General features: G+C 62.6%; 52 protein-coding genes and 1 pseudogene (1 of these 53 only partly in view). 21 read left to right on the plus strand and 32 right to left on the minus strand.

Annotated features, from left to right (window positions below):
* Positions 1-70: 70 nt before the first annotated feature.
* From folE2 to HMCN_RS19085, 6 genes are all read right to left on the minus strand, one after another.
* The gene (gene folE2, locus HMCN_RS0103250; RefSeq protein ID WP_025916027.1) at positions 71-883 is read right to left on the minus strand and encodes a GTP cyclohydrolase FolE2; all 813 of its coding nucleotides are present in this window, start codon (positions 881-883) and stop codon (positions 71-73) included.
* A gap of 53 nt (positions 884-936) precedes the next feature.
* Positions 937-2,817 carry a 1-deoxy-D-xylulose-5-phosphate synthase gene (gene dxs / locus HMCN_RS0103255; RefSeq protein WP_025916028.1) on the minus strand — a complete coding sequence of 627 codons (1,881 nt, stop codon included), beginning with the start codon at positions 2,815-2,817 and terminating at the stop codon, positions 937-939.
* Between the two features lies 1 nt (position 2,818).
* Positions 2,819-3,727, minus strand: coding sequence for a polyprenyl synthetase family protein (locus HMCN_RS0103260; RefSeq protein WP_025916029.1), 909 nt, complete (start codon positions 3,725-3,727; stop codon positions 2,819-2,821).
* Positions 3,728-3,982 carry an exodeoxyribonuclease VII small subunit gene (locus tag HMCN_RS0103265; protein ID WP_025916030.1) on the minus strand — a complete coding sequence of 85 codons (255 nt, stop codon included), beginning with the start codon at positions 3,980-3,982 and terminating at the stop codon, positions 3,728-3,730. It lies immediately after the preceding gene.
* A gap of 84 nt (positions 3,983-4,066) precedes the next feature.
* A complete protein-coding gene (locus tag HMCN_RS0103270) occupies positions 4,067-4,537 on the minus strand; it encodes a CreA family protein (RefSeq protein ID WP_025916031.1) in 471 nt (156 codons plus the stop codon).
* Between the two features lie 46 nt (positions 4,538-4,583).
* Positions 4,584-4,730: a hypothetical protein gene (locus HMCN_RS19085; RefSeq protein WP_155837361.1), complete on the minus strand. Its 147-nt coding sequence runs from the start codon at positions 4,728-4,730 to the stop codon at positions 4,584-4,586.
* Between the two features lie 33 nt (positions 4,731-4,763).
* Here HMCN_RS19085 and HMCN_RS0103275 point away from each other — a divergent pair, with 33 nt between their 5' ends.
* Positions 4,764-5,864 carry an aromatic ring-hydroxylating dioxygenase subunit alpha gene (locus tag HMCN_RS0103275; RefSeq protein WP_025916032.1) on the plus strand — a complete coding sequence of 367 codons (1,101 nt, stop codon included), beginning with the start codon at positions 4,764-4,766 and terminating at the stop codon, positions 5,862-5,864.
* A 165-nt stretch (positions 5,865-6,029) separates the two neighbouring features.
* Here the strand turns inward: HMCN_RS0103275 and HMCN_RS0103280 are convergent, their stop codons facing one another.
* The 3 genes from HMCN_RS0103280 to HMCN_RS19090 are packed head-to-tail and all read right to left on the minus strand — an operon-like array spanning position 6,030 to position 8,364.
* The gene (locus tag HMCN_RS0103280) at positions 6,030-7,373 is read right to left on the minus strand and encodes a HAMP domain-containing sensor histidine kinase (RefSeq protein ID WP_025916033.1); all 1,344 of its coding nucleotides are present in this window, start codon (positions 7,371-7,373) and stop codon (positions 6,030-6,032) included.
* Entirely contained in the window at positions 7,370-8,041 is a 672-nt protein-coding gene (locus tag HMCN_RS0103285) for a response regulator transcription factor (protein WP_025916034.1), read from the minus strand. Before HMCN_RS0103285 ends, HMCN_RS0103280 begins: the two co-directional genes overlap by 4 nt.
* Positions 8,041-8,364: a PepSY domain-containing protein gene (locus HMCN_RS19090; RefSeq protein WP_051566732.1), complete on the minus strand. Its 324-nt coding sequence runs from the start codon at positions 8,362-8,364 to the stop codon at positions 8,041-8,043. The genes HMCN_RS0103285 and HMCN_RS19090 overlap by 1 nt, the downstream gene beginning before the upstream one ends.
* Before the next feature lie 131 nt (positions 8,365-8,495).
* Between HMCN_RS19090 and HMCN_RS0103295 the strand changes: the two genes are divergently transcribed.
* Genes HMCN_RS0103295 through HMCN_RS0103305 form a run of 3 tightly spaced genes read left to right on the plus strand, consistent with a single transcriptional unit; the run spans position 8,496 to position 10,033 of the window.
* A complete protein-coding gene (locus HMCN_RS0103295) occupies positions 8,496-8,873 on the plus strand; it encodes a DUF1924 domain-containing protein (protein ID WP_025916036.1) in 378 nt (125 codons plus the stop codon).
* Between the two features lie 33 nt (positions 8,874-8,906).
* The gene (locus tag HMCN_RS0103300) at positions 8,907-9,374 is read left to right on the plus strand and encodes a diheme cytochrome c (RefSeq protein WP_025916037.1); all 468 of its coding nucleotides are present in this window, start codon (positions 8,907-8,909) and stop codon (positions 9,372-9,374) included.
* Positions 9,371-10,033: a cytochrome b/b6 domain-containing protein gene (locus HMCN_RS0103305; protein WP_025916038.1), complete on the plus strand. Its 663-nt coding sequence runs from the start codon at positions 9,371-9,373 to the stop codon at positions 10,031-10,033. The genes HMCN_RS0103300 and HMCN_RS0103305 overlap by 4 nt, the downstream gene beginning before the upstream one ends.
* 131 nt (positions 10,034-10,164) lie before the next feature.
* On the opposite strand, the gene HMCN_RS17215 is transcribed toward HMCN_RS0103305, so the two are convergent.
* Entirely contained in the window at positions 10,165-12,453 is a 2,289-nt protein-coding gene (locus HMCN_RS17215) for a PAS-domain containing protein (protein WP_081801388.1), read from the minus strand.
* A gap of 207 nt (positions 12,454-12,660) precedes the next feature.
* A complete protein-coding gene (locus HMCN_RS0103315; protein WP_025916040.1) occupies positions 12,661-13,050 on the minus strand; it encodes a hypothetical protein in 390 nt (129 codons plus the stop codon).
* Between the two features lie 378 nt (positions 13,051-13,428).
* Between HMCN_RS0103315 and HMCN_RS0103325 the strand changes: the two genes are divergently transcribed.
* From HMCN_RS0103325 to HMCN_RS0103340, 4 genes are all read left to right on the plus strand, one after another.
* Positions 13,429-14,379 carry a DMT family transporter gene (locus HMCN_RS0103325; RefSeq protein WP_025916041.1) on the plus strand — a complete coding sequence of 317 codons (951 nt, stop codon included), beginning with the start codon at positions 13,429-13,431 and terminating at the stop codon, positions 14,377-14,379.
* Positions 14,379-15,278: a sulfurtransferase gene (locus HMCN_RS0103330; RefSeq protein ID WP_025916042.1), complete on the plus strand. Its 900-nt coding sequence runs from the start codon at positions 14,379-14,381 to the stop codon at positions 15,276-15,278. The genes HMCN_RS0103325 and HMCN_RS0103330 overlap by 1 nt, the downstream gene beginning before the upstream one ends.
* A gap of 161 nt (positions 15,279-15,439) precedes the next feature.
* Positions 15,440-15,853, plus strand: coding sequence for a nucleotidyltransferase substrate binding protein (locus tag HMCN_RS0103335; RefSeq protein WP_025916043.1), 414 nt, complete (start codon positions 15,440-15,442; stop codon positions 15,851-15,853).
* Positions 15,843-16,175, plus strand: a complete 333-nt coding sequence (locus tag HMCN_RS0103340; RefSeq protein WP_025916044.1) for a nucleotidyltransferase domain-containing protein — start codon at positions 15,843-15,845, stop codon at positions 16,173-16,175. The genes HMCN_RS0103335 and HMCN_RS0103340 overlap by 11 nt, the downstream gene beginning before the upstream one ends.
* 134 nt (positions 16,176-16,309) lie before the next feature.
* Here the strand turns inward: HMCN_RS0103340 and HMCN_RS0103350 are convergent, their stop codons facing one another.
* Positions 16,310-17,641 carry a nodulation protein NfeD gene (locus HMCN_RS0103350; protein ID WP_025916046.1) on the minus strand — a complete coding sequence of 444 codons (1,332 nt, stop codon included), beginning with the start codon at positions 17,639-17,641 and terminating at the stop codon, positions 16,310-16,312.
* Between the two features lie 223 nt (positions 17,642-17,864).
* Between HMCN_RS0103350 and HMCN_RS0103355 the strand changes: the two genes are divergently transcribed.
* Positions 17,865-20,879, plus strand: a complete 3,015-nt coding sequence (locus tag HMCN_RS0103355; RefSeq protein ID WP_025916047.1) for a transglycosylase domain-containing protein — start codon at positions 17,865-17,867, stop codon at positions 20,877-20,879.
* 140 nt (positions 20,880-21,019) lie between these two features.
* On the opposite strand, the gene HMCN_RS0103360 is transcribed toward HMCN_RS0103355, so the two are convergent.
* Entirely contained in the window at positions 21,020-21,778 is a 759-nt protein-coding gene (locus HMCN_RS0103360; protein ID WP_035625586.1) for a DUF3108 domain-containing protein, read from the minus strand.
* A gap of 39 nt (positions 21,779-21,817) precedes the next feature.
* Positions 21,818-22,912, minus strand: coding sequence for a DUF3108 domain-containing protein (locus HMCN_RS0103365; protein ID WP_155837363.1), 1,095 nt, complete (start codon positions 22,910-22,912; stop codon positions 21,818-21,820).
* A 118-nt stretch (positions 22,913-23,030) separates the two neighbouring features.
* Here HMCN_RS0103365 and HMCN_RS0103370 point away from each other — a divergent pair, with 118 nt between their 5' ends.
* From HMCN_RS0103370 to HMCN_RS0103380, 3 genes are all read left to right on the plus strand, one after another.
* Positions 23,031-24,299, plus strand: a complete 1,269-nt coding sequence (locus HMCN_RS0103370; RefSeq protein ID WP_035625612.1) for a branched-chain amino acid ABC transporter substrate-binding protein — start codon at positions 23,031-23,033, stop codon at positions 24,297-24,299.
* Positions 24,300-24,387: 88 nt separating this feature from the next.
* A complete protein-coding gene (locus tag HMCN_RS0103375) occupies positions 24,388-25,023 on the plus strand; it encodes a PhaM family polyhydroxyalkanoate granule multifunctional regulatory protein (protein WP_025916051.1) in 636 nt (211 codons plus the stop codon).
* Positions 25,024-25,218: 195 nt separating this feature from the next.
* The gene (locus HMCN_RS0103380) at positions 25,219-26,004 is read left to right on the plus strand and encodes a slipin family protein (protein ID WP_025916052.1); all 786 of its coding nucleotides are present in this window, start codon (positions 25,219-25,221) and stop codon (positions 26,002-26,004) included.
* 59 nt (positions 26,005-26,063) lie between these two features.
* On the opposite strand, the gene HMCN_RS0103385 is transcribed toward HMCN_RS0103380, so the two are convergent.
* From HMCN_RS0103385 to HMCN_RS0103405, 6 genes are all read right to left on the minus strand, one after another.
* A complete protein-coding gene (locus HMCN_RS0103385) occupies positions 26,064-26,864 on the minus strand; it encodes an enoyl-CoA hydratase-related protein (protein ID WP_238551927.1) in 801 nt (266 codons plus the stop codon).
* A gap of 46 nt (positions 26,865-26,910) precedes the next feature.
* Positions 26,911-28,158 carry a benzoyl-CoA 2,3-epoxidase subunit BoxA gene (boxA, locus tag HMCN_RS0103390; protein WP_025916054.1) on the minus strand — a complete coding sequence of 416 codons (1,248 nt, stop codon included), beginning with the start codon at positions 28,156-28,158 and terminating at the stop codon, positions 26,911-26,913.
* 72 nt (positions 28,159-28,230) lie between these two features.
* Positions 28,231-29,658 carry a benzoyl-CoA 2,3-epoxidase subunit BoxB gene (gene boxB, locus HMCN_RS0103395; protein ID WP_025916055.1) on the minus strand — a complete coding sequence of 476 codons (1,428 nt, stop codon included), beginning with the start codon at positions 29,656-29,658 and terminating at the stop codon, positions 28,231-28,233.
* A gap of 49 nt (positions 29,659-29,707) precedes the next feature.
* Entirely contained in the window at positions 29,708-31,366 is a 1,659-nt protein-coding gene (boxC, locus tag HMCN_RS0103400; protein ID WP_025916056.1) for a 2,3-epoxybenzoyl-CoA dihydrolase, read from the minus strand.
* Between the two features lie 71 nt (positions 31,367-31,437).
* A complete protein-coding gene (locus HMCN_RS19970) occupies positions 31,438-31,572 on the minus strand; it encodes a hypothetical protein (protein ID WP_255342416.1) in 135 nt (44 codons plus the stop codon).
* 66 nt (positions 31,573-31,638) lie between these two features.
* Complete coding sequence (locus tag HMCN_RS0103405; RefSeq protein ID WP_025916057.1) at positions 31,639-32,535, minus strand: helix-turn-helix transcriptional regulator; 897 nt, start codon at positions 32,533-32,535, stop codon at positions 31,639-31,641.
* Positions 32,536-32,742: 207 nt separating this feature from the next.
* Between HMCN_RS0103405 and HMCN_RS0103410 the strand changes: the two genes are divergently transcribed.
* The 3 genes from HMCN_RS0103410 to HMCN_RS0103420 are packed head-to-tail and all read left to right on the plus strand — an operon-like array spanning position 32,743 to position 35,682.
* Positions 32,743-33,216, plus strand: a complete 474-nt coding sequence (locus HMCN_RS0103410) for a DUF4863 family protein (protein WP_025916058.1) — start codon at positions 32,743-32,745, stop codon at positions 33,214-33,216.
* Positions 33,217-33,267: 51 nt separating this feature from the next.
* Positions 33,268-34,836, plus strand: coding sequence for a 3,4-dehydroadipyl-CoA semialdehyde dehydrogenase (locus HMCN_RS0103415; RefSeq protein WP_025916059.1), 1,569 nt, complete (start codon positions 33,268-33,270; stop codon positions 34,834-34,836).
* 39 nt (positions 34,837-34,875) lie between these two features.
* A complete protein-coding gene (locus HMCN_RS0103420) occupies positions 34,876-35,682 on the plus strand; it encodes an alpha/beta fold hydrolase (protein WP_025916060.1) in 807 nt (268 codons plus the stop codon).
* Positions 35,683-35,925: 243 nt separating this feature from the next.
* Here the strand turns inward: HMCN_RS0103420 and HMCN_RS0103425 are convergent, their stop codons facing one another.
* Both HMCN_RS0103425 and HMCN_RS0103430 read right to left on the minus strand, forming a co-directional pair.
* Positions 35,926-40,212 (minus strand): translocation/assembly module TamB domain-containing protein, encoded by a 4,287-nt coding sequence (locus tag HMCN_RS0103425; protein WP_025916061.1) that lies wholly within the window; start codon positions 40,210-40,212, stop codon positions 35,926-35,928.
* Positions 40,209-41,975 carry an autotransporter assembly complex family protein gene (locus HMCN_RS0103430; protein ID WP_025916062.1) on the minus strand — a complete coding sequence of 589 codons (1,767 nt, stop codon included), beginning with the start codon at positions 41,973-41,975 and terminating at the stop codon, positions 40,209-40,211. The genes HMCN_RS0103425 and HMCN_RS0103430 overlap by 4 nt, the downstream gene beginning before the upstream one ends.
* 184 nt (positions 41,976-42,159) lie before the next feature.
* Between HMCN_RS0103430 and queC the strand changes: the two genes are divergently transcribed.
* Positions 42,160-42,876, plus strand: coding sequence for a 7-cyano-7-deazaguanine synthase QueC (gene queC / locus HMCN_RS0103435; RefSeq protein ID WP_025916063.1), 717 nt, complete (start codon positions 42,160-42,162; stop codon positions 42,874-42,876).
* 78 nt (positions 42,877-42,954) lie between these two features.
* Positions 42,955-44,238 carry an O-acetylhomoserine aminocarboxypropyltransferase/cysteine synthase family protein gene (locus HMCN_RS0103440; RefSeq protein WP_025916064.1) on the plus strand — a complete coding sequence of 428 codons (1,284 nt, stop codon included), beginning with the start codon at positions 42,955-42,957 and terminating at the stop codon, positions 44,236-44,238.
* A 170-nt stretch (positions 44,239-44,408) separates the two neighbouring features.
* On the opposite strand, the gene HMCN_RS0103445 is transcribed toward HMCN_RS0103440, so the two are convergent.
* Positions 44,409-45,989: an isocitrate lyase gene (locus tag HMCN_RS0103445; protein ID WP_025916065.1), complete on the minus strand. Its 1,581-nt coding sequence runs from the start codon at positions 45,987-45,989 to the stop codon at positions 44,409-44,411.
* Positions 45,990-46,546: 557 nt separating this feature from the next.
* A complete protein-coding gene (locus tag HMCN_RS0103455; protein WP_025916066.1) occupies positions 46,547-47,083 on the minus strand; it encodes a DUF2058 domain-containing protein in 537 nt (178 codons plus the stop codon).
* 76 nt (positions 47,084-47,159) lie between these two features.
* Here HMCN_RS0103455 and HMCN_RS19095 point away from each other — a divergent pair, with 76 nt between their 5' ends.
* The 4 genes and pseudogenes from HMCN_RS19095 to HMCN_RS0103480 all read left to right on the plus strand — a co-directional run bounded on the left by HMCN_RS19095 (position 47,160) and on the right by HMCN_RS0103480 (position 50,376).
* The gene (locus HMCN_RS19095; protein WP_155837365.1) at positions 47,160-47,411 is read left to right on the plus strand and encodes a hypothetical protein; all 252 of its coding nucleotides are present in this window, start codon (positions 47,160-47,162) and stop codon (positions 47,409-47,411) included.
* A gap of 131 nt (positions 47,412-47,542) precedes the next feature.
* Positions 47,543-47,909: pseudogene (locus HMCN_RS18515) on the plus strand (SPFH domain-containing protein); the annotation flags it as partial.
* A gap of 357 nt (positions 47,910-48,266) precedes the next feature.
* Entirely contained in the window at positions 48,267-49,694 is a 1,428-nt protein-coding gene (locus tag HMCN_RS0103475) for an ATP-binding protein (RefSeq protein WP_025916069.1), read from the plus strand.
* A 34-nt stretch (positions 49,695-49,728) separates the two neighbouring features.
* A complete protein-coding gene (locus HMCN_RS0103480; protein WP_025916070.1) occupies positions 49,729-50,376 on the plus strand; it encodes a response regulator transcription factor in 648 nt (215 codons plus the stop codon).
* A gap of 21 nt (positions 50,377-50,397) precedes the next feature.
* Here HMCN_RS0103480 and pqqD read toward each other — a convergent pair whose 3' ends face one another.
* The 8 genes from pqqD to HMCN_RS0103520 all read right to left on the minus strand — a co-directional run.
* Positions 50,398-50,673, minus strand: a complete 276-nt coding sequence (gene pqqD / locus HMCN_RS0103485; protein ID WP_025916071.1) for a pyrroloquinoline quinone biosynthesis peptide chaperone PqqD — start codon at positions 50,671-50,673, stop codon at positions 50,398-50,400.
* 69 nt (positions 50,674-50,742) lie between these two features.
* Positions 50,743-50,820: a pyrroloquinoline quinone precursor peptide PqqA gene (pqqA, locus tag HMCN_RS20070; protein WP_193366390.1), complete on the minus strand. Its 78-nt coding sequence runs from the start codon at positions 50,818-50,820 to the stop codon at positions 50,743-50,745.
* A gap of 118 nt (positions 50,821-50,938) precedes the next feature.
* Positions 50,939-51,691 carry a dihydroorotate dehydrogenase gene (locus HMCN_RS0103490; RefSeq protein WP_155837367.1) on the minus strand — a complete coding sequence of 251 codons (753 nt, stop codon included), beginning with the start codon at positions 51,689-51,691 and terminating at the stop codon, positions 50,939-50,941.
* Complete coding sequence (serC, locus tag HMCN_RS0103495; protein WP_025916073.1) at positions 51,688-52,770, minus strand: 3-phosphoserine/phosphohydroxythreonine transaminase; 1,083 nt, start codon at positions 52,768-52,770, stop codon at positions 51,688-51,690. Before serC ends, HMCN_RS0103490 begins: the two co-directional genes overlap by 4 nt.
* Positions 52,767-53,276 carry a urate hydroxylase PuuD gene (locus tag HMCN_RS0103500; protein ID WP_025916074.1) on the minus strand — a complete coding sequence of 170 codons (510 nt, stop codon included), beginning with the start codon at positions 53,274-53,276 and terminating at the stop codon, positions 52,767-52,769. Before HMCN_RS0103500 ends, serC begins: the two co-directional genes overlap by 4 nt.
* 103 nt (positions 53,277-53,379) lie before the next feature.
* Entirely contained in the window at positions 53,380-54,525 is a 1,146-nt protein-coding gene (pqqE, locus tag HMCN_RS0103510; protein WP_025916075.1) for a pyrroloquinoline quinone biosynthesis protein PqqE, read from the minus strand.
* Between the two features lie 297 nt (positions 54,526-54,822).
* Positions 54,823-55,608 (minus strand): ABC transporter ATP-binding protein, encoded by a 786-nt coding sequence (locus HMCN_RS0103515; protein WP_025916076.1) that lies wholly within the window; start codon positions 55,606-55,608, stop codon positions 54,823-54,825.
* Positions 55,605-56,265, minus strand: partial view of an ABC transporter permease gene (locus tag HMCN_RS0103520; RefSeq protein ID WP_025916077.1) — the 3' portion only. Its footprint extends 131 nt past the window's final position; only the last 661 of its 792 coding nucleotides appear in the window; its start codon lies off the right edge, out of view — the gene reads right to left on this strand; its stop codon occupies positions 55,605-55,607. The genes HMCN_RS0103515 and HMCN_RS0103520 overlap by 4 nt, the downstream gene beginning before the upstream one ends.

A 56,265-nucleotide genomic window follows, 5' to 3' on the forward strand; every position in this document is an offset into this window, starting at 1 on the left:
CGTATACTCCTATTATAAACTAAAAAAAGCGACCGCAAGGCCGTCTTTTTTGGTGCAGGAAGCCAGCGCATCAAACCCGCTTGTCGCACTCGATCAATGCATACGCGGAATGGTTGTGGATCGATTCGAAGTTCTCGGCTTCCAGCGTGTAAGCCAGCACCGCGGCTTCCTTATTTAGCATGCCGGCGACGTCGCGCACCAGATCTTCGACGAACTTCGGATTGTCGTAAGCGCGCTCGGTCACGTATTTCTCATCCGGGCGCTTGAGCAGTCCGTACAACTCGCAGGAGGCCTGCGCCTCGACCTTGGCGATCAGCTCGTCGACCTGCAGCTCGCCGCCCAGCACCGCGCTGATGGTGATGTGCGAGCGCTGGTTGTGGGCGCCGTAGGCGGAGATTTTCTTCGAGCACGGGCACAGGCTGGTGACCGGCACCAGCACCTTGATCGAGACTTCGGCTACGCCGTCCTTGATCTCGCCGCTGAAACCGACCTCGTAATCCATCAGACTTTGCACCCCGGAAATCGGCGCGGTCTTGTTGATGAAGTACGGGAAGGACAGCTCGATGCGGCCGGCATCGGCTTCCAGCAGGGTCATCATGCGGGCCATCAGGTCGCGGAACATGGCCACATCGAGGCCGCCGCGCTGCGCCGCATCCAGCCCTTCGAGCAGGGCGATGAAGCGCGACATGTGGGTGCCCTTCTGGTGCTGCGGCAAATGCACGTACATGTTCCAGCAGCCGACCGTGGCTTGCATGCCGTCTGCAGTTTTGATGGCGACCGGATAGCGCACGCCCTTGACGCCGACGCGCTGAATCGAAATACGCCGGGTGTCGGGCGTGCTCTGAACGTCGGGAATGGCTGTCATGGGATCACGGGTATTCATCAAAAAACCTTTGGGTTGGCGTGCAAGCGGGCTGCTGGCACGCTTCCACCGGATTATTCGGTTGCAACAGCCGGGCGCTGTGGCGCCGGCTGCAAAATGTCTTCAAACCGCTGCTGGATCGATGCCTGGATGCCCTTGGCATCGAGGCCGCACAGCGCCAGCAGTTGCGCGCTATCGCCGTGGTCGATGAAACGGTCCGGCAAGCCCAGCATCAGCAGCGGCTTGACGACGCCGGCCGCCGCCAGCGCTTCGGCCACTGCGGCGCCGGCGCCGCCCATGATGCATCCTTCCTCGACCGTCACCAGCGCAGCATGGCCGGCGGCCAGCTGCAACAGCAGTTCGACGTCAAGCGGCTTGACGAAACGCATGTTGGCCACGCTGGCATCGAGCGCCTCGCCCGCCTCGAGGCCGGGGGCAACCATGGTGCCGAAGGCCAGGATGGCAATCCCTTGTCCTGTCCGCTTGAGTTCGCCCTTGCCGAGCGGAATTGCGCTCAATGCAGGCGACACTGCCGCACCGGTGCCGGCACCGCGCGGATAACGCACTGCCGCCGGGCCATTATATTGGAAAGCGGTGGTGAGCATCCGACGGCACTCGTTTTCGTCGGATGCGGCCATCACGACCAGGTTCGGGATGCAGCGCAGGAAGGCCAGATCGTAGTTGCCGGCGTGGGTGGCGCCGTCGGCGCCGACCAGCCCGGCGCGGTCGAGCGCGAAAGTCACGTCCAGATTCTGCAGCGCGACATCGTGGATCAGCTGGTCGTAGCCGCGCTGCAGAAAGGTCGAGTAAATCGCCACCACCGGCTTCATGCCCTCGCACGCCATGCCGGCGGCGAAGGTCACCGCATGCTGCTCAGCGATGCCGACGTCGTAATAGCGTTTCGGAAACAGCTGCTCGAAGCGCACCATGCCGGAGCCTTCGCGCATCGCCGGCGTGATGCCGACCAGACGCGGGTCGGCTGCCGCCATGTCGCACAGCCAGTCGCCGAACACCTGGGTATACGTGACCTTGCCGGCGGCGGCCGGCTTGATGCCTTCGGCCGGGTTGAACTTACCGGGGCCGTGATACAGCACCGGATCGGCTTCGGCCAGCTTGTAGCCCTGGCCTTTCTTGGTGACCACGTGCAGGAACTGCGGCCCCTTCAGCTGCTTGAGGTTTTGCAGGGTCGGGATCAGCGCGTCCAGGTCGTGGCCGTCGATCGGGCCGATGTAATTGAAGCCGAATTCCTCGAACAGGGTGGCCGGCATGATCATGCCCTTCGCGTGCTCCTCGATGCGCTTGGCCAGTTCCAGCATCGGCGCCGGCAGCACGGTCTTGCCGACCTGCCGGGCGGCCGCGTAAAACTTGCCCGACATCAGGCGCGCCAGATAGCGGTTCAGCGCGCCGACCGGCGGCGAGATCGACATGTCGTTGTCGTTCAGCACCACCAGCAGGTTGATGTCGTCGTACACGCCGGCGTTGTTCAGCGCCTCGAACGCCATGCCGGCGGTCATCGCGCCGTCGCCGATGACCGCAATCGCATGCCGGTCCTCGCACTTGGTGCGGGCCGCCAGCGCCATCCCGAGCGCGGCCGAAATCGAGGTCGACGAATGGGCGGTGCCGAAGGTATCGTATTCGCTCTCGTCGCGGCGCGGAAAGCCGGAAATTCCGCCCAACTGGCGCAACGTGTGCATGCGGTCGCGCCGCCCGGTCAGAATCTTGTGCGGATAAGTCTGGTGGCCGACATCCCAGACGATGCGGTCTTGCGGCGTATTGAAGGCGTAATGCAGCGCGATCGTCAGCTCCACCGTGCCGAGGTTGGACGACAGGTGGCCGCCGGTCTTGGACACCGAATCGATGATGAAATGGCGCAATTCATCGGCCAGCGGCTTCAGTTGCGCGCGCGTCAATTGCCGCAAATCTGCGGGGCTGTCGATCTGTTTGAGTAAATTCATACTAGGCTTTCCGCTGCACGATCAGGTCCGCCAATTCGCGCAACCGCTGTGCCTTGTCTCCAAAAGGCAGAAGCGCCGCATGCGCATCCCGCCGTAACTGTTCCGCCAGGTCCGCCGATGTTTCCAGCCCCAGGATCGAGACATAGGTCGGCTTGTTGTCGGCCGCATCCTTGCCGGCGGTCTTGCCCAGCGTGGCCGAATCGGCGGTGGCGTCGAGGATGTCGTCGACCACCTGGAACGCCAGCCCGACGGCCGCTGCATAGCGGTCCAGCGCCTGCTCCTCCGCCGCCGTCAGCAGCTTGCCCGCCAGCGCGCCCAGCAGCACGGCCGCGCGCAGCAAAGCGCCGGTTTTCAGGCGGTGCATCTGCTCCAGCTGCCCCCGCGTCAGGCGCAGCCCGACGCTGGCCAGATCGATCGCCTGGCCGCCGCACATGCCGAGCGAGCCGGAGGCCTGCGCCAGCAGGCGCACCATCGCCAGCTTGCAGGCGGCGTCGCCGCCGCCCTCGGACAGCACCAGGAACGCCTGCGCCTGCAGCGCGTCGCCCGCCAGCAAGGCAGTCGCCTGGCCGAACTGGACATGCACGGTCGGCTTGCCGCGGCGCAGCGCGTCGTCGTCCATGCAGGGCATGTCGTCGTGCACCAGCGAATAGGCGTGGATCATTTCGACCGCGGCGGCGGCGCGCTGCAGCTGCTCCTGCTCGGCCGCGAACAATGCGCCGGCCGCGAACGTCAATAAAGGCCGGACCCGCTTGCCGCCATCGAGCGCGGCGTAGCGCATCGCCTGATGCAACTCTTCCGGCGCGCAGGCGTCCGCCGGCAAAAAGGATGACAGCGCCTGCTCGATCGTCGCCTGCACTGCCGCCATCCAGGCGCTGAATGATTGCCCGGCTGTCTGGTTGGTGTCCGTCATCTAGGCTTCCCCCGCCGTATCGGCATCGGCGGCAAAGGGCTTCAGCATCTCGCCTTGCAGCACCTTGACCTGGCTGTCCACGCGCTCAAGTTGCGCCGCACAATACTGGATCAGTTCCGAGCCGCGCTGATAGACGGCCACCGAAGCTTCCAGCGGCAAGCTGCCGGCCTCCATCTGCGCCACCAGTTGCGCGAGTTCGGCCATCGCGTCTTCAAACGAAGCGGGCACACCGGCGGGCGGCTGTTTTTTTGGCATAAGTGATCGGGTCAAGCTCTGAATGGATGGATAACCCGTTATTTTAGCAGCCTGCCGCCAGCCGCGATCAAACCAATACGGCGGCTATTTCTCAACCGGAATCATGGTCGTGCGCGGCACCGGCACTGCAGTCACCGAATTCTTCGGACTGCCCTTGAGCAGCTTGTCGGAATAGGTCAGATACACCAGCGTATTGCGCGCGGCATCGACCATCCGCACCACGTGCATGGTCTTGAAAACCAGCGAACGGCGCTCGGTAAATGCATCCTCCTGCTGCGGCAGCGCCTGCTTGAAGCGGATCGGACCGACCTGGCGGCAGGCAATCGAGACATCCGACACTTCTTCGGCCACCCCGACCAGCCCGGCCACGCCGCCGCGCTCCGGCTTCGATACATAGCAGGCCACGCCTTCTACCTTGGGATCGTCGTAGGCTTCCACCACCAGCTTGTGCGAGCCGACCAGCTTCCATTCGGTATTCACGCTGCCGATCTGCTGCGCCAGCGCCGGTCCGGCCAGCAGGGTCGAAAATACGTACAGCAACAGGATTTTGTACATGAGAATCACGCTTTCTGGGTCAGGAAAAAATATCAGTGTAAAGCTTTCAAGCGTGGCCGGCGGCAGCGAAGATGGCGCGATTACCTGCCAAAGCCGGGCCGGAAACCGGACCGCCGCCTGCGGTATAATCGCGTGTTCCGTCCAAAATTGCCGTTTTATTCCCTGAATAGTGGTTGTTGCGGATTTTTTTCACTCTTTGGTACCTTTCATACATTAGGGGGTGGGGATGTCCGATCTGGCTAATCTCGCCAATCTTTCACGCGCCGACGCGCAACTTCCGGTTCACGTGTATCACGATGCTGCGCTGCTGCAGCGCGAAATCTCGCAACTGTTCGAGCGCGGCCCGCGCTACGTCGGGCACGAGCTGATGGTGCCCAACCTCGGCGACTTCGCCACGCTGGCGCACGAAAACGAAGGCCGCATGCTGGTGCGCAACCGGCACGGCATCGAACTGCTGTCGAACGTCTGCCGCCATCGCCAGGCGCTGATGCTCAACGGCCGCGGCAACAGCAACCACATCGTCTGCCCGCTGCACCGCTGGACCTACGACCTGAAGGGCGAACTGCTGGGCGCGCCGCATTTCGACAAGACGCCGTGCCTGAACCTGTCGCAGACGCCGCTGCAGAACTGGAACGGCCTGCTGTTCGAGCAGAACGGCGTCGACGTGCGCAGCATCATGGCCCAGCTAAGCGTCACCAGGGACCTCGACTTCAGCGGCTACCTGCTGGACCACGTCGAAGTGCACGACTGCGACTACAACTGGAAAACCTTCATCGAGGTGTATCTGGAGGATTACCACGTCGAGCCGTTCCACCCGGGGCTCGGCAAGTTCGTCAGCTGCGACGACTTGCGCTGGGAATTCGGCCCCAACTACAGCGTGCAGACGGTCGGCGTGAACAACGGACTGCGCAAATCCGGCTCCGAGGCGTACCGCAAATGGCAGCAGCAGCTGCTGCAGTACGACAACGGCGCATTGCCGCCGCATGGCGCGATCTGGCTCACGCTGTATCCGAACATCATGGTCGAATGGTATCCGCACGTGCTGATCGTCTCGACCCTGTGGCCGCAAGGCACCGGCAAGACCCGCAACGTGGTCGAATTCTATTACCCGGAAGAAATCGCACTGTTCGAGCGCGAGATGATCGAAGCCGAGCGCGCCGCCTACATGGAAACCTGCATCGAGGACGACGAAATCGGCCAGCGCATGGATGCCGGCCGCCGCATCCTGATGGAGCGCGGCATCAACGAAACCGGTCCTTACCAGTCGCCGATGGAAGACGGCATGCAGCACTTCCACCAATGGTATCGCGCCAACATCGTCATTTAATCGATGAGAATCGATGGGTATAGCCTAAAACACCCCGTTTTTCACGTGATTCAGGCGACATTAAAAAATACATAGCTGCGTATTTGTTTCGAGAAGCATTTCCCGGTTAGGCGTGCTGCGCGCCACTGCATCGCCAGCACGATCATGGCCCGCACACGACGCACCCTACCCAAACGCCGGCAGCGTCACATCGACCCGCACTCCGCCTAAAGCGCCTTTCGGCGCGACCGCCATGCCGCCGCCGTACAGCAGCACGATTTCCTCCGCGATCGCCAGCCCGAGGCCGGAGCCGGCCTGCGCTTCGTCCAGCCGTTCGCCGCGCTGCCGCGCCAGCGCGCTGGCGACTTCGTCCGCCATGCCGGGGCCGTCGTCCTCGATCCGGATGCCGATCCGGGCATCGGGACCGGCATCCCGGATCAGTCCGATCTCGACCCGGCAGTGCGAATGCGCCCACTTGATTGCGTTGTCCATCAGGTTGCCGAGCAGCTCGATCAAGTCCTGGCGATCGATCGCCGCCTGCGCGCTCGCATCCCCTTCCACCGCGATCTCGACCTGCGGCGCGATCCGGCGCAGCGCGGCGGCGACTTCCTGCGCGATTGCCAGCGGATAAGCGCCGGTCTGCGCGCTGTGCGCGGCGCTGCGGGCCGAAATGCGGGCGCGCGCCAGATGGTGGGCCACCGTGCGGTTGAGCAGCGCAATCTGCTGCTGCGCCAGCGCCAGATCCGGCGCGCTGCTGGCCAGCGCATTGGTGGCCACCGTCAGCGGCGTCTTCAGCGCATGGGCCAGATTGCCGACATAGCAGCGGGCGCGCTCGACGGTCTGGTGATTCTCCGCCACCAGCGCATTGATTTCATGAAACAGCGGCGCAATTTCATCCGGAGCACTCAACGCCAGCCGGTCGTTCTGGCCTCGGCGTATCGCGTGCAACGCATGCTTGGCCTGGCGCAAGGGCCGCAAGCCGGCAATCACGATCGCGCACACGCCGGCCACCAGCAGCGCGCCGAGCGCTGTCAACCCGAGCAGCAGGGTGCGCCGCAGGCTGGCGATTTCACGCTCGGTATTGTCCTGCGTAATCGCGACCTGCACCCACACCGTTTGCGGGAAATCCGGCAGCGTAATGGCGCGCGCCAGCAACCGCACATTCTGATTGCGCGGGCCCTTGATGGTGCTCCACTGCGCGCCGCCGTTGCCGGCACGGGGCGGCGGCAATGTCTCATCCCACAGGGATTTGGAACGCAGCAGATTGCCGCTGGCGGTAATTTGCCAGTACACGCCGGACAACGGCTGCTCGAACTCCGGCGTGGGCAGGCTGTGCGGCAACTGCAGCCGGCCGCCGGCGTCGAATTCGACATTCGCGGTGACCGCGTCATGCAGCGCCGCGATGCGGGCGTCAGCAGCATCCTGCAACTGGCGCGTGGCGACCCGGTTCACGTACAGGCCGACCACGGTCAGGCCCAACGACAGCCATAGCGCGCACAGGATGACCAGGCGCAGCGTGATCGATTTCATTGCGGCGCGCCAGGCAACAGCATCCGGTAGCCCTGGCCGCGCAGGGTTTCGATCTTGTCGTCGCCGAGCTTCTTGCGCAGGCGCGCCACCAGCACTTCCAGGGTATTGCTGTCGCGGTCGAAATCCTGCTGGTACAGATGTTCGGTCAGTTCGGTTTTCGAGACCGGCCGGCCGGCGTGGTGCGCCAGATAGGCGAGCAGGCCGTATTCCATCGCGGTCAGGCGCACCGGCAGACCGGCCAGGCTGACGCTGTGGGTAATCGTATCGAGGTGCAGTTCACCGATCGCTATCACCGCGCTAGCGCGGCCCTGGCTGCGCCGCACCAGCGCATTGATGCGCGCCAGCAGCTCGGCCATCACGAACGGCTTGACCAGATAATCGTCGGCGCCGGCATTCAGGCCGTCAACCTTGTCGGTCCAGGCGTCGCGCGCGGTCAGGATCAGGACCGGCATCGTGCGCCCGCCTTGGCGCCACTGGCGCAGCACGGACAGGCCATCCAGTTGCGGCAGCCCCAGATCCAGGATTACCGCGTCATACGGCTCCGACTCGCCCAGGAACTTGCCTTCGCGCCCGTCCGGCGCCAGATCGACCGCATAGCCGTGTTCCAGCAGAACGGCCTTGATTTGCCGGGCGATTTCGAGGTTGTCTTCGACTACCAGCACCCGCATCAGCGCTTCTCCTGTACCTGGCCCCGGGTGCCGATGACACGGCCGGTTTGCGCATTGATTTTCAGCTTGTAGACGCGGCCGTTGGGCGGCAGCAGCTTGAGTTCGTAGACCCAGATGCCATCATAGCGCTCCAGTTCGCTCTTGACCATCCGGCCCGCATAGCGCTGCTCGACCTGGTCCATGATCTCGGACAAGGGCTTGATCTGCCCGGCGGCCACCGCGGCGCGGGCGCGATCGTGTTCGTCGCCATCGTCATCGGCATGCAGGCCGCCGGCGGCAAGCGCAAGCGCGACACTGAACAGGAATAGACGGAGCGTTTTCATAAAACCAAGCATGGCAACTCCAACATGAACGGCAGCTGAACGAAGCGATAAGCGCCGGTTCAGCACTGGGCAGCTAATGTACTGCCATGGCTTGCGCACTCCGTCGCCGGCCGCCAACCGGAGAGAGAAAAATGCAGAAAATCGTATTGCTGGTTTTATTGATGTTCGGCACTGCCGCCTGGGCAGCAGGCCCGCAAGACATGCTGCAACAGTATGAAGCATCTTCAGGCAAAGCTTCGGCACAGCGCGGCCAGCAGTTCTTCACCAGCAAGCACGGGCGCGAATGGAGTTGCGCCAGCTGCCATAGTGCAGTCCCGAACAAGACCACCCAGCACATCGTAACCGGCAAGAGCATCCTGCCGCTGGCGCCGGCGGCAAACGATCAGCGCTTCACCGATGCAGCCAAATCCGAAAAATGGTTCAAACGCAACTGCAACGACGTGCTGGTCCGGGAATGCACCTCACAGGAAAAAGTCGACATCATCGCCTGGCTGCTGACCATTAAATAAGTCGCAAATACAACATCGAACAAGGACACCATCATGCATCCAATCCCCCGTCTGATTCTCGCCGGCGGCTACGCAGCGCTGCTCTCCTCCTTCGCGCTGGCCGACAACGTCGGCATGCCCAACAGCATGCCGAAATCGTATGCAGCCGAATGTGCGAGCTGCCATATCCCGTATGCGCCTGGCTTGCTGCCGTCGAAATCCTGGCGCGGCGTCATGGGCTCGCTGGACAAGCACTACGGCACCGATGCCAGCATGGATCAGAAATCGGTGGCTGAAATTTCCGCCTGGCTGGACAAGTATTCAGCCGGCTCGCGCAAATTCGCCGAGCCGTCGCCCGACAACCGCATCAGCAGCAGCGCCTGGTTCGCCCGCAAGCACCGCGAAGTCGGCAAGGATGTCTGGCTGCGCGCCTCGGTCAAGAGCCGCGCCAACTGCGCGGCCTGCCACCAACAGGCGGCACAGGGCGATTTCGATGAAGACAACATCAGGATTCCGAAATGAAAACGCAGTCCCCCGCTCCGGCACGCCGGCAGAACCTTGAAAGCCAGCCGCACCAGCCGGCGCTGGTATGGGACCTGCCGGTCCGGGCCTTCCACTGGTCGCTCGCGCTGTCCTTCCTGGGGGCATGGCTGACTTCGGAAAGCGAACGCTGGCAGCTCTGGCACATCAGCTTTGGCTATTCGATGGCGCTGCTGATCGCGTTGCGCCTGGCCTGGGGCCTGACCGGCACCCGCTATGCCCGCTTCAGCGAATTTGTCCGGGGCCCGGCCGCGGTAGCCGCCTACCTGCGCTCCTGGCTGCAGCTGCGCCCGCGCCACTACGTCGGCCACAATCCGGCCGGCGCGCTGGCAATCCTGGCGATCCTGGGCGTGGCCGCGGCACTGACGGCCAGCGGCCACGCCAGCTACGCCGAGCTCGGCGGCGACTGGCTGTCCGAAGTCCACGAAGCGCTGGCAAACGTGCTGATGGCGCTCGTCGTGCTGCACATCGCGGCCGTGCTCCTGACCTCGCTGCTGCACCGCGAAAACCTGGTGCGCGCGATGCTGACCGGCAAGAAAATCGTGGCTGCAGGCGAGGAAATCCGTTCGGCCAGACCGCTGTTCGCGCTGATCCTGTTGGGATTGCTGGCGGGCTTGTGGTGGTTGATGTTTTTTGCCTGATGCAGCAAACGGCGGTCGCACGGCGCCCATTTCCGAAGGGCGGCAACCGGCCCGGAAGCGGCATCCAGCACCATGCTCAGCGACTGGTCGGTTCCGCCCCGCCCAATATGCGGTCACTCAAATGCGGCCACTCAATCTTTAGCATCATAAAACCGCGTCAAATTGCACCCGGCCTCTTTGGCTTCATACATTGCAGTGTCAGCCCATTTCAGAATATCGTTTGGACTGCCTTCGTGCTTGACGAAGACCACCACGCCGATACTTGCGGTGCAGTAATGCTCCAGCGTGGCATGCTTCTTTTCATCGCGGCTGATTGTCAGCAGATAGGGCTCAGACAAAAGGGTGCGGATTTTTTCCGCAACCCCCTCGGCTTGTGATCTCGATTCGGCTTTATCCGTATTCAGCTCGCCCAGCATCACCACAAATTCATCGCCGCCAAAGCGCGCCACGGTATCCATCTCCCGCACACAACTTTTCAGTCGATCCGCAGCCTCAATCAACAGTAAATCGCCAACCGCATGCCCATGCGTATCATTCAGCGGCTTGAAGTTGTCCAGATCAATAAACATCAGTGCGCCATAGCAACCATTGCGCTTGCCGGCTGCCATGACCTGGATCAAGCGGTCGTTGAGCAGACGACGGTTAGGCAGATTAGTGAGCGCATCGTAGAAAGCCAGTTGCCGCACCTGGTCTTCCATCTGTTTGCGCTTGGTGATTTCCCTGGTGATGCCGTGGTATCCGATAATCGCGCCATGCGCGTCGCGCTCGACTGTGGAAAAAACTTCCCCCCATAGCAGCTTGCCATCCTTGCAGCGGTGCTGCACCTCGAAGGTTCTGGAACTGCCCTGCATTCCGTGCTGTTCAGCCTCCTGCCTCTGCCGCATGATTTCCGTGACGGTTGCGATCCCCTCCGCGGTGAACATTTCAAAAACATGGTGCCCGACCACTTCATCTGCCCTATAGCCCCGCAGCAGTTCATCCGCCGGGCTGATATAGGTGATATGAAGATCGCGGTCTGTCTTCCAGACCACATCTGACACCCCCTCTGTCAGCAGCCGATACAGAGTCTCACTGTCACGAATTTTTTTCGCAGCAACACTGCGCTCAATGGCTATGCTGGCCAGACGGGCAGATTGCTCGATGATGGCAATGTCGGACTCCGCAGGCATGCGCGCTTCACGATAATAGATGGCAAGCGTGCCCAACACTTGCCCCGCTGCGGCGAGGATCGGCTGCGACCAGCATGCACCCAATCCCGCTCTGGCCGCGAGTTCTTTGTAGGCCTTCCAATACGGATGCGTCGCAATATCGCCAACGATGACGCGCTCTCCGGTAAATGCCGCAGTCCCGCAGCAACCAACGCCCATGCCGATTTCCATGCCGTCGATTGCGGCCCGATAGAAGTCGGGCAGGCTGGGTGCCGCACCGATACCGAGATGCCTGCCTGCTTCATCCAGCAACAGAATGCTGCAAAGCATCGCAGGCTTGAGCTGCTCCAGGCCGCGCACAATGGCGTCAAGAATGCCGGGGAGCGGCTCGCCTCCCGCCAGCAGTTCCAGCGTATGGCTGCGATATTGCTCGTACTGGCCAACCTGCTTGAGTTCGGTGATGTCCGTGTAAGTCGAGACGAAGCCGGCCACTTTGCCTTCCAGCTGCATGGCCCGCCCTTCGATCTCGATGGTCTGACCCTGCGGCCGGACGCGTTCGAGGCGATGCGGCTCGAAACGCAAGGCGAGATCGACCACCTGCCGCACCTTCTCCTCGGAATCTACCGCGCCGTACTCGCCATGCTCGGCGTTGTAGCGGACCATCTCCTCCAGGCTGACCCCGGCACGCATGAGATCGGGCGGCAGCCCCATGATATCTACGAAACGCTGGTTCCACAGCGCCACCTCAAGATTCTCGTCGATCACGGTAACGCCCTGCGGCAGGGTGTTCAGCACCGTATCAAGATAGGTCGCGTAACGTTTCGCTTCCTGTTCAGCACGCTTTCTTTCGGTGATATCGGTATAGATGGTGACAAAACCGCTGCCGTCGGGCAGCGGTTCGCCGCGAATTTCCAGCACCGTGCCGTTCGGTCGCGTGCGCTCATAGACATGCGCCTGCATGTCGTACGCCCGTTCCACTACGTCTTGCGCCAGCACTTCCGGGATGCCGGGGCCATACTCGCCGCGACGCGCATTGTAAATCGCCAGGTCATACATCGTCGGCAGTCCGCCTTCGAACATCGCAGCGGGAAAATCGAGCAGGCGCTTTAACTGTTCATTGCAGGCGATCATTTTCAGATCGGGATCGAACAGGGTCACGCCGCTTGGCAGAAAGTCGATAATGGTCTGCAGCACGTCGACTGATCCTGGCTGGGTTTTTCCGGCAGGCGCTTTCGGCATGTATCCCCTTTCTGATCTTGTCATTTTTTTCATGATTGCCGACCAAAACCGATGATGAACCGGTTTTTTCCTTATAGCAATCGAAAACAGTGCCTAAGAAAAAGTCCGCAGCATTGCGACCGGGCTCCACTGGAAACCATCCGTTTCCGACGCCGTACCGCTTGTGTTGCGGTCATTCAAGAACCGGGGGCGCATCAGCCTGACTATCGAGGCAGCAACCGTCCGGCGATTCCTGCTGCGTCATTCCGGCTGCTTGCCCGCTATCGCGCGACGATACGCGTGCATTTTCTGCTCCATCACCAGCGTGTGGTAACCCCTGGTCACCCGAACAATCAGCCAGGCGGTGTAGCAGAATGCAGCAACGAAGGCGAAACCTAAGCCCCACACGAGGCCAGCCCAGAGCGCTAGCCGCGCGCCTCCCGGCGCGCTGAATACTGCAGCCCCACCCGCCACGAACATATCGCCTAGCGCCAGCGCCAGCGCACCGCGCGGCGCGTAAAGTATGAGCAATCCCAGCAGCAGGCCGCCGATGAGCGACGGGATCACGATGCAGGCGGTGACGCGCACCATCTGGCGTTTGGTCGGCAACAGGGGATGGATATCGATTTCAGTTTGAGGTTCGATGCGCATGAAATTATGATCACGATCGACAGCCACGATCCTTCGGGGCTTGCGTCATTGATAAAAAGGAGCGAAGCATGGATTTTAGGTCGCCTTAGCTTACGTACAGATCAAATCGTTGTCTAGTGCCTAATGAAAAGCAGTTCTGAAGATGGGCGCAAGATCTGCTGTCCGCTTCCCTCTGGAGAGCGCCGTCTCCCCCAGCCAACCCGGCAGACCTGCATCGCAGGGCGCAGAATGCAGCCTGCCGCAGCAAAAGCGCAGCTCGGCTACACTATCGGTTTTGCGATTCAGCGCCGATTCACAGCCGATGCACCGCCGATTCTCGTCCAGACCGCGCCTGATTCGCTGCCCTGATTCGCTCCCTCTTTCCGGCTCTTGAATTTTATGCAATCACTCTGGATGCTCTGCGCCAGTTTCCTGTTCGCCATCATGGGCGTGTGCGTCAAGCTCGCCTCCGACCTGTATCCGACTTCCGAAATCGTCATGTTTCGCGGCCTGATCGGGGTACTGTGCATGCTCGCGCTATTGCGCTGCAATGGCGGCACGCTGCGTACCAGGTTCGCGCGCGAGCATCTGTGGCGCGGCGCGGTCGGGGTCGCCTCGTTATGGTGCTGGTTTTATTCGTTCAGCAAACTGCCGCTGGCGATGTCGGTCACGCTCAATTACACCTCGCCGATCTGGATCGCCATGATCCTGTTCGCGATCGGCTGGTGGCGCGGCAAAAATCGGCTGGAATGGTGCTTTACCGCCGCGATCGCGGCCAGCTTTGCCGGCGTGACGCTGCTGTTGCAACCCAGCCTCCATGCCGACCAATGGGTCGGCGGCCTGTTTGCGCTGGGCTCCGGCGTGCTGTCGGCGCTGGCCTATCTGCAGGTGCGCCGGCTGGGGCTGATGGGCGAACCGGAATACCGGGTCGTATTCTATTTCTCGCTGGTCGGCCTGGGCTCCGGTCTGGCCGGCACCCTGATCGCGACCGGCAACCCGGCTGCGCTGCTGCATGCGCACAGCGTCCGTGGCATCGCGCTGCTGCTGGGCGTGGGCATCAGCGCCACCGCCGCCCAAGTCGCGATGACGCGCGCGTTCCGGCTCGGCAATACGCTGGTCACCGCCAACCTGCAGTACAGCGGCATCGTGTTCTCCAGCCTGTTAGGCCTGCTGATCTGGGGCGATGCACTGGGCCTGAGCAGCTGGCTCGGCATCGCGATCATCCTGACCAGCGGCGTCAGCGCCACTTATTACAATGCCCGCAATGGGCGCAACATCCAAAACGCCGCGCCGGCGGCCGCCGGCGCCCTGCCCGGCAGCACGGAAACCATTACGCCAAGGAGCGCCTGATGCAATCTTCCACCCCGCTTTCCACCCCGCTTTCCACCCCGTTCACCACCCTGATCAGCGCCGCCGAGCTGGCGCAATCCCGGCCCGATCGCGGTTGGGTGGTGCTGGATTGCCGCCACGACCTCGCCAACCCGGAAGCCGGCCGCAGCGCCTATGCCGCCGGCCATCTGCCGCAGGCGCAGTTCGCGCACCTGGATACGGATTTGTCCGGCCCCAAGATTGACTGCGACGGCCAGTTTCGCGGCCGCCACCCGTTGCCGGAGCGCGCCGCCCTGCTGGAAACGCTGCGCAGCTGGGGCATCGACGACGCCACCCAGGTAGTCGCCTATGACGCCAGCGGCGGCATGTTCGCAGCCCGGCTGTGGTGGCTGCTGCGCTGGCTCGGGCACGCTGCGGTCGCGGTGCTCGACGGCGGCCTGCCGGCCTGGCAGCAAGCCGGCCAGCCGCTGACTGCAACGGCGCCGGCGCAGCGGCGCGGTGCGATCACAGAGCGCGCCGCGCTGACTGCCAGCGTGGAGGCCGCCGCCGTGCTGGCCAATCTGGCGACCGGTGCCCGCACCGTGCTGGACGCGCGCGCGCCGGACCGTTTCCGCGGCGAGAACGAAACCCTGGACGCGGTCGGCGGCCATATTCCGGGCGCGAAAAACCGCTTCTTCAGGGATAACCTGCAGGCCGACGGCTGCTTCAAGCCGGCCGCCCGGTTGCAGGCCGAATTCGGCGCCATCATCGGCGACTCGCAAGCGACGATTTCCCAATGCGGCTCGGGCGTGACCGCCTGCCACAACCTGCTGGCAATGGAAATCGCCGGCCTGCCGGGCGCGGCGCTGTATCCGGGCTCCTGGAGCGAATGGTGCGCCGACCCGGGCCGCCCGGTGGTTATTGGATGTCAAATATACTAGCAAGTGTATTTTGCCATGCCGCTTATTTTACATGTGGTAAATTGCATATTTTTCAATATACCCTAGCCATTTAACGACAATGCAAGAGTTGCGTAAAGCCCGCATCGGCGATCTGGCAGCGGGTAAAATTTGCGTCATTCGCCATAAAGAGAAAGCACGCCATGACCGATCAAGCTGATGTGCGCTGGATGCAGCGCTTTGCCAACTACCGGCGCGCATTGTCGCAACTGCAAAAATTCATCAAACAAGGACAGCTCAACGAACTGGAGCAGCAGGGCTTGATTCAAGCCTTTGAATACACCCATGAATTGGCGTGGAATACGCTGCGGGATTATTTGCGCGACCAGGGCAACCAGACGATCCACGGCTCCCGCGACGCCACGCGCGAAGCGTTCAAGCTGGAACTGATTGATGACGGCGACAGCTGGATGGATATGATCAAGGACAGGAACCAAACCAGCCACACCTACAATGAAGCCACCGCAAAAGCGATTGTGACCAACATCACCGAGCGTTATGCGGCCCTGTTTGTCGCGTTGCAAAATACGATGCAGGGTTTGCAGGATGCGCACTGAAACCGCCAGCCGTTTTGGCCTGACAGAAAGCACCATCGGCAAAATCGCGATGGTTTTTTCCCAGCATCCGGAGATCGAAAAAGCGCTGCTGTACGGCTCCCGCGCCAAAGGCAATTACCGCCGCGGCTCGGACATTGATCTGACGCTGATAGGCGATGCACTGAGCCATGCGCTCTTGAGCCGCATTGAAACTCAAATAGATGATTTGCTGCTGCCGTATACGGTTGATCTTTCTCTTTTCAAGCACATAGACAATCCCGATCTGGTCGATCACATCGACCGCGTCGGGATTGTTTTTTATGAAAAAATCGGCCTTGCGTGAATTGCGCCTGCAAGCGCTATAAACTCAAGTATTTCCGCCGTATCGCGATGCGCTTCGAGAAAAAAGCCAGTCACTTCAAGGAAGTGCTGGCTTTTGCTGCCGCACTGTTATGGCTTCGGTGATATCAACAGAGTCTAGATGACGGCAGTTTCCTGGCCGACTGCCGTAACGATCAGCGTCAAGCCCTCCATCCCGGTCACGCGCACCTGCTGGCCGACCTGCAGCGGCGCAGTGCTGCTAACCTGCCACAGCTCGCCCTGCACGCTGGCCCAGGTCTGGCTGTTGCGCTGCTGCAGCACGGTGCCGGTGGCGCCGATCAGTTGCGCGGCGCCGCTTAGCGTCGCCCGTTTGCGCGCCTTCAATGCCATGTTGCCGGCGGCAGCGGTCAGGATGGCGCCGACGATGGCGATGGCGGCAATCAGGCCGGTCGGGATGCCGAACGCAGGCAGGTCGGTATCGATCAGGATCACCGCGCCGATCGCGAACGCGACCACGCCGCCAACGCCGAGCGCACCGCTGGGCGCAAATGCTTCCGCCGCCATGAAGCCCAGGCCGAGCAGAATCAGCGCCAGCCCCGCATAGTTGACCGGCAACAATTGCAGCGCGTACAGCGCCAGCAGCAGGCTGATCGCGCCCAGCACGCCGGGCGCGATCAGGCCGGGGCTGCTGAATTCGAAAAACAGCCCGAAGGCGCCGAGCATCATCAGGATCAGCGCCACGCTGGGGTTGGTGATGACGGCCAGAAAGCGGGTGCGCCAGTCGGCCTGGTAACTGATCTGCAGCGCGTCGATGGTGTCGAGCGTGCGCTGGCCGCCGGCCACGGTAATTTTCCTGCCATCGACCTGCTGCAGCAATTGCGGCAGGTCCGCCGCCACCAGGTCGATCACCCGGATTTTCAGCGCCTCCTCGGCCGGCAGGCTGACCGCTTCGCGCACCGCGCGCTCGGCCCATTCGGCATTGCGTCCGCGCAATTGCGCGAGACCCCGAATATAGGCGGCGGCATCGTTGGTCATTTTTCTGGCGAGCGCATCCTGCGGCGCTTCGGCCGCCGTCTTGCCGCCGCCGTCGCCGGCAGGGCCGGGCATGCCGATCTGCACCGGCGTGGCGGCTCCCAGGTTGGTGCCGGGCGCCATCACCGCGATATGGCTGGCGTACAAGATGTAAGTGCCGGCGCTGGCCGCACGCGCGCCGCCGGGCGCAACATAGCTGGCTACCGGCACTGGCGATGCCAGAATCGCCTTGATGATGCTGCGCATCGAGGTGTCCAGCCCGCCCGGGGTATCGATCTGCAACACCACCAGCTGAGCCCGGTCGCGCACCGCGTGTTCCAGTCCGCGCACCACATAGTCGGCGCTGGCCGGGCCGATCGCACCGTCGAGCTGCAATACCAGCACCGGTGCAGCGGCCAGCGCCTGCCGGCCCCAGCCCAGCGCCAGCAGCAAGCACGCAGTCCAGAAAAGTTTCATCGCAGTCCAGTCGGTGGGGCGAATTCCAATTTCACTATAGCCCTGCGCCGCCGGCTTGCAAGACAGCCCTATTTGCCGCGATTTCCGGCAGTCTTGCGGCAAGCAGAGCCTGTGTTGCGTTAAAGCAACATCATGTTTGCTGCGTCCGGCCTGGCCCGGATGTATCATACGGCCTTGCCCGCGCAAAATAATCTCACTCAAATTTTCACATTTCAAGACACATATGCGGGAAAAGAAATCCCTTTATTTCTGGTTCAAGCTCGCCCTGGCGGCGACGCTGCTGATTGTTATCGTAGCCGCCGGGCTGCTGCTGGTGCAGGAAATGCGCACTTCGACTTATCAGGCGCGCTTTTTTGCCAAACTGGCGCAGAAGATGACTTACGCGCTCGGCCCCGGCCCCAGCCCGGCGATCCGTTTCCCGCAGAAGACGCCGTACGACGAGCGCCTCGGCTATTCGGCCTTGCCGAGCCTGATCGGCAAGCTGCACCAGCGCGACTTCGAGGTGGCGCAGCAGGCGCGGATTTCGCCGCGCATGGCGCAGCTGGTCGACGACGGGTATTTCCCGCCGTATCCGGAGAAGCTGCAAAGCGGCCTGACCATTCTCGATTGCCACGACACGCAGTTGTTTGCGGAACGCTATCCGCAGCGGGTCTTCGCCAGCTTCGACGAACTGGCGCCGACCCTGATCGACAGCCTGCTGTTCATCGAGAACCGCGAACTGCTCGATCCGCGCTACCCGAAGCGCAACCCGGCGGTGGAATGGGACCGGCTGGCGATGGCGGCGCTGAATCAGGCGCTGCACAAGGTCAGCGGCGAAGGCAGGACTCCCGGCGGCAGTACGCTGGCGACCCAGATCGAAAAATACCGCCATTCGCCCGAAGGACGCACCGCATCGATACAGGACAAGCTGCGCCAGATGGTATCGGCCTCGCTGCGCGCCTACCGGCAGGGCGAGGACACCACCGCCGCGCGGCGCCAGATCGTGGTCAATTACATGAATACCATGCCGCTGTCGGCGCGGCCCGGCTTCGGCGAGGTGCATGGCATCGGCGACGGCCTGTGGGTCTGGTACGGGCGCGACTTCGCCGACGTGCAGCGCATCCTGAAAGCCGGCCCAAGCGGCGATCCGATCGAGCAGGCGCTGCTGTACAAGCAGGCGCTGAGCCTGCTGATTTCGCAACGGCGGCCATCCTACTATTTCGACGGCAAGGAAACCGAACTGGAACAGCTGACTAACAGTTACCTGCGCCTGCTCGGCAATGCCGGCGTGATTCCACCGGCATTGCAGGATGCCGCGCTGAAGGCGCGACTGAACCGGCACGCGGTGCGGGCCGACGCGCCGGCGCTGTCGTTCGTCACCCGCAAGGCGGCCAACACCGTGCGCAACCATCTGGCCGGCTTGCTGGGCGGCAGCCGCCTGTACGATCTGGACCGGCTCGATGTCAGCGTGGCCAGCACGCTGGACGCGCCGGCGCAGGCGGCGGTGACCGACCTGCTGCGCGGCTTGCGCGAACCGGCCAATGCCGCAGCGGCCGGACTCAACAGCAAGCAGCTGCTGGGGCGCGGCGACCCGGCCAAGGTGGTGTACAGCTTCACGCTGTACGAGCGCGGCCCGAACGCCAATCTGCTGCGGGTGCAGACCGACAATTTCGACCAGCCGCTGAACATCAACGAAGGCACCAAGCTCGACCTCGGCTCGACCGCCAAGCTGCGCACGCTGCTGACCTATCTCGACATCATCGCCAATCTGCACCAGCGCCTGGCGCCGCTGGATGCGGCGCAACTGCGCACGCAGGAAGTCGATCCCAAGGACGTGCTGACGCACTGGGCGGTCGAATATCTGGGCAGCGCCAGCGACAAGGGGCTGGATGCGATGCTGGCGGCGGCGCTGGAACGGCGCTATTCGGCCAGCCCGGCGGAAGGGTTCTACACCGGCGGCGGCCTGCACCACTTCAACAACTTCCAGCATGCCGACGACAGCCGGGTGCTGTCGGTGCGCGACGGTTTGCGCAATTCGGTCAACCTGGTATTCATCCGCCTGATGCGCGACGTGGTGCATCACTATATGTTCCAGATTCCCGGCTCCACCGCGCGCCTGCTGCGGGATGCCGACGATCCGCGCCGGGCCGAATACCTGGCCCGCTTCGCCGACCGCGAAGGGCAGGTCTTCATGCGCCGCTTCCTGGTCAAATACAAGGGCAAGACCGCCCAGCAAATGGAAGATGCGCTGCTGGAAAACGTGCGCCCGACCGCGTCGCGCCTGTCCGCCATTTTCCGCACCATTGCGCCGGAAGCGCCGGTCGAGCAGTTTGCCGCCTTCCTGCAAAGCCAGCTGCCGGACACCGGACTGGATGCAAAAAAACTCGACGCGCTGTATCAGCAATACGCGCCGCAAAACATGTCGCTGGCCGATCGCGGCTATCTGGCCAGGATCCACCCGCTGGAATTATGGCTGGTCGGCTATCTGCGCACCCATCCGGACGCCAGCCAGACCCAGGTCATGCAGGCCAGCGCGCAGCAGCGCCAGGACGTGTACGCGTGGCTGTTCAAGACCCGGCGCAAGAACAAGCAGGACACCCGCATCCTGAACCTGCTCGAAGGCGAGGGCTTTCTGGAAGTCCACCGCCAGTGGGCGCGCCTCGGCTATCCGTTCGACACCATGGTGCCGTCCTACGCCTCGGCGCTGGGAGCGTCGGCCGACCGCCCGGCAGCGCTGGCGGAATTGATGGGCATCATCGTCAACGATGGCGTCAAAAAGCCGGATGCGCGCATCAAATCGCTGCACTTCGCCGCAGCGACACCGTATGAAACCCTGCTGCAGCACAAACCGGCGGCGGCAAAACGGGTACTGGCGCCGGAAGTGGCGCAGGCGGTGCGCGGCGCATTGCGGCGGGTAGTGGAAGACGGCACCGCCAAGAGGGTCCGGCAGGCATTCGTGCGGGCCGACGGCAGCAGCATCCCGGTCGGCGGCAAGACCGGCACCGGCGACCAGCGCTTCGACACCTTCGGCGTGCACGGCCAGCTGATCTCATCGCGGGTGGTCAACCGCACCGCCACCTTCGTCTTCAACATCGATGAACGCTTCTTCGGCACCATCATCGCCTACGTGGCCGGCTCGCAGGCGGCCGACTACGACTTCACCAGCGGCTTGCCGGTGCAGTTGCTGAAGGTGCTGGCGCCGCAGCTGCTGCCGATGATCAACGCCGCGCCCGGCGCGGCCGGCGCTTGCCTGAACTGAGGCCGGCCGCAGCCCTTTCAAGCCCATAAATATGCGGGAGTATGCATAAAAACATGCAATTTACCGCATATAAAAACTGCGATCTGAAAAAATACCCTATTGGTCGATAGCGAGCGCAGCAAAATCCAAACTCGCAACAGCTAATTGACTCGCTCGATGCGCTGCAGCGTCTGCTCGATGAAATCATGATCGGGGTCGGAAAAGCGCAGCCGCACCGGATACCAGTCGCGCGCCGGCGCCAGCCAGATGTCGAGCTGCTGCCCCTGCGCATCGGGCGGCGGCGCCTTGATCAGGTGGATCGCTTGCAGCCTGCCGAGCGGGGTGTCGATCGCTTCCTTGCCGATCACCTTGAAACTCCAGGTTTCGGCATCGCGCCGTCCGGCGACGAAAAACTGCCACTGCGAGCCGGCCTTGAACTGGCCCGGCGCAGCGCGCGCGACCGCCACCAATTGCCAGATCGCGCTGGTGCGGTCCTGCTCGCCGCCATACAGCGGGTAACTGCGGTCGGATTCGGTGAAGCGGATCGCCTGCTCCTGACGGTCGAAACGGGTGGTGACCAGCGGCTTGCGCAAGCGCTTCTCGGTCGATTGCAGCGGCGCCAGGCCGAAGGCGTCAATCGCGCCGCTGCTGCCGGCTTCCAGAATCCGCCCCAGAATCATCGCCTCGGTCTGGCTGCTGATGCTGTATTGCCGGCCCTTCACGCGCCACTCGACCCTGGCCTTGCCGCTCAAGGACAAGCCGCTCTGCTTGGCCCTGATCGCATACAGCAAATCGGCCGACGGCGCCAGGTCGGTCGCATAGCGCCTGACCGGATGCTCGGGCAGCGGCGGCGCTGGCTGGGCGGCGCTGGCGCAACCCAGCCAGAGCGCCAGGATGGCGGAAGAAATTTTGTTCAGCATGCTTGTCGCTCCGAATGATTGCTGCAGCTGGCGCGCGCTTCAGTACTCGCGCACTGCGGGCGGCGCGTCCGGCTCGATGCCGGAGGCGGCCATGTCGAGGTAATCGCCATTGTTGTCGGTATACCGCAGCCGCACCGGATACCACTGCTGCTGCGGCGCCAGCCAGATATCGATCTTCTGGTCGAACGAGCCGGCGCGCGGCTGCCGCTCCAGATGCCAGGCCGGCATCTCGCCGGCCGGAATCCGGATCTGCTCCAGCCCGATCACGCGGATGCGCCAGGGCTCGGCATCGCGCACGCCGGCCACCACCACCTCGATCTGCGCACCGGGCGCGAACCGGCTGCTGTCGCCGCGCCCCAGCGCGGCCAGTTGCCAGGTGACGCTGGCCCGGTCCTGCTCGCCGCCTTGGCGCGGGTAGGTCAGGGTTGAAGCGGAAAAGCTGATGATCTGCGGATCGCGCTGGAAATGCGTATTGGTGGCCGGTTTGCGAAAGCGTTTTTCGGTGTACAGCCCTGGCGCCACGCCGAAGCGGTCGATTGCGCCCTCGCTGCGGAATTCCAGCACGGTGAAAAACAGCACGCTGGCTTCGCCGCTGGCGGTATACACATTGCCATCGGTATGCCAGGCGATCTTGCCGCTACCGTATACCGCCTTGCCGCCCTTGCTCGATTGCACATCATATTTCAGCAGCGCCGACGGCGGCGGATCGATCGCCTGCTGCAGCGCAGGGTCAGCCGCGGGCTTGGCGGCCGGCTCAGCCGGCACAGCTTCCGGCGCCAGCGCGCTGGCGGGCTCGATGCCGCTGCCCGGCACCGCCATGTCGGCCATGTCGCCCAGGTCTTCCGCGTCGTCCGACAGCGCTGCGGCCGTCAGCGGCGCGGCGGCTGCCGGCGCCGGCTTCGAGCGCGGTTTTGGCCGGTGGCGGGGTTCGGCCTTGGGCGGCGGCGCTACCGCCGCAGTTGGCGCCAGTGAAAACCCAGTCACCTGCCGCAATTGCAGTTGCGCGGCGACGACATCAGGCGACGGCAGCGCCAAAATGCCGAACCGCCAGCCGGCCAGATGCAAAGCCATCCCGTGCAGCAATGCCGAGGCGAGCAACAGGGCCAGCCAGCGTTTGGACTGGCTGCGCGGCATTGGTGGGCTGAATTTCCTCATTCCGCAAGTGTATATGCTGGCGGCGGCAAACGCAGCGCGGCGCAGTGCAACAAATTGTGACCAACGGGTAAAATACCCATTTTTTCAGGCCGCCACGATGTCCAAATTTCTCGTCCTGCTGCTGTCGCTGTGCTGCCTTCAGCCGGCCCATAGCGCTGCCGCGGGCACCAAAACGCCGATTCTGATCGGCATGATCGAGGGCATGTCGGGCCCGTTCGCGAATGCCGGCGCTGCGGTGCAGCGCAACGTCCAGCTGGCCATCGAGCGCGTCAATGCGCGCGGCGGGGTTGCCTTGCCGGACGGCAGGCATGCGCTGCAATTGCGCATTTTTGACAACCAGCAGAGCGTCGAAGAGTCGTTGACCGCATTGCACCGCGCCACCGACCTGCGGATTCCGTTCATCATCCAGGGCAACAGCTCGGCGGTGGCGCTGGCGCTGGTGGATGCGATCAACAAGCACAACCAGCGGGCACCGGACCAGCGCGTGCTGTTCCTGAACTATTCCGCGGTCGATCCGGCCCTGACCAACGAGCAATGCAGCTTCTGGCACTTCCGTTTCGATGCCAGCGCCGACATGCGCATGCATGCGCTGACCGAGGTCATCAAGACCGACGGCCGGGCCAAACGGGTTTTCCTGATCGGCCAGGATTACAGTTTCGGCCGCCTGGTGGCGCAGGCGGCGCGCAGCCAGCTGGCGGCAAAACGGCCCGACATCGAGATCGTCGGCGACCTGCTGCACCCGATCGGCAAGGTCAAGGATTTCGCGCCGTATATCGCCAAGATCAAGGCCAGCGGCGCCGACACCGTGGTCACCGGCAACTGGGGCAACGACCTGACCCTGCTGGTCAAGGCAGCCCGCGAATCCGGCCTGAACGCCAAGTTTTACACCTTCTACGGCAACGGCTTGGGGGCGCCGGCGGCCATCGGCGAGGCCGGCGTCGGCAGCGTGCGCGCGGTGGCCGAATGGCATCCGAATGCCGGCGGCAAGGATTCGGCTTCCGACCGGTTCTACCAGTCGTTCCGGCAGCGCTATCCGCAGCCGCAGGACGATTACGTCCACCTGCGCATGCACCTGATGGTCGACATGCTGGCCAGCGCGATCGAACAGGCCGGCAGCACCGAGGCCGCCAAGGTCGCCGGCGAGCTGGAAGGGGCGCGCTTTGCCAACGCCTTCCACAGCGCCGTCATGCGCGCCTCCGACCATCAGCTGATCCAGCCGCTGTATGTGTCGGTAATGCGAAAACTGGCCGACGGCGGCATCCGCTTCGACAACGAGGGCAGCGGCTACGGCTTCAAGACCGAGCTCTATCTGAGCGGCCCGGCCACCGCATTGCCGACCAGCTGCCGCATGGCGCGCCCGGATTGAGCCGAGCCGGCGCAAACCTGCGGCGCTTGCCCCTGTTGCGGCGCGCTTTTATCTGCTACGCTGATAATTCACATAACGGAGAGCGATCATGACCCAGGGGAATATGTCCGGCGCAGGCCCGATGAGCGACACGCTCGAATTCGTCAAGAAGCTGTGGGGCGGCATGAGCGTTCCCGGCATGCCGGCGATGGTGGCGCCGACCCTGTCGGTCGAGGAGCTGGAGCAGAAAATCAACGACCTGAAGACGGTCGAATCCTGGCTCAGCGTCAACATGAGCATGCTGCGCAACACGATCCAGGCGATGGAAGTGCAGCGCGCCACCATCGGCACGCTGCAATCGATGAGCGCCGCCTTCCAGTCGGCCGTCGATAGCAGCGCGGAACAAAAATTCGATGCAGCCGCATTCTGGGCTTCGCTGCAGGCCGGGCAGGCCAGCCCGGCTGCAGCCGGCACCAAGGCGGCCGAACCGGCCGGCGCATCCGCAGAACGCAAGGCAACCATCAACGCGCCGGACGAACTGGCGGCCCAGATGACCAGCCCGGCCGCCTGGTGGGGCATCCTGCAAAATCAGTTCAAGCAGGCAGTCAGCAATGCGGTCGCCGAGCCCGAAGCCGGCGGCGCTGCTGCAAGCGCCAAAGCGCCGGCCACGCCGCGCAAGCCCGCCGCCAAATCAGCCGCCAAACCTGCCGCGGCACGCAAGCGCAAGCCGGCGCCCAAGGCCTGAAACGGCCGCAGGCAGCGCACTTCCCGGCTTTCGCAGATTGAATATACAGGGATATGTGTTTTTACATATCTCAATAAAACAGGGAAAAACAGCATAATTTTCAAGCATACCCCCGTTAATTCTCGAAACACCTGACGCATTGACGGGAATCGGGGCAGGATTGCGGCCGGGCCCGGCTGGAAGGAGTGGATGATGATGGCATTCAATTTCAGCTTCGGCGGCTTGCTGATCCTGCTGCTGGTCGTGGCAATGTCCTCGGTGCGCATCCTGCGCGAGTACCAGCGCGGCGTGGTGTTCCAGCTCGGCCGCTTCTGGCGCATCAAGGGCCCGGGCTTGGTCATCATCATCCCCGGCATACAGCAGATGGTGCGGGTCGATCTGCGCACCGTGGTGCTGGATGTGCCGACCCAGGACGTGATCTCGCGCGACAACGTCTCGGTCAAGGTCAACGCGGTGGTCTACTTCCGGGTCATCAACCCGGAGCGCGCGATCATCCAGGTCGAGAATTTTCTCGATGCCACCAGCCAGCTGGCCCAGACCACCCTGCGCTCGGTGCTCGGCAAGCATGAACTCGATGAAATGCTGGCCGAGCGCGAACGCCTGAACATCGACATCCAGCAGGCGCTGGACGCCCAGACCGACACCTGGGGCATCAAGGTGTCCAACGTCGAAATCAAGCATGTCGACATCAACGAAACCATGATCCGCGCGATCGCCCGCCAGGCCGAAGCCGAGCGCGAACGGCGCGCCAAAGTGATCCATGCGGAAGGCGAACTGCAAGCCTCCGAAAAACTGCTGCAGGCGGCGCAGATACTGACCCGCCAGCCGGAAGCGCTGCAGTTGCGCTACCTGCAGACTCTGGGCACTTTCGCCAGCGACAAGACCTCGACCGTGGTGCTGCCGCTGCCGATGGATTTATTCTCGATCCTGTCGAAGATGGCAGCGCAAGCCGCGCCGGCCGCACCGCCGCCGGAATCCTGATGGCGCTTGCCCGCCGCCCTGGCTACCTTACAGCGCAATGCGCGTCAAAACCGGCCGCTTCATGACTTCACCCAGGCGGCCGGGCGTTTGGCCAGAAACGCGGCAAATCCTTCGCGCGCTTCCGGCGTCGAGCGCACCCGCGCGATGGTCTGGGCAGTCAGCTCGCGCACTGCGTCATCCACTGCGGCGACTGCGAACCGGCCAAACAGCCGCTTGATCTCGCCCAATGCCACCGGGCCGTTGGCCAGCAGTTGGGCGATGGTCTTTTCAATCGCAGCATCGAGCTGATCCGCCTCGACTACCTCGTGCACCAAACCGATCTCCGCCGCGCGTGCCGCATCGATCAGTTCCGCCGTCAATGCCAGGCGCAGCGCCTGACGCTTGCCGACCGCATTGTTCAGGTAGGGGCCGATCACGGACGGCAGGATGCCGAATTTTGCCTCGCTCACCGCAAAACGCGCCTGCGGCACCGCGAACACGATGTCGCAGGCGCAGCACAGGCCGACGCCGCCGCCATAGGCGGCACCCTGAACCCGTGCGATAACCGGTTTGTCGCAGCTCTGGATAATCTGCATCATGCGGGCAAAGCGCCGCGCATCGACCAGATTGGCCTGCTGCGAATTATTGCTGGCGCGCTCCATCCAGCGCAGATCCGCGCCGGCGCTGAAGGCGCGGCCCTCGGCACCCAGCACGATCGCCCTGGTATCGGCCGCAGTGCCGAGCGCTTCGAATACATCGCTCAATTCGGCGATCATGGTTTCGTCGAAGGCGTTCAGTGTTTCCGGTTTGGCGAGCGTGACCTGCGCAATGCCGCGCCGGTCGGTCGCCAGTTTGAGCGTGGTGTAATTTGAATCAGCCAACATGACTCCTGCTAATGATTGGATCGGGCTTGCGTACGAATCAGGATCAGTAGGTCTCGACGTGGAAACGCCCTTCCCTGACCATCTTGCCGTGCAGTGCAGGCCAATCCATGCCAACCGCGCTGCAACTCTCGCGCAGGGCTTCCATGACGCCGGTTTCCATGCCTTTCAGGCCGCAGATATAAATATAAGTATCACCGCCGAGCAAGTCGGTCACGCTCCTGCCGGCTTCGCGTATCCTGTCCTGCACATAAGCGCGCGGCTGCCCTTCGACCCGGGAGAACGCCAGATGCATGTCGATGAAGGCGGGCGGCAGCTTCAGAAGCGGGCCGAAATACGGCAATTCTTCCGGCCTGCGCGCACCGAAAAACAGCATCAGCTTGCCGCCCTTGGATTGCCCCTTCGCCATCAGGCGGCGCCGATGCTCGGTCATTGCCCGCATCGGCGCCGAGCCGGTGCCGGTGCAAATCATCAGAATATTGGAACCAGGTTGATTCGGCATCAGGTAATCGGTGCCGAACGGGCCGGCAATCTGCACGCTATCGCCTTTTTGCAGATCGCATAAATAATTGGAGCCGACCCCGCGCACCGCTTGCCCCTGATGATCTTCCAGCACGCGTTTGACGGTCAGCGCCAGGTTGTTGTAGCCATCGCGCTCGCCCTCGCGCGGGCTGGCAACCGAATACATGCGCAGGTAATGCGGCTTGCCATTGGCATCGACGCCGGGCGGAATGACGCCGATCGACTGCCCTTCCAGAACCGGGAAAAACTGGGTGCCGAAGTCCAGCACGATATGATGAATATCGTTTTGCGTATCCGGCCCGGTGAGGCGGTAATTGCCCGCCACCGTTGCCGTCACCGGATTTTTCAGCGTGTACAGATTGACGTAGGGATGCGCCGCCGACCACGGCGCCATGGTCGAAGACGGCGAGGTGGCGGCGTTGACCTGCAGCCCTTCCAGCGCACCTTCCGCCGCAGCAGTCTCCTGGGCAGAAGCGGCCAGCGCATCATCCGGGATTTCCTGCTGCGGCGGCAATTCGTCCCATCCGAACTGATCTTGCAGCGAATATGCGGCTTTTTTCGACACGGTTCTCCAGTGGTCAATCGAACCGGTCGGGCACGGCGATATGCACGCCATGCATGCATTGCAAATGTCGGCATTGACCACGTAATTGCGGCTGTCGTGCGTGATCGCATCGACCGGGCAAGTCTCTTCGCAAGTGTTGCAGCGAATGCAGACTTCAGGATCAATTACATGTTGTCGTATCCAGATGATCGATTCGGGAGCGTTCATGGCATGTTACCGATAGGGTGCGGACAAAATAGAACCGGGCTGACCGGTAAAGGCCGGCCAACCCGGTTCCGCCTAATTGAAACGGACGTACTCGAAATCGATCGGCTGGCGATTAATGCCGACCGGCGGCGGCGCAATCCAGTTGGCAAATTTGCCCGGCTCGATCACGCGCCCCATCAGCGATGCCACATACGCGCGGTCTTCCTCGCTGGGCAGCCAGTTGCGTACATTGGCTTGCCATTCCGCTTCGGAAATCACTTTGCCGTCAGGCGCGATACGGATGCCGGCAAAGGCCCCGATATGCCGGTTGAATGCCTTATGCGGCGCGCTCAGACGGAAGCTCAAGCCGGCCTTTTCGATCACACGATTCCAGCGCCCGATGCCAGCCACCGCATCCCGGATGTAGTCGTCGCGCAGCACTTCATTGAGCGAATTGAGCAGCGGGACCTCGCGCTCGACCAATGCGCCATTGGCGATTTCCAGAATATGGTAATGGCCGTCCTTCAGCAGATGATCGTCATCGCGCTTGGTTTCTTCGTAACGGCCCTTCAGGCCCGCACTATAGAAGGTCGCGGCATTCGAGGACTGGTCGGCGCCGAACAAATCGATCGTCACGCTGAAATGGAAGTTCAGGTAGCGCTGGATGGTCGGCAGATCGATCACGCCCTTGGCGCGCACTTGCGCCGGATCTTCGATGCCGAACTCTTTCATGACGGCACAAGTCCGGGCGATGATGCGTGAAATGCCGGATTCGCCGACAAACATGTGATGCGCTTCTTCGGTCAGCATGAAACGGCAGGTGCGCGACAACGGATCAAAGCCGGATTCCGCCAGTGCGCATAACTGGAACTTGCCGTCACGGTCGGTGAAGTAGGTAAACATGTAGAACGCCAGCCAGTCCGGCGTCTCTTCATTGAATGCCTCCAGGATGCGCGGCTTGTCCGGGTCGCCGGAATTGCGTTGCAGCAGCGCTTCCGCTTCTTCCCGGCCGTCGCGGCCGAAATATTTATGCAGCAGATACACCATCGCCCATAAATGGCGGCCTTCTTCCACATTGACCTGAAACAGATTGCGCAGATCGTATTGCGATGGCGCGGTCAGACCCAGATGGCGCTGCTGTTCGACCGACGCCGGTTCGGTATCGCCTTGCGTGACGATCATCCGGCGCAGATTGGCGCGATGCTCGCCAGGCACGTCCTGCCAGGCGTCCGCACCCTTGTTCTCGCCGAAATTGACTTTGCGCCCCTCCTCGGCCTGCGCCAGGAAGATGCCCCAGCGATAATCCGGCATCTTCACGTGCCCGAAGCTGGCCCAGCCTTCCGGCGTAACGTTGATGGCGGTGCGCAAATACACGTCATGGCCTTTCGAGTTATCCGGGCCCATGTCGCGCCACCAGTTCAGGTAGTTAGGCTGCCAATGTTCCAGCGCGCGCTGCAGCGTCTTGTCTTCGGACAGATTGACGTTGTTTGGAATTAATTCACTGTAATCAATTGTGCTCACGGTAAGTTCCTCAGATAAGGGTTAATGCAAGAGTTACTGTCGTCAATCTCTATACACGGTTCATGTCGAATTGGGCCTTGTTGCCGCTGCCGTACACCTTCAGCGCGCCACGCTCGCCTACCGCATTCGGGCGGATGAAAATCCAGTTCTGCCATGCGCTCAAGCGGCCGAAAATGCGCGTCTCCATGGTTTCCTTGCCGTTGAAGCGCAAATTGGCTTCCAGCCCGGTCAGCGCATCGGGCGACATACTGGCGCGTTCTTCCAGCAGCATGCGTATTTCATCATCCCAATCCAGGTCGTCCGGGTCGGACGTGATCATGCCCAGCGCCAGCGCCTGGCCCGCATCGAGCGATTGCCCAACGGCGTTGCGTACGGCGGCGATCTCGGCCTCGTCTTCATAGAAACGGCGGGCGATGCGCGATTGTGCGGTGACCATCGGCAGGATGCCGAAATTGAGCCCGGACACGGCGATGCGCGGCGCACGCTGCGGCGCCGATGGCAGGGCCAGCATGTAGCTGCGGTCGGCTGCCAATGCAATCTCGAGCAAGCTGCCGGCGAAGCAGGAGCCCTCGTCGATCAGCGCAAACAGCGAACGCGACGACACATCGAGCCGTGCCAGCGTGCGCCGCAAAAAGCCGATGGTTTCGCGCACCAGCCAATGCGCCTGGTGCGCCAGCAAGGTCGCATCGCTGGCCAGCACCGCCTGCGCATCGCCGCGGGTCTTCAAAATCCAGGTACCGATCTCGAGTTCATTGGTGCGCATGTGCAAAATCGCGTCATCCAGTTCCCGCGCCATCTGCAGCGGCCACCATTGCACGCCTGCGGCTTCGATGCCGGCGATATCGGTCGGCTGCGGCGCGGTTGGCGCCTTGACGGTCAGGGTTGCATTGCGCGCGGCGCGATCGATCGCGATGCTGACAAATTGATAGTCGATCGTCGTGTCTGTTTGCGTCCGGTTCAGGGGCGTCAGCTTGACGCCCTTGCCGTCTGCCGGACGGTCGCTGCCGGCAGCCAGCGCCAGCGCACGTTCATGCACGGTTTGCTGGAACCGCGCAGGCGTTGCGACCTCATCCACCAGGCGCCAATCCTTGGCGCGCTGGCCGCGCACGCCCTCGGAGGTGGTGCAGAAAATATCGGCAAGATCATGCCGCACGCGGCGCTTGTCGGTCAGGCGTGTCAGGCCGCCGGTGCCCGGCAACACGCCCAGCAAAGGCACTTCCGGCAGGCTGACCGAAGAAGCGCGGTCATCGACCAGAATGATTTCGTCGCAGGCGGCAGCCAGCTCGTAGCCGCCGCCGGCGCAAGCGCCATTGACTGCAGCGATGAATTTCAATCCCGAATGGCGGCTGGAGTCTTCCAGACCGTTGCGCGTTTCATTGGTGAATTTGCAAAAATTGACTTTCCACGAATGCGTTGACTTGCCGAGCATGAAGATATTGGCGCCCGAGCAGAAAATGCGATCGCGACTGCTGGTCAGGATGACGGTACGCACTTCCGGATGCTCAAAACGAATCCGCTGCACGGCGTCGTTGAGCTCGATATCGACGCCGAGATCGTAGGAATTGAGCTTGAGCTTATAGCCTTCCCTCAAGCCGCCATCCTCGTTGACGTTCATGGTGAGAGTCGCAATCGGGCCGTCGCAGGCAAGAGACCAGTGCTGATAGCGATCGGGGGCGGTTTCGTAGTTAACTTGTGGAACGGTAGTCATGGCACTCCTCCTGGAAATATGCTGCATATTCACTATGCACATAAGAACTATATTTCACAGCATTCTGCATGTCAAGCAATAAAATGCTTCTTTTTTTGATGACGTGCATTTCCGCGCTTTTCTGCCGGACGCAAGATCAACCAAAGCCCCTGCAGAGCAGAAGTGCACAGCGTGGCGCCGTCAGGCGCTGCGGCCTTTGGCGTCATGCAACATCGCCTGCAAACTATGCGCAATAACAATCCGCTTCTGCCGACCGCAGCCGGGATACCTGGTTAAAACGCCGCATTCTGGGATAGCACCGTGCCGCGCAACTGATCCACCAGGCCCATGAATGCCGCCTCCTGGGTAATATCGCTGGTATCGAATATTTCATCTGCCTGCGAATAGAAAGAAGCCCGGCTTTCGATCAGCTTATTCAAATCTTCCATCGCCTCATGATTGTCAGCCCTTTGGCGGCAATCGGACTTGGACAAGCCGCGCTCCATATACTCTTCCGGCGCCGCCTTCAGCCAAACGGTATAACAGTGCGACAGCAATACATTGAAGGTCGCCGGGTCCGAGACGATGGCGCCCGGGGTCGCGATCACCGCGCGCGGAAAGCGACGAATCGATTCTTCCAGCGCCCGGCACTCGTAGCGCCGATAAGCGGCCGAGCCATACAGCGCGTGGATTTCCGGAATGCTGCAGCCAGCCACCGCTTCGATTTGCCGCTCCAGCTCGATGAAAGGCACCATCCAGTTGTCGGCCAGCATCTGCCCCAGAGTGGATTTGCCGGCGCCGCGCAAGCCGATAAAGGCGACCCGCTGGCGGCGCGCCGATTCGCTGGACGGTTTTTCAAAGGTATCGATCAGCACCGCACGCGCCTGCGCCAGTTCCGCATCCGTGCGCCCCCGCAAAACTTCGCGGATTTGCAGCCATTCCGGAGAAGAAATGGTTTCATCGCCGATCAGTTCGATCAGCCTGCAATTGAGGACCTGGCTCAATTGGCGCAGAAACTGGATGGATGCGTTGCCACTCCCCAGTTCGATGTTCTGCAAGTGACGTTCGGACACATCGGCCCGGCGCGCCAGGATTTTGCGCGACATGCCATGACGCGTGCGCAGCGCACTCAAGCGTTCGCCAAGCGCGACCAGAAACGGGTCTTTGTGCTGTTCGGAATGATCGATCATGAATTGTTCCCACTGGTATTCCGGTCGGGGCATCGGTGCTGCATTTGCGCATCGATGCGAGATTTATGAATTATATTATCCACCATCGACTTGACTCAAGCAAGATAATGCTCATATACTAAATTCAGCAGGCACTATACGACATAAATGATTCCTGCTTACCGGATTGCGGCTTACCATCAGGATGTCCCCACAGGAGAGACAAGCATGAATGTGAATGAATTTGCAGTATTAATTGCCCGTTTGACCGAGGAAATTGCCGGCGTCCCGCTGGGCAGCCCGCTCGAGGCGCATTTGAATGCCGACCACGGGCCGGGAAGCGATCTGTTCGAAGCTGTTTTTGCCGCCTGCCAGACCGGCATCCGGGACGGCTGGCTGTGCAACCGGGAAGGCGGCGGCATCCGCTACGGCCGCGTACTGAAGGCGACCGATGCCACCCACGGTTTCAGCGTCGACGTAGTCGAGATGGAAAACCTGGCCGGCCCCTATCATGTCCACCCCAACGGCGAGATCGATTTGATCATGCCGCTGACGCCGGGTGCATGCTTCGACGCAAACCCGGCCGGCTGGTGCGTCTATGAACCCGGCAGCGGGCATCGCCCGACCGTCACCGGCGGCCGCGCTCTGGTGTTGTATCTGTTGCCGCAAGGCGCGATCGACTTTACCCCTGTAGCAGCGTAATCGCCCCATGCGATCCCGCCCGCCGACTCCCCCCTTTTTGATTGCATAGACATGATCCATCTCCCCAACTATCTGAGCGGTTCCTGGCAACCCGAATCCGGTCACGGCACCAGCTTGCACGACCCGATCAGCGGCGTGCCGATTGCCACGGCAGGCGGGCCTGCGGCAGGGCTCGACGCAGGATTTTCGTTCGCCCGCGCGCAAGGCGCAGCCGGACTGCAAGCAATGTCTTACGGCCAGCGTGCCGGCATGCTGGGCGAGATAGTGAAGGTGCTGCAAGCCAATCGCGACGCCTACTACGATATCTCGCTGGCCAATTCGGGCACGACCAAGGCCGATTCCGCAGTCGATATCGAAGGTGCGTCATTTACTTTAGGCTATTACGCGAAGATCGGCGCGGGACTGGGCGACGCCCGCACCCTGCTCGACGGCGCTGCGGCGATGCTGTCGAAGGATCAGCTGTTCCAATCGCAGCACATCCTGACGCCGGTGCGCGGCGTCGCGCTGTTCATCAATGCATTCAATTTTCCGGCCTGGGGCTTATGGGAAAAAGCGGCGCCGGCCTTGCTGTCGGGGGTGCCCGTGATCATCAAGCCGGCGACGGTCACCGCATGGCTGACCCATCGCATGGTGGCCGACGTGATCGCCGCCGGCATTTTGCCTGCGGGTGCGCTGTCGATCGTCTGCGGCAGCTCCGCCGGCCTGCTCGACGCATTGCAGCCGTTCGATGTGGTTTCATTCACCGGCTCGGCCGATACTGCTGCGCTGATTCGCTCGCATCCGGCCATCGCGCGCCATTCGGTGCGCGCCAATATCGAGGCTGACAGCTTGAATTCGTCCATTCTGGGCGTGGACGCGGCGCTGGGCACCGCAGCGTTCGATCTTTACGTCGATGAACTGGTGCGCGAAATGACCACCAAGAGCGGGCAACGCTGCACCGCGATTCGCCGTGCGCTGGTTCCCCAGCAATTTTTCGGCGCGGTGGCCGAAGCAGTCGGCGCCAGGCTGGCGCAGGTCAGTGTCGGCAATCCGCGCAATGCAGAAGTGCGGATGGGCTCGCTGGTCAGCCGCGAACAGTTTGACAACGTGCAGGCAGGGATTGCCAGGCTGGCCAGCGAAGCCGACATCCTGTACGACGGTAGCCAGCAAGCCCTGATCGACGCCGACCGCTCAATCGCCGCCTGTGCCGCGCCCACCTTGCTCGGCGTGCGCGATGCCGATCAGGCCGCGCTGGTGCATGACCACGAAGTATTCGGACCGGTATCGACCTTGCTCGGCTATCGCGATACCGCGCATGCCGCAGCGCTGGCCCAGCGCGGCCTGGGATCGCTGGTTGCCTCGGTGTTCAGTGCCGATCATGCGTGGCTGGCGCAGGTGGGGCGCGCGCTGGCCGGCGCGCATGGCCGGGTTCACCTAGTGAGCCCCGATGTCGGCAAAATCCAGACCGGGCATGGCAACGTGATGCCGGCATCGATCCACGGCGGGCCCGGCCGCGCCGGCGGCGGCGAGGAACTGGGCGGTTTGCGCGCACTTGGCTTTTACCACCGCCGTGCAGCACTGCAGGGGTCGTCTGCTACATTGCAGCATCTGGCTCCCGCCGCGGTGCATTGGAGTGCCTGAGGGTCAGGCAGCAGCAACGTAGAAAAGGATAACGCGGCAATGAACTTGAATTTACACAATAACGACACCCAATTTGCCGACATTCAGTGGCGAAACAGCAAGCTCAGACTGGAGTATCAATGGGTCGGCGCCAGGCATTCCGAGCATCCGGTGATTGTTTTTCTGCATGAGGGGCTTGGCTCGGTCGCGCTTTGGAAAGATTTTCCGGAGTCCTTTTGCAGCGCTCACGGTTTTACCGGACTGGTATTTTCCCGCTACGGCTACGGCCTGTCGAGCCCCAGGCCGGCGGAAGAAAAATTGCCGGTCAGCTTCATGCACGAGCAGGCGCATCAGGTGTTGCCTGCTTTTTTCTCGCATCTGGGCATTACGCGACCCTGGCTGTTCGGGCACAGCGATGGCGCCTCGATCGCCCTGCTGTATGCAGCGCGTTTTCCGTCGCAGCTCAGCGGCATTGTCGTTGCAGCACCGCACATCTTCGTTGAAGACATCACCATCGCCAGCATCCGCACCGCACGCGAGGTCTACCTGACGCAAAATTTGCGCGCCAAGCTGGCGCCATACCACGCCGACGTCGATTCGGCATTCTGGGGCTGGAACGACATCTGGCTCGACCCCGCATTCCGCGCATGGAATATCGAGCAGGAGCTGACTGCCATTGCCTGCCCGGTTCTGGCAATACAGGGGGAAGACGACGAATACGGCACCCTCGAACAAGTCTACGGCCTCAAAAGAAAAACACCGCAAACAGAGATCGTCCTACTGCCGCAATGCGGCCACTCGCCGCACCGCGATCAGCCGGAAGCACTCAGCCGGGAAGCCGCGCAGTTCATTGCCAGCAGCGTGTAAACATTGACTTCGATGTCGCGCAGCGGCTGCGTGATCGGCGGCGACAGCAAGCGCGCAATACGTGCTTTAGTGCTTTGGCAGCTCGCTGGAATGGAATATACTGAATATTGTATATTTTGTTACCGCATATAAATATTGCTTAAAATGGCATGTTTACAGCCATACTCCATGTAAAACATCCATATTTCCGCCGGAGATTGCCGGATGGCCGGCACCCATCCGGCGGGGCCGCCGGCTACGGCATCAATCGAAGGACCAGGTGTACAGCAGATCCAGTGCGCTGCTGGTGCCGGTTTCGGCCTGCAGCGACAGGCGCCGGCTGAGCTGGTAGCGCAGCTTGACCAGGGCGGCGGCGCCGCTGACGCCCTGCTCGTAGCTCAGGAAGGCGCGCGACGACAGGCGCTTGCCGAGCGTTAGCACCGTGCTTTCCAGTCCCTGCGCGCGCCCGATGCCGACTTCGTCAAGGCCGACCGATTGCGCCAGCCGCGCTTGCAGCGATGCGCCCTGGCTGGCGCCGAACAAGGCGTTGGCGGCGGCCGACAGCGCATCGAACTGGCTGCCGGAGGCGCTGTCGGTGCCGTGCCCGAGCACCAGCCAGGACAGTTTTTCGGTGTCCGGCACCGCCGGCGTGGAGACCAGCCGGGCACGCGGCGCCAGCGCATTGCCGCGCACTTCGACCCCGGCTTCGACATTGCCTTCGCGCTCCGGCACCGGACGCACCGCCAGGATGTTCAGCCCCGGATTGTCGAGCGGACCGGAAAAGGCCAGAACCCCGCGCCGGATTTCGAGCTTTTGTCCATAGGCCGCGTACGTGCCCTTGAGCACCTCGATGCTGCCGTTGGCGCGCGGCAGCTGGCCATCGCCGACCCGCAGCCGCAGGCTGCCGCCGACCTGCGCATCGAGCCCCCGGCCCTTGACGAAAAAGCGCTGGCCCAGCTCCAGCGTGACATCGGCGCGCAGCGGCAGCGATTTGCCGCTCTTGCCACCGTTCGGTTCGCGTCCCAGCACCACCACGTCGTCGCTGATGGTCGGCCCGCTGTCGCCTGGCAGCTCGATCAGCGCGCGCTCGGCCCTGAACTTGCCGCCCAGCTGCAGCCGCTGCTGGTCCAGCGTGATACGGCTTTCGCCACTCAACACCAGCAAGCGATCGGGGCTGGACAATGCCAGCAACTGGTCCGCGGTCAGCGTCATCTGCACGCTGGGCCGGGCGTTGGCGAAGCGCGCCTCGCCCTGCACGTTCAGGCTGCCCTGTTCGCCCTCGAACGCGAGTTTTTTCAACAGCAGACGGTCGTCCTGCAATTGCGCGCGCAGCACGCCATTGCGCAGCTTGACGCCCTGCTCCAGCCAGCGCACGCCGAGCTGGTCGCCGCTGATTTCGCCTGCCAGCCTGGGCGCGCCCAGCGTGCCGGAGCCGCTGACCGCCAGCGCCAGCCGTCCTTGCAAGTCCAGCCCGGGCCGGCCGATCACCGGCCCGATCCAATCCAGCGCCGGCAGGCTGGCGGTGCCACTCAGATTCAGCGGGCTGGTCGCCGGCAGGCTCCAGTGGCCCGGCGTGCCGGCGATTTTGGTGCCGGCTATCAGGCGGCTGCTGCCGGCGTGGCTGCCCTCCAGCTCGAACTCCAGCCTGAGCGCATTTTTCACGATATCGGCGCGCAGCGCCAGCTTGCTCAAACCCAGCGCCAGCGGCACGGCATTATTGGTGCTGCGCAGCGTGACGTCGCCGCCTTCGCGGAACACGCGCATGCTGCCATCGATGAAACGGTCGGCATCGAGCGCCCAGTCGGCACCGAAGGTCAATGAACCGGTCAATGCGCCGGCCAGATCCTGCTGCAGCGATTCCGGCCATTGCGCCAGCGTGGCCAGAGCGATGCCGCTGGCGCGGCCGCGGCTTTGCCAGCGCGTGCCGTTCCTTTGCAGCGATTGCAGATTCAGGCTGCCGCTGGGCAGCGCCAGCGCAAAATCGGTCAGCGCAAACTGCCCGGGAGCGATCTGCAGCGGTGCCGGCGAACGCAGCGCAAAGGCATGCGCGCCGCGATTTTGCAGGCTGCGAACCACGCCTTGCCAGCCGCCAGTCTGTTGCCAGCCGCCGGCCAGCACTGCAGTGACATTCTCGCCCTGATGGCTGGCGGCGAGTTCGATCGTGTGTGCGCGTCGACTACCGCTGGCTTGCAGCCGCAGCGATTGCAATGCCAGCGCGCCGGAGCGCGCTTCGCCCAGCGCGATGTCGGCTTGCAGCGGACCGTCTGCGCCCTGCTGCAGCCGGCCGCTGGCACGCAGGGTCTTGATGGAATTGTCACCCGGTAGTCGGATCGCGCTGCCGTCGAGCGCAAAGCCGAACTGCAATGCGTCCTTGCTGCCGCCGAGGCTGCCTTCGCCCTTGAGCGCGCCGCCGAATTCCGGCCCCAGCGCCCCGAGCTGGCGCGCATCGAGACGCCAGTCCAGCCGGTCTTGCGGCGCGCCGAAATTACCCTTGAGCATGACGCTGTTATTCGCCAGTTGCAGCGCGATGTCGGCATTGGCGATGCGCGCGGCGTCTGCCTGCAGCTTGCCGTGGCCGGACAGCGGCGCGCCCAGCAGCGTGCCGGGCTGCAGCGCGAAATCGAGCGCGACCAGCCAATCGCGGGCCAGCTTGCCGCTGGCGTCGAAGTCGCCGCTAATGTCGCCGCCCGGATAGGCGCCGAACGCGGCCGGATCGATGTGCGCCAGCCTGCCTTGCAGGCGGAACGGCCCGGCGCCGCGCAAGGCCAGATTGCCGCGCGCCTGGAACATGCTGCGGGCGAGATTTTTCGGCTGGAGCTTGCCATGCAGCGCCAGCCCTTGCGCGCTGGCTTCGAACGCCAGTTGCGGCGCTGCCATGCTGCCGCCGAGGGTGCCGCTGGCGCGCAACGCGCCGGCCAGCCCGGCCTGCAGCAGCGCCAGATTCTGCGCATCGAGGCGCAGCGCCAGGCGGTCCTGCGGCGCGCCGAAATTGCCGCGTGCGGTCAGCGCATTGCCGCCCAGCCGCAGCTCCAGATCGACATCCTGCAGACGTTGCGGATTGGCGCTCAGCTTGATCTGGCCGGACAGCGGCTGTTGCAGCAGCCGGCTCGGCTGCAGCTTGAGGTCCGCCGCGACCTGCCAGCCGGGCGCCAGATGACCGTCCAGACGCAGCGCGGCATTCACGTCGGCCGCCGGATAAGCGCCGAAATCCGACGGATCGAAGTGTTCGATGCTGCCAGAGAACGCGAACGCCTGCGCCGCATCCAGGCGCGCCTGGCCCTGCAAACGCAGCGCACTGTTGCCGGCGCTGAGCCTGGCTTGCTGCAGCTGCAGCAAGCCGTCGGCCAGCGTCGCATCGACTGCCAATTGATAGCGCTCCTGCCCCAGCCGGGCAGTCAGCACTTGCCTGCCGCCCGGCGCCGACAAGGTAACGTCGCCGGCAATCGCGGTGCGGTTGAGCTTGCTGTCGATCGCTTTCAGGTCGATTTTATCGGCATGCAGCGCGAATGCGGCCAAGCCGTCCTTGATACTGCCGCTGCCGCTGGTGCGGCCGGCAGCGGCAAAGTCGAACACGATGTCTTGGATGTTGGCCGCCTGCAGCGTGCCGTCGAGTTGCGCGCTGATGCCGTGCAGCGGCAGGCGCTGCTGGTCGATCGGGCCGGCTGGCAATGCATTGACGATGTTCAATGCGCCGCTGACGCGCTGATCCGCTTGCACCTGGCCGGAAAGCTCGAGCGCGATTGCGGCCTGCGGCCAGCCGGCGCCAAAACGGCTGGGATCGATGCCGGTCGCTTGCAGCGCGATCCTGCGCAACACGAAGGCGTCGAACGGCGCGATAACCAGATCGCCCTGGCCGCGCGCGCCCTGCGCATCAAAACTGGTTTTGACTGCAAGCGCGCTCAAGTCGCCGCCCAGCGCCGCCTGGGCCTGGCCGGCTTCGTGCTGCAGATCGATCCGGCCGGCCAGCGCGAACGGCGGCCTGGCTCCCAGCGTCAGCACGGCGTCCAGATTGCCCCACCGCGTGACGGCACGGGCATCCTGCAGCCGCCATTGCTGCCGGCCGCCCTGCAGCGAAAAATGCAGATCGCGCAATTCGGTGCGGACGCCGGCCTCGGAAATTATCAGCAGCTGCTGCAATTGCGCGGCCTTCAGCTCGACCTCGAACGGTACTGCCAGACTGGCCGGCAGCTGGATCGGCTCCTCCGACTTCTTCAGCGTCAGCAGCGTCAGGCGCTCTGCCTGCAGCTTGTCGATCCCGATGCGGCCGCGCAGCAGCTGGGCCGGCGACCAGATCAGATCGAGATTCTCCAGCGTAAGCTCTTGCTCGGGCGTGCCGGACCTGCTGAATTTTTTATACTGCAGCCGCCCGATATGCACCGGCCGCAGCAGCGCACCGCGCACGCCCGAGAACGACAGCGCGCCGTTGCTGCGCTGTGCCGCTTGTTGCAATAGCCAGCGCAGGCTGGCTTCACGCGAGGCCAGGATCGCCGTCAGCAGCATCAGCCCCAGCAGCAGCGCCGGCAAGCCGAGCCACAGCCGATTCCGCCTCAAAACGTCACCCCGAGCGAAAAATGCATCCGCACCTTTCTGTCCGCCTGGCCGTAAGCCAGATCCAGATTGATCGGCCCGACCGGACTGCGCCAGCGCGCGCCGACGCCGTAACCGGCTTTCGGTTTCAGTTCGGCGATGGTGTCGGCGGCATTGCCGGCGTCGGCAAATACCGCCGCACCCCATTGCGGCAGAAACCAGTGCTGGTATTCGGCGCTGCCCACCATCAGATAGCGGCCGCCGACGGTGGCTGCGCCCTGCGCCACGCCCAAAGACTGATACGCGTAACCGCGCACCGACTGGTCGCCGCCGGCGCGAAACAGGTAGGCGTCAGGCACGCCATTCTTGCTGCGCGAAGCCAGCGTGCCGAACTCGCCGCGCAGGATCGCGAGGTCCTTTTTCCCCATCGGGGTGTAATGCACGATCCGCACGATGCCGCGCCCGAAGCTCTGGTCGCTCAGCAGGCCGCCCAGCGCGCCGCCGAGCTGCGCATGAATGATGCTGCCCTCGGTCGGGAACAGCAGACTGTCGGTCTGGCGCCAGGTCGCGCCATAGCTCAGCGGCAGGGCGCGGCTGCGACGCGGTACGATGCCGGCGATCTCCCTCTTCTCGCTCAGGTATTCCAGTGTCAGGTTGCGCTCCAGCGCCGGCTTGCCCCAGCTGCGCTTGAAGGCAATGCTGGAAACTTTGCTCAGTTCATCCTCGATGTCGCTGCGCACATACGACAGGCCGGCGCTGTACTGGACGCCTCGCTCGGTGAGCGGCAAATAGATATCGGCAGCAGCCGACTGTTTTTTGGTTTCCAGCGTCAGCGCGCTCTTGAGCTTGAGTTCGCGCTGCAGGAAGTTCAGGTCTTCATACGTCAGCTTGGCGCGATTGCCGGTATTGGTGCTGTAGCCGACCCCGATTCCGGCTTTCTTGCGCTGGTTCTCGGTCACGGAAACTTTCACTGGCAATACCGCTGGCAGCGCGGCGCTGCCCGGCTGTTCTGGCGCCTCGATTTCCGCGCTGACATCGACCCGGCTGAAATAACCGCCGTCGAGCAGGCGCGACTGCAGCTCCAGCAGCGCGGCCTCGTTATACGGATCGCCCGGCTTGATGGTATTGATGCGGCTGATGATGGTGGCCGGATAGCGCTGCAAGCCGTCGATGGCGAGCGCGCCGAAGCGCATCTCGGGGCCGCTGTCGATTACCACTTGCAATGCTGCCGTGTGCGCCAGCGGATCGACCGTGGCTTGGGTCTGCGTCAGGCGCGCGCGCGGATAGCGCTCCAGCAGCAGCTTGCGCAGCAGGCCGTTTTTTGCCGCTTCCCACTCGGCTTGCCGGAACACCAACCCCGGCGGCAAAGCCCAGCCATTGCGCAGTCCGGCTGCCTGCGGCTGGCTGGCAATCGCGCCTTGGAACGCCAAATCGACCGCGCCGACCAGCGTCGGCGCACCGGGTTCGACGGTGAATTGAATGCGCCAGGCCTGGCCCTGCTGCACCATTTCCGAAGTAATGACCGGCGTATAGAAGCCTTCGGTCGCCGCCAGCGTCCTGATCTGTTCCGGCGCCTGGCGGTACAGCAGCTGCAGTTGCCCGGCATCGAGGCGGGGATTGTCGTGCCAGCGATTCAGGTCGAGATTTTTTTCCAGCAGGTCCTGCAGGCCCGGCGGCGCATCCAGCACCACCGTATATTGCAGATTGTCGGCCTGTGCGCCCAGCGCCAGCAGCAACAGCCCGGCCGGCAGCAATCGCCGCGCACGGTTGCATATCACGTTGATCATTGGAACATGTCCGCAGCTGCCATAAGTTTGTATACTGGATTCGGATTCGTCGCTTGAGCCGCCATGTTACCGGACTCCCGTTCTCCGAATTATCATATGGAGTATGGCAAGAAAACCAGGCATTTCCACATACACAAAAGCGCAATTAAAAAATACTGCAACAAGTATATTTCAGGAACAAAATATGACCAACACACGACCAAACGCTGCCTTGGTGCTTTTCAGCGGCGGCCAGGACTCCGCCACCTGCGTCGCGTGGGCGCTGTCGCAGTACGCCCGGGTCGAAACCATCGGCTTCGATTACGGCCAGCGCCACAGCGTGGAACTGACGGTGCGTCCCACGGTGCTGCAGCAATTGCGCGCGCAATCGGCCGACTGGGACCGCAAGCTGGGGCAAGACCACATGATAGACCTCGGGCTGCTGGGCAAGATATCGGACACTGCGCTGACCCAGGATGTCGCCATCGCGATGCAGGACAACGGCTTGCCCAACACCTTCGTGCCCGGGCGCAATCTACTGTTCATGATGGTGGCCGCCACCGTGGCGTACCGCCGTGGGCTGGATGTCTTGGTCGGCGGCATGTGCGAAACCGATTTCTCCGGCTACCCCGATTGCCGCGACGACAGCATGAAGGCGCTGCAAGTCGCGCTCAACCTCGGCATGGCCACCCGCCTGAAGATCGATACGCCGCTGATGTGGCTCGACAAGCGCCAGACCTGGCAGCTGGCGCAGCAGCTCGGCGGACCAAAACTGGTCGACCTGATCCGCAGCGAAACCCACACCTGCTATTTGGGCCAGCGCGGCACGCTGCACGACTGGGGTTACGGCTGCGGGACCTGCCCGGCATGCGAGCTGCGCGCGCGCGGCTACCGGCAATTCGTGCAGGCATCGATCGCCTAGCCTGATATTTGCAGGCGGCAGTGCCTATGGCACAATCCATCTTCTTCGCTTATTACTTTCACAACGACAGGGCATTACATGAAACTCGAAACCATGGCCGTCCATGCCGGCTACTCGCCGGACCCCACCACCAAATCCGCAGCGGTACCGATTTACCAGACCGTCGCCTACGCATTCGACAATGCCCAGCACGGCGCCGACCTGTTCGACCTGAAAGTGCCCGGCAACATCTACACCCGCATCATGAATCCGACCCAGGACGTGCTGGAAAAACGCGTCGCCGCGCTCGAAGGCGGCATCGCCGCGCTGGCGGTGGCGTCCGGCATGGCTGCCATCACCTATGCGATCCAGACCATCACCGAGGCCGGCGACAACTTCATCTCCTCGACCCAATTGTACGGCGGCACCTACAACCTGTTTGCGCACACGCTGCCGCAAATGGGCATCGAAGTGCGCTTCGCCGATGCGCGCCAGCCGGAAACCTTCGCGGCGCTGATCGACGCCCGCACCAAGGCCATCTTCTGCGAATCAGTCGGCAATCCGCTCGGCAACGTCACCGATTTCGCCGCACTGGCCAAGATCGCCCATGCCCACGGCATCCCGCTGATCGTCGACAACACCGTGCCCAGCCCGTACCTGTGCCGCCCGATCGAGCACGGCGCCGACATCGTGGTGCATGCGCTGACCAAATACTTGGGCGGCCACGGCAACAGCATCGGCGGCGCGATCGTCGACAGCGGCAAATTCCCATGGGCCGAGCACAAGGAACGCTTCAAGCGCCTGAACGAACCCGATGTGTCTTACCACGGCGTGGTGTACACCGAAGCGCTGGGGCCGGCCGCCTATATCGGCCGCGCCCGCGTGGTGCCGCTGCGCAACATGGGCGCGGCGATTTCGCCGATGAATGCATTCCTGATCCTGCAAGGCATCGAAACCCTGGCGCTGCGCATGGACCGCATCTGCGACAATTCGCTGGCGCTGGCCCATTTCCTGCAAAATCATCCGAAAGTGGCATGGGTCAACTACGCCGGCTTGCCGGATCATCCGGACCATGCGCTGGCCCAGAAATACATGGGAGGCAAGGCTTCCGGCATCCTGTCGTTCGGCCTGAAATACAGCGATGCCGATCCGCGCGCGGCCGGCGCCCGGGTGCTCGATGCGCTGCAATTGTTCACCCGTCTGGTCAACATCGGCGACGCCAAGTCGCTGGCGACCCACCCGGCATCGACCACCCACCGCCAGCTGGATGCGGCGGAACTGGCCAAGGCCGGCGTATCGGAAGATATGCTGCGGCTGTCGATCGGCATCGAGCATATCGACGACCTGAAGGCGGATTTGGAACAGGCGCTGGCTGCGGCCTAAGCGCGCTTGCGCAGATACGCGCATACGCAAACCGGCGTGATATAGGGCGACACTAAGATCCGGAAATACCATCTTTGGCCTAAAAGATGGTATTTGAGTGCCGCATCGGGATGCTGGGCGCACAAAAAAAGCTCGCCGCAGCGAGCTTTTTTCCACACCAGACTCAGTTGTTAGAACTGGTTCATCGTGTTGTCTTTACCAGATGCTTTCAGAGCAGCTTCGCCACTGAAGTAATCCTTGTGGTCGTCGCCCATGTCCGAACCGGCCATGTTCTGATGCTTAACACAAGCGATACCCTGACGGATTTCCTTGCGCTGAACGCCAGCAACATAACCCAACATGCCCTGGTCACCGAAGTAGTCTTTAGCCAGATTGTCAGTCGACAATGCAGCTGTGTGGTAAGTCGGCAGGGTGATCAGGTGATGGAAAATACCGGCTTCACGCGCTGCGTCAGCCTGGAAAGTGCGGATTTTTTCATCGGCAGCAATCGCCAGTTCAGTTGCGTCGTATTCAACACTCATCAGTGCAGCGCGATCGTAAGCAGAAACGTCTTTGCCTTCGGCTTTCATCGCGTCGAACATTTGCTGACGGAAGTTCAGTGTCCAGTTGAATGACGGGCTGTTGTTGTAAACCAGCTTGGCATTTGGAATGACCTTACGAATCGCATTGACCATGCCGCCGATCTGCGCAATGTGCGGCTTCTCGGTTTCGATCCACAGCAGGTCGGCACCGTTTTGCAGAGAGGTAATGCAATCCAGCACGCAACGCTCTTCACCCGTGCCAGCGCGGAACTGGAACAAGTTGCTAGGCAAACGCTTAGGACGCAAAAGCTTGCCGTCGCGCTTGATGATAACGTCGCCGTTGCTCATGGATTCGGTCGAAACTTCTTCAACGTCCAAGAAGGAGTTGTACAGATCGCCCAAATCGCCTGGCTCGCGCGTTACCGCGATTTGCTTGGTCAAGCCTGCACCCAGCGAGTCGGTACGCGCAACGATCACGCCGTCGTCCACGCCCAACTCCAGGAACGCGTAACGCACAGCGCGGATCTTGGCCAGGAAGTCTTCGTGAGGAACGGTGACTTTGCCGTCTTGATGGCCGCACTGCTTTTCATCGGAAACCTGGTTTTCGATCTGGATGCAGCATGCACCCGCTTCGATAAACTGCTTGGCCAGCAGGTAGGTCGCTTCAGCATTGCCGAATCCGGCATCGATGTCGGCAATGATTGGCACTACGTGGGTGACGTGGTTGTCGATTTTGTCCTGGATTGCTTGCTTGGCAGCGCCTTGAGCAGCGTCCAATTGGCGGAACAAACCGCCCAGCTCGCGTGCATCAGCTTGACGCAAGAAAGTGTACAGCTCCCTGATCAGGTCGGAAACAGCAGTCTTCTCGTGCATGGACTGGTCAGGCAACGGGCCGAACTCGGAGCGCAGCGCAGCAACCATCCAACCGGACAGGTACAGGTAGCGGCGGTCGGTGCTGTTGAAGTGTTTCTTGATAGAAATCATCTTCTGTTGACCGATGAAACCGTGCCAGCAACCCAAGGACTGGGTGTACTTGGACGAGTCAGCGTCGTAGTTCGCCATGTCATTACGCATGATCTTGGCGGTGTACTTGGCGATATCCAGACCAGTCTTGAACCGGTTCTGGGCGCGCATACGCGCAGCGGACTCAGGATTGATCGCATTCCAGGCACTGCCTTCCTTGTCTTTCAGGCCGGCAATGGCTTTGATGTCGTCTTGATACTGGGACATGGGTAACTCCTAAATAATAAAAAAAATCCAACAAAATCGCATCGAGTGTTGGTGCATCCGTTCACTCACGTACGAAAAACAGGGCGGTGAAATCGAAGCAAAACTGCATGGGAGAATAATAGCCGTTTTTTCGCATATCAGCTATGTCTTATATAAGACATATGACTTAGATTAATCTGTTTATTTTCAATGGCTTATGTATTATTTTTTTGATATGCGAAATATATCTCCAAAAAAATGGCATGGATTTTCTGATTTGCTTCGCACCCGAGTATCACAATGTGGAATTAGCTTTCCGTATCGTGAAAAATGCCGGTTCCGGCTAAAAAGTCATCAAGCTGAAACAGATTTCCGGCAACCGGAGTCTGACGGTGAATTACTGCGGCTTTGACTCGCCTTGGCTGGGCCTGTGGAATTTTGGGCTGACGGTAGACGCAATTGATGCAAGCGTGGCGCCGCGAAAAGAGGAATCGCCCCGGCTTTAAGACCGAATGACTGCTTAGGGTCGGTCGATAACGGCCAGCCAGGTAGGCACGCATTTCTAAGCTGTGCCGTGTCTACCACATCAAGTCGTCCGGGATCTGGAAGGCGGCATACGGATCGTCCGCATCGATCTCGCTGCTGGTCTTGTTTACCCGCACGACGAGCGAGGCGTCGCGCTCGGCGATCTTGTCGGCGATAATTTTTGGCACCAATTCGGTGGCGCCGCCCTGGCAGACGATCACCAGGCGCCCGGCTATTAAATGCGCTTGGACCGCGGCCGATACATACAGCCGTGCGATCTTCTTGTCGTGGGTAAAATTGTAGGCGATATCGCCGGTGCCCTTGCTCTGGCGATTCTTCTGCACCATCTGGGCAATTTGCGCGATGATCGCCTTTTGGGTGGCGGCTGCATCGCGCTGGGCATTGAGTTCGCGGGCCCGCTCAGCATTCCTGCGCTGCGTATCGAGTGCGGCCAGGCGCGCTTCATCGACACTGTGCGTGCCGGTGCGGCGCTCGACCTTCTTCTGCTTGCTCTTGTCCTGGTGGGCCAGTTTGGCTTTGTTTTTGTCGACCAGGCCGGCTTTCAAAAACTGCTCTTGCAAAGAGGCCATATGTGCTACTCCGTAAATAGGGTTCGCCGGTCCAGGCAGCGGCTCCGGCCGGTGGAAAGACGCTAGCATAGCAAAAATGTCGGCTCCGCAGACCCGCGATCGCGGCCTAAGAACCGGCAAGGCCCTGGGTACAGACGTGGTTCAAAAAAATATCGGCATCTCGGCCTGTTTTCGATTGGCAGCAAAACCGGCAGCGGTGAAATCTCCGCCTGCAGCAGCCAAGCGCAAGCCGGTGTCCAAAGCCTTAACCGGCCGTACGCAGCATGCTTCACCGACTTTTGCAAATCAATATACAAGGGAATGTATTTTAAATATCGCAATCAAATAAGGCGATAACAGCATGGTTTTTTACCATACCCAAGCTAATCACAAAAATTTCTGATTTCCAGGCGGGGCCGGGTACAGGATTGCAGTCGGGCAGCGCATGCCGGCCAAGCCGGCTCGAAGGAGTGAATCATGATGGCCTTCAATTTCAGCTTCGGCGGCCTGCTGATCCTGATGCTGATAGCGGCAATGTCCTCGGTGCGCATCCTGCGCGACGTGCTCTCGCGCGACAACGTCTCGGTCAAGGTCAACGCGGTTGTACTTTCGCGTGACCAATCCGGAGCGCGCGATCATCCAGGTCGCGCATTTCCTCGACGCCACGAGCCAGCTGGCCCAGGCCGCCTTGCGCTCGATGCTCGGCAAGCACGAACTCGATGAAATGCTGGTCGAGCGCGAGCGGCGCGCCACGGTAATCCATGCGGAAGGCGAACTGCAAGCCTCCGAAAAACTGCTGCAGGCGGCGCAGATACCGACCCGCCAGCCGGAAGCGCTGCAGTGGCGCTGCCGCTGCCGATAGACCTGCTCTCGATCCTGTCGAAGATGGCAGCGCAAAATCCACCTGCCGCGCCACCGCCCGCACCCTGACGCAGGCGACCGCGAGGCGTGCGAATGCCCAACGGGTTGGCGCAGGACTCCTGATTTGCGCAGAAAACTGTTGCAAAAAGGATCAACTGCTCCAGCCGGTTGCACCATCCTCCCTATCCTGCCTAGATTCTAATGCCATCCGTTGGCCGGCATGGCTCCTCGCCTGCTGCGGCCGGGATGGTTGTCCTGTGCGTACAGGCTGCTGGGTATGTTCCTTGCATTGTCTTTTTCCATGTGAAAGCCGCCCTGCGGCGCCTGCCATGGAGAGCAAACGATGCCGTCTTCTTGTGTTCGATCGGAGCCGCAGCCTGATGCGGGTGGACGGCTCACCCTGCACACCCGCCTCAGCCTGCTGCTGACCGCCGTGGTGGCAAGCCTGATGCTGGTGCTGGGCGGGCTGTGGCTGAGCAATACCCGCGACAGCATTCATGAGGAAGTCGAGGCCGCCACCCGCGTCTGCGAACAATGGCTGAACGTGCTGGCAGGCGAAGCGCGCGCGGTACCGTCCGCCGGCGATCGGCTGCTGGCCGATATCAAGGCAGTCGGACGCATCCGCGCCAATGCACTCGAAGTCATCGATGGCACGGGCCAGCGCATCTACCTGTCGCCGCAGCCGACCTACAAGGCGGGCCGCGCCTCCCCGGCCTGGTTTGCACGGATCACCGAACCGGTTTTTGTGCAGCGCCGGATTGCCGCCGGCAGCCTGACCCTGATCCTCACCCCCGATCCTTCACGCGCCGGCCTGGATGCCTGGGACAGCCTGTCTACGATGGCAGCCTGGGCTTGCGCGCTGCTGGCAAGCCTGTTCACCGCGGCACGCTGGGCGCTGAACCGGGCCTTGCATCCGCTCGATCAGATCAAGGCCGCGCTCGAACGCACCGGACTGGGCCGTTTCGATACCCGCTTGCCGGTCTATGCCAGCCGCGACCTGAACCGCCTGGCCACTGCCTTCAACGGCATGGCGGATCGCCTCAATGAAGCGGTCAACGACAATGTCCGCCTCGATAGCGAACGGGAACTGTCGCGCCTGCTGCAGGCCCGCCTTGAAGCGGAGCGGCGCAGCATTGCCCAGGAATTGCACGACGAGCTGGCGCAAGGCATCACCGCGGTGCGTGCGCTGGCCGGCGCCATCGTCCAGCGCACCACCGAACACCCGGCCCTGCATGCGCACGCACAAAGCATCATCGCGGTCACCAACCAAATTCAGGAAGGCATACGCCACATCCTGCAGCGCCTGCGTCCGCTCGGCAATGATGCGGCAACCGACCTGCAGCAGGCGCTGCAGCACTACCTGGAACTCTGGCAACAGCATTACCCGGACCTGACTCTGCATGCGGACATCCGTACCGGAACGCTGCAGGTCGGCGACGCACTGGCGCTGGCCGTGCTGCGCATCATTCAGGAAGGCTTGACCAACGTGGTGCGCCACGCCGCCGCAGCGCAGGTGCAGCTGACGCTGCACACCCGGCAGCAGGCTGACGGCGAGTGGCTGGAACTGACGCTGGCCGACAACGGGCGCGGCCTCTGCGGCACCGCCAGCGGCAATGCAGGCTGCGGCTTCGGCCTGACCGGCATGCGCGAGCGGGTCGCTGCGCTGCAGGGCGAACTATCGATCGCCAGCATGGCGGGCGGCGGCACATGTCTGCGCGCGCGCCTGCCTGCGAACCGTATGCAGGCCAGCCAGGCTTCCCAACAAACGTAGTTACATATTGCATATTTTTAATGGAGCACTTGCCATGAACACTGTCCTGAACCATCTGACCGTTCTGCTGGCCGACGATCACGCGATCGTCCGCATGGGTTTTCGTCTGCTGCTGGAAGGCGCCGGTGCCGCCAAGGTGATCGAAGCCGACAGCGGCGAGACCGCGCTCAGCCGCTATGCCGAGGCGCAACCGGATGTGCTAGTGATGGATATCTCGATGCCCGGCATGGGCGGGCTGGCTGCGCTGGTGCGCCTGCGCAGCCGCCATCCGGCGGCGCGCGTGCTGATGCTGTCGGCGCACCATGACGCGATTACCCCCGTGCGTGCGCTGAAAGCCGGTGCGCTGGGCTATCTGAGCAAGCGCTGCCCGCCGGAAGAGCTGGTCAGGGCGGTGCATCAGGTCAGTCGCGACCAGCGTTACCTCGACCCGGAACTGGCGCAATCAGTGGCGCTGGCGCATCTGACCGGCGACGCCGATCCGGCCGGCACCCTGACCGACAAGGAACTGCTGGTTTTCCTGCAACTGGCCCAGGGCCGCTCGGTCAATGAAGTGGCGCACGACTTCCATCTCAGCCCGAGCACCGTCGGCACCCATCTGTACCACATCAAGCAGAAACTCAATGTCCACAACGCGGCGGAAATGACGATGGTCGCACTGCGCGGCGGTTTTATTGAAGCCTGATCAGGGACTCGTCCCTAAGTTTCAAGCTTGCAGCCAGCCCTTGTCCTGCGCCAGGTCGATGAACGCCTGCGTGCCGCGGCTGATCTCCTCGCCGTTGCCGGGGAATGCCGTCTGCAGGTCGATGACGATGTCGGCGACGCTGCGCTGCCCGTCGCAACGCTTGAGTATTTCACCGGCTGAACCATTCAGTTTGATCAGTCCTTCCGGATACAGCAGGATATAGGCCGCCTGGCTTTCTTCCCAGCGGAACACATAGTGGGACGACAGCCGGGGAACGACGTTGGCAGACAGGGTCATGATTCGATCTCGCAAGGTCAGGGTAAAGGACGGAGGCGGCAGTCAAAAGTCTGCCGCTTCCGAAAACGCTTAGCGCGTATAGACGTAAGCGGTCACTTCGAAGCCGAGACGGATTTCGCAGTAGGCAGGGTTTTCCCAGATCATCATGTATCTCCTAGATTGTGGTGCGGCGACATGCTGCACCTGTACCGATTATTCGCGCATCGAGCGGCGCTCGCCAGCGCGTCCTATCCAAAAACATCTCGTGAAAATCATGAGCCGTGATTCACGCCGGCGCCAACCCGGCCAGCAGCGGCGGCAGGCAGGCGCTGCCCTGTTCGGCGAAAACGCGATGCACCTGAATGCCCGTCGCACCGGCGCCCAGCGCGGCCCGCACCTCGGCGCTGCTGCGGATGCCGCCCACCGCCACCAGTTGCGCCGTGCCGTCGATGCGCTGCGCCCATGCCTGCAGCCAGTCGAAACGCTCAGGCCGCTGCGGCAGTACCGCGATCACCGTATCGAAGCCCGTCGCCAGCGCCATTTGCGCCGCCGCCGGCAGCGGCGGCCCCTCCAGCGGCAGCTTGAGCGCCAGCGCCACGCGGCGCTGGCCGCCGGCCGCCAGCCGCACGCGCTCGTTGGCAACAGCGGCCAGCGCCCTTGTCAGCAGTGCCGCATGCTCCGCCTCCAGCAGAGGCCGGTAGGCCGCCGCACTCAAATTGAAACTCAGGTAATCGGCGACCGGCCACGCCACCTGCAACCCGGCCAGCCAGTGCGCGCCCAGCGCGGTCAGCTCTGCGCCCTGCCCCAGACCCAGGCCGATGCCGATTTGCGCCCTATTCTGACTCTCCGGCAGGCGGGAACCCAGCGCTGCAAGGCGTTGCGCCAGCAGCGCGACGCCCGGATGGCGGCCCGGCTCCGGGTCGGGCGTAACGGTGCCGAACTCGACGCTGTCGAATCCGGCCGCCAGCAATTCGGCGGCGCGGCTGCCATCACGGTCGATTCCGCCTGCCAGTCCCAAGCGCGGCAGGGAAAACATCATCCGTAACGCCGCATAAAGTCGGCCATGCAGGCAATCAGCGCCGCCACACCGGCTTCCGGCATCGCGTTGTACAGGCTGGCGCGCAGCCCGCCGATCTGGCTGTGGCCGCGTAAATTAGTGAGGCCGCGCTCCTCTGCCGCGGCAAGAAAGGCCTCGGTCAGCGCCGCGTCGGCCAGGTGAAAGCGGACATTGCTTGTGGAGCGATGGCCGATCGCCACCGGCGCATGGTAAAAGCCGCCGCTGGCATCGATCGCCGCATACAGTTGCGCCGCCTTGCGCCGGTTGATTTCGCCCATCGCGGCCAGCCCGCCATTGTCGGCGATCCAGTCGAACACCATGCCGGCCAGGTGGATCGCGACGGTCGGCGGCGTGTTGACGCAACTGTGCTGTTCGGCCTGGACCCGGTAGGAAAACGGCGTCGGCACCAGCGGCGCCGGCCGCTGCAGCAGATCCTCGCGCACGATCACTAGCGTCATGCCTGCAATCCCGATGTTTTTCTGCGCAGCGGCGTAGATCAGCCCGAAGCGCGACACGTCCAGCGGCGCGGTCAGCAGGGACGAAGTCGCGTCCGCCACCAGCGGGACGCTGCCGCAGTCGGGCAGCGCCGGGTAGGCGACGCCATCGACGGTTTCATTGGGCGTGATGTGGCAATACGCGCTGCCGGCCGGCAGCTGCCAGCCATCCAGCGGCGGCGCCGCCAGCGGAGCACTGCCGGCGAATTGCGCGGCCAGCGTCACTTCGGCGTAGCGCGCGGCCTCGGCCATCGCGCGCCGCGACCAGTAGCCGGAATCGGCATAGGCGGCGCGGCGCGAGTGGCCCAGCAGATTGAGCGGCACCATCGAAAACTGGTGCATCGCGCCGCCGGCCAGGAACAGGATCCGGTAGTTGTCCGGCAGCGCCAGCAACTCAGCCAGGCGCTGGCGGGCGTGCGCCAGCATGGCGCGAAAGGCGGCGCCGGTAAACGGCCGTTCGGCAACACAGGCGCCATCCGCGCCGCGCCGCAGCAACTCCTGCTGCGCACGCGCCAGCACTGCGTCCGGCAAACGGGCCGGGCCGGAGGCAAAATTGAAGGCGCTCATTTGAACAGGTAAGCGCCGCCGTGCGCGCCCGCCGCCATGAAGAACAGCAGCGGCAACGACAGCATGGTGTTGGTGCGCGACGACAGGTGGCTGATGCGCGAACAGCGCAGCCGTTCGGCGATGGTTGCCGGCACCAGCCCCAGCACCTTCTGCTGGTGCGGCCACAGCACGAACCAGGCGTTGAGCATCATCAGCGTGCCGATATACATGCCGATCCCGATCGGCGCCAGCGCGGCGTGCAGGCTCAGCGCTCCGCCCAGCGTGCCGCGATGCCACAGCATCAGCAGCCCGGCGCTCCAGGTCACCACGGATGCCCAGCGGAACACGCCATGCTCGCGATGCAGCAGCGCCTGAAAGCGCGGGCTGTCGTCGTTGCTCAGATCCTCGGCGCACAGCGGCCGATAGGTCGGCCGCTGCACCACGCTGGAATAGTTATGGCCGACCCAGATCAGGCCGGCCAGAAAGTGTACCCAGCGCAGCAGCAGATCGAATATCGCGGCTTCCATGGCAGCCTCACAGAATCACAAAATGCAGCAGCGCCAGCAGCGCCAGCGTCAACAGCGCACCCAACATCAGAGTGCCGGCCGCCGTGTCATAGGGATGGCGCATTCATTCCTCCATGAAGGCGGTCGACATCACGCCGTTGGCGCGCCTGACCAGCGGCTTGTGGAAGCGGATCGGCTGCGCTGCCGCCTGCACCGCGGCCTGGATCAGATGATGGTGCGGCGATTTGCTGCAGGCCGGATCGGTATTGCCGGCGTCGCCGGTCAGCAGGAAAGCCTGGCAGCGGCAGCCGCCGAAATCCTTCTCGCGTTCGTCGCAAGTCCGGCATGGTTCTGGCAACCAGTCCAGTCCGCGATATTTGCGAAACAGCGGCGACTCGTGCCAGATCCAGTCCAGCGGCTGATCGCGCACCGACACGAACTCCAGGCCCGGAATCATGCGCGACTCCTGGCACGGCATCGCCACGCCGTCCGGCGCAATGGTCAGGTGGATCGCGCCCCAGCCGTTCATGCAAGCCTTCGGGCGGTCTTCGTAATAGTCGGGAATCACGTAATAAATCGCCATCTTCTTGCCCAGCCGTGCGCGCCAATCCTGCACTACCGCTTCCGCTGCGCGCACCTGCTCCAGGCTCGGCATCAGCTCTTCGCGATTGATCAACGCCCAGTTGTAGTACTGCAGATTGGCCAGTTCCAGGTATTCGGCGCCGAGGCCGGCCGCATATTCGATCATCGCGCCTACCTGAGAAATGTTCTGGCGCCCGACCGGCATGTTCAGCACCATCGGAAAGCCGTGCGCCTTGATCAGCCGCGCCGCTTCCAGCTTCAGCGCATGCGCCTTGGCGCCGACCAGTTCATCGGTCAGCGCGGCCTCGGTCGATTGCAGCGACAGCTGGATTTGCTTCAGGCCGGCCTGTTTCAGCGCGATCAGGCGTTCTTCGGTCAGGCCGACGCCGGAAGTAATCAGGTTGCTGTACAGGCCGATTTCCTCGGCGTAGGCCACCAGCTGTTCCAGATCCCTGCGCTGCAGCGGCTCGCCGCCGGTGAAGCCGACCTGCAGCGAACCCAGCGCGCGCGCTTCGCGCATCACGCGCCGCCACTCGTCGGTCGACAGTTCGAGCGCCGCGTAGTTCTCAAAATTGAGCGGGTTGCTGCACCACGAACATTTCAGCGGACAGCGGTAGGTCAATTCCAGCGCCAGCCACAGCGGCTTGCCCTGGCCGTCCAGACTCACTCCGGCAGATTCCTTGGGCATGGCGACATCCTTTCCGATAGACAAATGATCCGGAACGCCCGGAGCATGACGGCTATTATCGAATGATGAAAAAAATGGGAACACCAGAAATACGGGAACCGGGCATCGCGAATGGCTGGAGCCGAGCCTAGCGATTTTCTGTAGCGGTCGCCTTGCGCGCCCTGAAACAGCGCTGGGCCGAATAGAATAAGATGCCGGTATGTCGATAAACACTGTGTTTATCGCATATTTTATATGCCATCATGAAAAATACATGCCGCAGTATTAATCAGCAATCGATGCGGCATTGATTGCCATTTACCGCATGCAGGAATGCACCGTGCATGATTTTTCCGGAGGAGGTGCAAGCTGCCCTTCCAGCAGTTGCGGATAGCGCTCCAGCAGGGAAGCATGCAATTTCTGCACCGCCGCGTCTTCGATAGTGCGCGGGCGCGACAGATCGACCGGCAGGTCCAGGATGATCCGGGAAGGCCGGGCCGACAGGAACAGCACCCGGTCGGCCAAGCTGAGCGCTTCGCGCAGGCTATGGGTGACGAACAGCACGCTCGGGCGCGTGCGCTGCCACAGCTCTTGCAGCAGGGTTCGGAGCTGATCGGCGGTGGGTGCATCGAGCGACTGAAACGGCTCGTCCATCAGCAATACCTCCGGCTCGACGATGAAGGCCCGCAGCAGCGCGACCCGGCGCTGCATGCCGCCCGACAATTGGCCGGGGAACAGCGCACCGCAGCCCGGCAGGCCGACCAGTCCCAGCATATCCTGCAGCTGCACCACTTGCTGGAGCCGCGCTTGCGGGGCCAGCACCAGCTCCAGATTTTGCTGCACGGTCAGCCACGGCATCAGGCGCGGCTCCTGAAACATGAAGCCGATTGTGGGTCGTGCCGGCGCCGCCCCGGAACGCAACGCGATGCTGCCGTCCAAATTCCGATCGAGCCCGGCGATCAGGTTCAGCAAGGTGGTCTTGCCGGCGCCGGACGGGCCGACTATCGCGATGAACTCGCCTCGCTGTGCGGAAAATTGCAGGTTTTCAATCGCACAACAACCGTTGGGATACGCTTTCTTGCGGATATCGACTGTCAGCGTCATGCGCGCCACCGGTTCAGGTAGGTTTCCAGCGGGCGCAACAGCAGCGCCTCGATACCGAACACAACCAGCGCAAAGGCCAGCGTGTAGGCCAGAATACCGGTGATATCAAAGAAATGGAAAAAATTACCGATCTGAAAGCCGACGCCGTTGCTGCGTCCCAGCAATTCCACCACCAGTACGATTTTCCAGATCAGCGCCAGGCCATTGCGGGCCGAACCGAACAGATACGGCGCCAGTTGTGGCAAGTACACCTTGAAGAACGTATCGCGGCGTGACAGTCTGTACACCCGCGCCACCTGCAGCAGATTCTGGTCGACCGCGCGGGCGCCTTCGCGCAGGCTGATGATCACCATCGGGATCTTGTTTACAGCCACCGCGATTACTGCCGCCGTTTCCGACAGCCCGAACCAGATGTAGCACAGGATGATGGTTACCAGCGCAGGAATGTTCAGCCCAAGAATCAAGAGCGCATCAAGCAGGCGATCCCAGATCTTCGATGCACCCATCAGGATGCCGAGTGCCACGCCGATCAGCATCGCAATGGTAAAACTGAGCGCGACCCGGCGCAACGTCATGCCGAGATGGAACAACAGATCGCCGGTGCGCAGTTCTTGCCAGAGAGTCGATATCACCGCACTGGGCGGCGGCAGGGTTTTG

The sequence above is a fragment of the Herminiimonas sp. CN genome, from assembly GCF_000622895.1.
Taxonomy (GTDB): Bacteria; Pseudomonadota; Gammaproteobacteria; order Burkholderiales; family Burkholderiaceae_D; genus AVCC01.

What these genes read in the sequence shown, in the direction of transcription:
- HMCN_RS0103330 (WP_025916042.1), top strand. Translation starts at nt 14,379, where the DNA reads ATGCAATCTTCCACCCCGCTTTCCACCCCGCTTTCCACCCCGTTCACC.
- HMCN_RS0103515 (WP_025916076.1), bottom strand. Translation starts at nt 55,608, where the DNA reads ATGACGCTGACAGTCGATATCCGCAAGAAAGCGTATCCCAACGGTTGT.
- HMCN_RS0103490 (WP_155837367.1), bottom strand. Translation starts at nt 51,691, where the DNA reads ATGATGTTTTCCCTGCCGCGCTTGGGACTGGCAGGCGGAATCGACCGT.
- HMCN_RS0103315 (WP_025916040.1), bottom strand. Translation starts at nt 13,050, where the DNA reads ATGCGCATCGAACCTCAAACTGAAATCGATATCCATCCCCTGTTGCCG.
- HMCN_RS0103325 (WP_025916041.1), top strand. Translation starts at nt 13,429, where the DNA reads ATGCAATCACTCTGGATGCTCTGCGCCAGTTTCCTGTTCGCCATCATG.
- dxs (WP_025916028.1), bottom strand. Translation starts at nt 2,817, where the DNA reads ATGAATTTACTCAAACAGATCGACAGCCCCGCAGATTTGCGGCAATTG.
- boxC (WP_025916056.1), bottom strand. Translation starts at nt 31,366, where the DNA reads ATGACTACCGTTCCACAAGTTAACTACGAAACCGCCCCCGATCGCTAT.
- HMCN_RS0103455 (WP_025916066.1), bottom strand. Translation starts at nt 47,083, where the DNA reads ATGGCCTCTTTGCAAGAGCAGTTTTTGAAAGCCGGCCTGGTCGACAAA.
- HMCN_RS0103500 (WP_025916074.1), bottom strand. Translation starts at nt 53,276, where the DNA reads ATGGAAGCCGCGATATTCGATCTGCTGCTGCGCTGGGTACACTTTCTG.
- folE2 (WP_025916027.1), bottom strand. Translation starts at nt 883, where the DNA reads ATGAATACCCGTGATCCCATGACAGCCATTCCCGACGTTCAGAGCACG.
- serC (WP_025916073.1), bottom strand. Translation starts at nt 52,770, where the DNA reads ATGAGCGCCTTCAATTTTGCCTCCGGCCCGGCCCGTTTGCCGGACGCA.
- HMCN_RS0103355 (WP_025916047.1), top strand. Translation starts at nt 17,865, where the DNA reads ATGCGGGAAAAGAAATCCCTTTATTTCTGGTTCAAGCTCGCCCTGGCG.
- HMCN_RS0103270 (WP_025916031.1), bottom strand. Translation starts at nt 4,537, where the DNA reads ATGTACAAAATCCTGTTGCTGTACGTATTTTCGACCCTGCTGGCCGGA.
- HMCN_RS0103260 (WP_025916029.1), bottom strand. Translation starts at nt 3,727, where the DNA reads ATGACGGACACCAACCAGACAGCCGGGCAATCATTCAGCGCCTGGATG.
- HMCN_RS0103440 (WP_025916064.1), top strand. Translation starts at nt 42,955, where the DNA reads ATGAAACTCGAAACCATGGCCGTCCATGCCGGCTACTCGCCGGACCCC.
- pqqD (WP_025916071.1), bottom strand. Translation starts at nt 50,673, where the DNA reads ATGACCCTGTCTGCCAACGTCGTTCCCCGGCTGTCGTCCCACTATGTG.
- HMCN_RS0103360 (WP_035625586.1), bottom strand. Translation starts at nt 21,778, where the DNA reads ATGCTGAACAAAATTTCTTCCGCCATCCTGGCGCTCTGGCTGGGTTGC.
- HMCN_RS0103430 (WP_025916062.1), bottom strand. Translation starts at nt 41,975, where the DNA reads ATGATCAACGTGATATGCAACCGTGCGCGGCGATTGCTGCCGGCCGGG.
- HMCN_RS17215 (WP_081801388.1), bottom strand. Translation starts at nt 12,453, where the DNA reads ATGAAAAAAATGACAAGATCAGAAAGGGGATACATGCCGAAAGCGCCT.
- HMCN_RS0103375 (WP_025916051.1), top strand. Translation starts at nt 24,388, where the DNA reads ATGACCCAGGGGAATATGTCCGGCGCAGGCCCGATGAGCGACACGCTC.
- HMCN_RS0103405 (WP_025916057.1), bottom strand. Translation starts at nt 32,535, where the DNA reads ATGATCGATCATTCCGAACAGCACAAAGACCCGTTTCTGGTCGCGCTT.
- HMCN_RS0103445 (WP_025916065.1), bottom strand. Translation starts at nt 45,989, where the DNA reads ATGTCCCAGTATCAAGACGACATCAAAGCCATTGCCGGCCTGAAAGAC.
- HMCN_RS0103275 (WP_025916032.1), top strand. Translation starts at nt 4,764, where the DNA reads ATGTCCGATCTGGCTAATCTCGCCAATCTTTCACGCGCCGACGCGCAA.
- pqqE (WP_025916075.1), bottom strand. Translation starts at nt 54,525, where the DNA reads ATGCCCAAGGAATCTGCCGGAGTGAGTCTGGACGGCCAGGGCAAGCCG.
- HMCN_RS0103335 (WP_025916043.1), top strand. Translation starts at nt 15,440, where the DNA reads ATGACCGATCAAGCTGATGTGCGCTGGATGCAGCGCTTTGCCAACTAC.
- queC (WP_025916063.1), top strand. Translation starts at nt 42,160, where the DNA reads ATGACCAACACACGACCAAACGCTGCCTTGGTGCTTTTCAGCGGCGGC.
- HMCN_RS0103475 (WP_025916069.1), top strand. Translation starts at nt 48,267, where the DNA reads ATGCCGTCTTCTTGTGTTCGATCGGAGCCGCAGCCTGATGCGGGTGGA.
- HMCN_RS0103380 (WP_025916052.1), top strand. Translation starts at nt 25,219, where the DNA reads ATGGCATTCAATTTCAGCTTCGGCGGCTTGCTGATCCTGCTGCTGGTC.
- HMCN_RS0103305 (WP_025916038.1), top strand. Translation starts at nt 9,371, where the DNA reads ATGAAAACGCAGTCCCCCGCTCCGGCACGCCGGCAGAACCTTGAAAGC.
- HMCN_RS0103370 (WP_035625612.1), top strand. Translation starts at nt 23,031, where the DNA reads ATGTCCAAATTTCTCGTCCTGCTGCTGTCGCTGTGCTGCCTTCAGCCG.
- pqqA (WP_193366390.1), bottom strand. Translation starts at nt 50,820, where the DNA reads ATGATGATCTGGGAAAACCCTGCCTACTGCGAAATCCGTCTCGGCTTC.
- HMCN_RS0103265 (WP_025916030.1), bottom strand. Translation starts at nt 3,982, where the DNA reads ATGCCAAAAAAACAGCCGCCCGCCGGTGTGCCCGCTTCGTTTGAAGAC.
- HMCN_RS19090 (WP_051566732.1), bottom strand. Translation starts at nt 8,364, where the DNA reads ATGAAAACGCTCCGTCTATTCCTGTTCAGTGTCGCGCTTGCGCTTGCC.
- HMCN_RS0103410 (WP_025916058.1), top strand. Translation starts at nt 32,743, where the DNA reads ATGAATGTGAATGAATTTGCAGTATTAATTGCCCGTTTGACCGAGGAA.
- HMCN_RS0103300 (WP_025916037.1), top strand. Translation starts at nt 8,907, where the DNA reads ATGCATCCAATCCCCCGTCTGATTCTCGCCGGCGGCTACGCAGCGCTG.
- HMCN_RS0103280 (WP_025916033.1), bottom strand. Translation starts at nt 7,373, where the DNA reads ATGAAATCGATCACGCTGCGCCTGGTCATCCTGTGCGCGCTATGGCTG.
- HMCN_RS0103420 (WP_025916060.1), top strand. Translation starts at nt 34,876, where the DNA reads ATGAACTTGAATTTACACAATAACGACACCCAATTTGCCGACATTCAG.
- HMCN_RS0103350 (WP_025916046.1), bottom strand. Translation starts at nt 17,641, where the DNA reads ATGAAACTTTTCTGGACTGCGTGCTTGCTGCTGGCGCTGGGCTGGGGC.
- HMCN_RS0103285 (WP_025916034.1), bottom strand. Translation starts at nt 8,041, where the DNA reads ATGCGGGTGCTGGTAGTCGAAGACAACCTCGAAATCGCCCGGCAAATC.
- HMCN_RS0103415 (WP_025916059.1), top strand. Translation starts at nt 33,268, where the DNA reads ATGATCCATCTCCCCAACTATCTGAGCGGTTCCTGGCAACCCGAATCC.
- HMCN_RS19970 (WP_255342416.1), bottom strand. Translation starts at nt 31,572, where the DNA reads ATGACGCCAAAGGCCGCAGCGCCTGACGGCGCCACGCTGTGCACTTCT.
- HMCN_RS0103340 (WP_025916044.1), top strand. Translation starts at nt 15,843, where the DNA reads ATGCGCACTGAAACCGCCAGCCGTTTTGGCCTGACAGAAAGCACCATC.
- HMCN_RS0103480 (WP_025916070.1), top strand. Translation starts at nt 49,729, where the DNA reads ATGAACACTGTCCTGAACCATCTGACCGTTCTGCTGGCCGACGATCAC.
- boxA (WP_025916054.1), bottom strand. Translation starts at nt 28,158, where the DNA reads ATGAACGCTCCCGAATCGATCATCTGGATACGACAACATGTAATTGAT.
- HMCN_RS0103365 (WP_155837363.1), bottom strand. Translation starts at nt 22,912, where the DNA reads ATGCCGCGCAGCCAGTCCAAACGCTGGCTGGCCCTGTTGCTCGCCTCG.
- HMCN_RS0103295 (WP_025916036.1), top strand. Translation starts at nt 8,496, where the DNA reads ATGCAGAAAATCGTATTGCTGGTTTTATTGATGTTCGGCACTGCCGCC.
- HMCN_RS19095 (WP_155837365.1), top strand. Translation starts at nt 47,160, where the DNA reads ATGTCGGCTCCGCAGACCCGCGATCGCGGCCTAAGAACCGGCAAGGCC.